General features: G+C 44.7%; 45 protein-coding genes and 1 tRNA gene (1 of these 46 running past the window's edge). 12 read left to right on the forward strand and 34 right to left on the reverse strand.

Going from position 1 to position 57,671, the window contains the following annotated elements:
• Nucleotides 1-171: 171 nt before the first annotated feature.
• From H8S64_RS18210 to H8S64_RS18250, 9 genes are all read right to left on the reverse strand, one after another.
• Nucleotides 172-972: a metal ABC transporter permease gene (locus tag H8S64_RS18210; protein ID WP_099293983.1), complete on the reverse strand. Its 801-nt coding sequence runs from the start codon at nucleotides 970-972 to the stop codon at nucleotides 172-174.
• Between the two features lie 63 nt (nucleotides 973-1,035).
• The gene (locus tag H8S64_RS18215; RefSeq protein ID WP_099293985.1) at nucleotides 1,036-1,791 is read right to left on the reverse strand and encodes a metal ABC transporter ATP-binding protein; all 756 of its coding nucleotides are present in this window, start codon (nucleotides 1,789-1,791) and stop codon (nucleotides 1,036-1,038) included.
• 4 nt (nucleotides 1,792-1,795) lie between these two features.
• A complete protein-coding gene (locus tag H8S64_RS18220) occupies nucleotides 1,796-2,659 on the reverse strand; it encodes a metal ABC transporter solute-binding protein, Zn/Mn family (protein WP_186978020.1) in 864 nt (287 codons plus the stop codon).
• Nucleotides 2,656-3,138: an S-ribosylhomocysteine lyase gene (locus H8S64_RS18225; RefSeq protein ID WP_099293988.1), complete on the reverse strand. Its 483-nt coding sequence runs from the start codon at nucleotides 3,136-3,138 to the stop codon at nucleotides 2,656-2,658. The genes H8S64_RS18220 and H8S64_RS18225 overlap by 4 nt, the downstream gene beginning before the upstream one ends.
• Nucleotides 3,139-3,140: 2 nt before the next feature.
• The gene (locus H8S64_RS18230; RefSeq protein WP_186978022.1) at nucleotides 3,141-3,836 is read right to left on the reverse strand and encodes a 5'-methylthioadenosine/adenosylhomocysteine nucleosidase; all 696 of its coding nucleotides are present in this window, start codon (nucleotides 3,834-3,836) and stop codon (nucleotides 3,141-3,143) included.
• A gap of 6 nt (nucleotides 3,837-3,842) precedes the next feature.
• Nucleotides 3,843-4,481, reverse strand: coding sequence for an MBL fold metallo-hydrolase (locus H8S64_RS18235; RefSeq protein ID WP_186978024.1), 639 nt, complete (start codon nucleotides 4,479-4,481; stop codon nucleotides 3,843-3,845).
• Between the two features lie 59 nt (nucleotides 4,482-4,540).
• Nucleotides 4,541-5,641 (reverse strand): MBL fold metallo-hydrolase, encoded by a 1,101-nt coding sequence (locus H8S64_RS18240; protein ID WP_366482942.1) that lies wholly within the window; start codon nucleotides 5,639-5,641, stop codon nucleotides 4,541-4,543.
• A gap of 164 nt (nucleotides 5,642-5,805) precedes the next feature.
• Complete coding sequence (locus H8S64_RS18245) at nucleotides 5,806-6,702, reverse strand: YitT family protein (protein WP_186978028.1); 897 nt, start codon at nucleotides 6,700-6,702, stop codon at nucleotides 5,806-5,808.
• Between the two features lie 4 nt (nucleotides 6,703-6,706).
• The gene (locus H8S64_RS18250; protein WP_186978030.1) at nucleotides 6,707-8,410 is read right to left on the reverse strand and encodes a glutamine--tRNA ligase/YqeY domain fusion protein; all 1,704 of its coding nucleotides are present in this window, start codon (nucleotides 8,408-8,410) and stop codon (nucleotides 6,707-6,709) included.
• Between the two features lie 80 nt (nucleotides 8,411-8,490).
• On the opposite strand from H8S64_RS18250, the gene H8S64_RS18255 reads away from it, so the two are divergent.
• The 3 genes from H8S64_RS18255 (at nucleotide 8,491) to H8S64_RS18265 (ending at nucleotide 13,022) form a co-directional block, all read left to right on the forward strand.
• Nucleotides 8,491-10,470, forward strand: coding sequence for a putative porin (locus H8S64_RS18255; RefSeq protein ID WP_186978032.1), 1,980 nt, complete (start codon nucleotides 8,491-8,493; stop codon nucleotides 10,468-10,470).
• A gap of 250 nt (nucleotides 10,471-10,720) precedes the next feature.
• The gene (locus tag H8S64_RS18260) at nucleotides 10,721-12,112 is read left to right on the forward strand and encodes an MltF family protein (RefSeq protein WP_186978034.1); all 1,392 of its coding nucleotides are present in this window, start codon (nucleotides 10,721-10,723) and stop codon (nucleotides 12,110-12,112) included.
• A 160-nt stretch (nucleotides 12,113-12,272) separates the two neighbouring features.
• Nucleotides 12,273-13,022 carry a hypothetical protein gene (locus H8S64_RS18265; protein WP_099294001.1) on the forward strand — a complete coding sequence of 250 codons (750 nt, stop codon included), beginning with the start codon at nucleotides 12,273-12,275 and terminating at the stop codon, nucleotides 13,020-13,022.
• A 75-nt stretch (nucleotides 13,023-13,097) separates the two neighbouring features.
• Here H8S64_RS18265 and hydG read toward each other — a convergent pair whose 3' ends face one another.
• Together hydG and H8S64_RS18275 are read right to left on the reverse strand one after the other, a co-directional pair.
• A complete protein-coding gene (hydG, locus tag H8S64_RS18270) occupies nucleotides 13,098-14,603 on the reverse strand; it encodes a [FeFe] hydrogenase H-cluster radical SAM maturase HydG (protein WP_186978036.1) in 1,506 nt (501 codons plus the stop codon).
• Between the two features lie 135 nt (nucleotides 14,604-14,738).
• Entirely contained in the window at nucleotides 14,739-15,188 is a 450-nt protein-coding gene (locus H8S64_RS18275; RefSeq protein ID WP_099294003.1) for a GatB/YqeY domain-containing protein, read from the reverse strand.
• Between the two features lie 95 nt (nucleotides 15,189-15,283).
• Here H8S64_RS18275 and H8S64_RS18280 point away from each other — a divergent pair, with 95 nt between their 5' ends.
• From H8S64_RS18280 to H8S64_RS18290, 3 genes are all read left to right on the forward strand, one after another.
• Complete coding sequence (locus H8S64_RS18280; protein ID WP_099294005.1) at nucleotides 15,284-16,615, forward strand: MATE family efflux transporter; 1,332 nt, start codon at nucleotides 15,284-15,286, stop codon at nucleotides 16,613-16,615.
• Nucleotides 16,616-16,700: 85 nt separating this feature from the next.
• The gene (locus tag H8S64_RS18285; RefSeq protein ID WP_186978039.1) at nucleotides 16,701-17,627 is read left to right on the forward strand and encodes a lytic transglycosylase domain-containing protein; all 927 of its coding nucleotides are present in this window, start codon (nucleotides 16,701-16,703) and stop codon (nucleotides 17,625-17,627) included.
• 59 nt (nucleotides 17,628-17,686) lie between these two features.
• On the forward strand, nucleotides 17,687-19,357 hold the full coding sequence (locus tag H8S64_RS18290) for a nucleoside kinase (protein WP_186978041.1): 1,671 nt from the start codon (nucleotides 17,687-17,689) through the stop codon (nucleotides 19,355-19,357).
• Between the two features lie 129 nt (nucleotides 19,358-19,486).
• Here H8S64_RS18290 and H8S64_RS18295 read toward each other — a convergent pair whose 3' ends face one another.
• From H8S64_RS18295 to H8S64_RS18335, 9 genes are all read right to left on the reverse strand, one after another.
• Nucleotides 19,487-21,079, reverse strand: coding sequence for an ATP-binding protein (locus H8S64_RS18295; RefSeq protein ID WP_186978363.1), 1,593 nt, complete (start codon nucleotides 21,077-21,079; stop codon nucleotides 19,487-19,489).
• A gap of 136 nt (nucleotides 21,080-21,215) precedes the next feature.
• On the reverse strand, nucleotides 21,216-22,286 hold the full coding sequence (locus H8S64_RS18300; RefSeq protein ID WP_186978043.1) for a redoxin domain-containing protein: 1,071 nt from the start codon (nucleotides 22,284-22,286) through the stop codon (nucleotides 21,216-21,218).
• Nucleotides 22,287-22,310: 24 nt separating this feature from the next.
• Complete coding sequence (locus H8S64_RS18305; protein WP_186978044.1) at nucleotides 22,311-23,813, reverse strand: DUF4998 domain-containing protein; 1,503 nt, start codon at nucleotides 23,811-23,813, stop codon at nucleotides 22,311-22,313.
• A gap of 3 nt (nucleotides 23,814-23,816) precedes the next feature.
• Nucleotides 23,817-25,103 carry a DUF4959 domain-containing protein gene (locus H8S64_RS18310; RefSeq protein ID WP_186978047.1) on the reverse strand — a complete coding sequence of 429 codons (1,287 nt, stop codon included), beginning with the start codon at nucleotides 25,101-25,103 and terminating at the stop codon, nucleotides 23,817-23,819.
• 23 nt (nucleotides 25,104-25,126) lie between these two features.
• Nucleotides 25,127-27,094 carry a RagB/SusD family nutrient uptake outer membrane protein gene (locus H8S64_RS18315; protein ID WP_186978049.1) on the reverse strand — a complete coding sequence of 656 codons (1,968 nt, stop codon included), beginning with the start codon at nucleotides 27,092-27,094 and terminating at the stop codon, nucleotides 25,127-25,129.
• A gap of 20 nt (nucleotides 27,095-27,114) precedes the next feature.
• Entirely contained in the window at nucleotides 27,115-30,513 is a 3,399-nt protein-coding gene (locus tag H8S64_RS18320) for a SusC/RagA family TonB-linked outer membrane protein (protein WP_255469631.1), read from the reverse strand.
• 159 nt (nucleotides 30,514-30,672) lie between these two features.
• Complete coding sequence (locus tag H8S64_RS18325; RefSeq protein WP_186978053.1) at nucleotides 30,673-31,836, reverse strand: FecR family protein; 1,164 nt, start codon at nucleotides 31,834-31,836, stop codon at nucleotides 30,673-30,675.
• Between the two features lie 312 nt (nucleotides 31,837-32,148).
• Nucleotides 32,149-32,718 carry an RNA polymerase sigma factor gene (locus H8S64_RS18330; protein ID WP_186978055.1) on the reverse strand — a complete coding sequence of 190 codons (570 nt, stop codon included), beginning with the start codon at nucleotides 32,716-32,718 and terminating at the stop codon, nucleotides 32,149-32,151.
• Nucleotides 32,719-32,754: 36 nt separating this feature from the next.
• Nucleotides 32,755-33,411 carry an HAD family hydrolase gene (locus H8S64_RS18335; protein ID WP_186978058.1) on the reverse strand — a complete coding sequence of 219 codons (657 nt, stop codon included), beginning with the start codon at nucleotides 33,409-33,411 and terminating at the stop codon, nucleotides 32,755-32,757.
• Nucleotides 33,412-33,555: 144 nt separating this feature from the next.
• On the opposite strand from H8S64_RS18335, the gene H8S64_RS18340 reads away from it, so the two are divergent.
• Both H8S64_RS18340 and H8S64_RS18345 read left to right on the forward strand, forming a co-directional pair.
• Complete coding sequence (locus H8S64_RS18340) at nucleotides 33,556-33,813, forward strand: DUF4160 domain-containing protein (RefSeq protein ID WP_099294029.1); 258 nt, start codon at nucleotides 33,556-33,558, stop codon at nucleotides 33,811-33,813.
• Nucleotides 33,814-33,821: 8 nt separating this feature from the next.
• Nucleotides 33,822-34,055, forward strand: coding sequence for a DUF2442 domain-containing protein (locus H8S64_RS18345; RefSeq protein WP_186978059.1), 234 nt, complete (start codon nucleotides 33,822-33,824; stop codon nucleotides 34,053-34,055).
• A gap of 47 nt (nucleotides 34,056-34,102) precedes the next feature.
• Here H8S64_RS18345 and H8S64_RS18350 read toward each other — a convergent pair.
• Nucleotides 34,103-34,175, reverse strand: a tRNA-Trp gene (locus tag H8S64_RS18350).
• Nucleotides 34,176-34,256: 81 nt separating this feature from the next.
• Here H8S64_RS18350 and mnmA point away from each other — a divergent pair.
• The gene (gene mnmA, locus H8S64_RS18355) at nucleotides 34,257-35,318 is read left to right on the forward strand and encodes a tRNA 2-thiouridine(34) synthase MnmA (RefSeq protein ID WP_186978061.1); all 1,062 of its coding nucleotides are present in this window, start codon (nucleotides 34,257-34,259) and stop codon (nucleotides 35,316-35,318) included.
• Here mnmA and H8S64_RS18360 read toward each other — a convergent pair.
• The 5 genes from H8S64_RS18360 to lysS all read right to left on the reverse strand — a co-directional run bounded on the left by H8S64_RS18360 (nucleotide 35,295) and on the right by lysS (nucleotide 41,966).
• Nucleotides 35,295-36,956 carry a putative transporter gene (locus tag H8S64_RS18360; protein ID WP_186978063.1) on the reverse strand — a complete coding sequence of 554 codons (1,662 nt, stop codon included), beginning with the start codon at nucleotides 36,954-36,956 and terminating at the stop codon, nucleotides 35,295-35,297. The genes mnmA and H8S64_RS18360 overlap by 24 nt on opposite strands.
• 42 nt (nucleotides 36,957-36,998) lie before the next feature.
• A complete protein-coding gene (locus H8S64_RS18365) occupies nucleotides 36,999-38,186 on the reverse strand; it encodes a hypothetical protein (protein WP_099294741.1) in 1,188 nt (395 codons plus the stop codon).
• Nucleotides 38,187-38,190: 4 nt separating this feature from the next.
• Nucleotides 38,191-39,132: a nucleoside recognition domain-containing protein gene (locus H8S64_RS18370; protein ID WP_255469606.1), complete on the reverse strand. Its 942-nt coding sequence runs from the start codon at nucleotides 39,130-39,132 to the stop codon at nucleotides 38,191-38,193.
• A gap of 11 nt (nucleotides 39,133-39,143) precedes the next feature.
• Nucleotides 39,144-40,148: an NAD(P)H-dependent glycerol-3-phosphate dehydrogenase gene (locus tag H8S64_RS18375; RefSeq protein WP_099294037.1), complete on the reverse strand. Its 1,005-nt coding sequence runs from the start codon at nucleotides 40,146-40,148 to the stop codon at nucleotides 39,144-39,146.
• Between the two features lie 93 nt (nucleotides 40,149-40,241).
• Complete coding sequence (lysS, locus tag H8S64_RS18380) at nucleotides 40,242-41,966, reverse strand: lysine--tRNA ligase (RefSeq protein ID WP_186978065.1); 1,725 nt, start codon at nucleotides 41,964-41,966, stop codon at nucleotides 40,242-40,244.
• Between the two features lie 296 nt (nucleotides 41,967-42,262).
• Between lysS and recJ the strand changes: the two genes are divergently transcribed.
• Together recJ and recR are read left to right on the forward strand one after the other, a co-directional pair.
• Entirely contained in the window at nucleotides 42,263-43,984 is a 1,722-nt protein-coding gene (gene recJ / locus H8S64_RS18385; protein WP_186978067.1) for a single-stranded-DNA-specific exonuclease RecJ, read from the forward strand.
• 2 nt (nucleotides 43,985-43,986) lie between these two features.
• Nucleotides 43,987-44,604, forward strand: a complete 618-nt coding sequence (gene recR / locus H8S64_RS18390) for a recombination mediator RecR (protein WP_186978069.1) — start codon at nucleotides 43,987-43,989, stop codon at nucleotides 44,602-44,604.
• A 48-nt stretch (nucleotides 44,605-44,652) separates the two neighbouring features.
• Here the strand turns inward: recR and H8S64_RS18395 are convergent, their stop codons facing one another.
• From H8S64_RS18395 to H8S64_RS18420, 6 genes are all read right to left on the reverse strand, one after another.
• Nucleotides 44,653-45,318 carry a TlpA family protein disulfide reductase gene (locus H8S64_RS18395; protein WP_186978072.1) on the reverse strand — a complete coding sequence of 222 codons (666 nt, stop codon included), beginning with the start codon at nucleotides 45,316-45,318 and terminating at the stop codon, nucleotides 44,653-44,655.
• Nucleotides 45,319-45,343: 25 nt separating this feature from the next.
• Nucleotides 45,344-46,801, reverse strand: a complete 1,458-nt coding sequence (locus tag H8S64_RS18400) for a PKD domain-containing protein (protein ID WP_186978073.1) — start codon at nucleotides 46,799-46,801, stop codon at nucleotides 45,344-45,346.
• 19 nt (nucleotides 46,802-46,820) lie between these two features.
• Nucleotides 46,821-47,576, reverse strand: coding sequence for a DUF4843 domain-containing protein (locus H8S64_RS18405; protein ID WP_186978074.1), 756 nt, complete (start codon nucleotides 47,574-47,576; stop codon nucleotides 46,821-46,823).
• Nucleotides 47,577-47,583: 7 nt separating this feature from the next.
• Nucleotides 47,584-49,074: a RagB/SusD family nutrient uptake outer membrane protein gene (locus H8S64_RS18410; RefSeq protein WP_186978075.1), complete on the reverse strand. Its 1,491-nt coding sequence runs from the start codon at nucleotides 49,072-49,074 to the stop codon at nucleotides 47,584-47,586.
• 14 nt (nucleotides 49,075-49,088) lie between these two features.
• On the reverse strand, nucleotides 49,089-52,373 hold the full coding sequence (locus H8S64_RS18415) for a SusC/RagA family TonB-linked outer membrane protein (RefSeq protein ID WP_186978076.1): 3,285 nt from the start codon (nucleotides 52,371-52,373) through the stop codon (nucleotides 49,089-49,091).
• 92 nt (nucleotides 52,374-52,465) lie between these two features.
• Entirely contained in the window at nucleotides 52,466-53,614 is a 1,149-nt protein-coding gene (locus tag H8S64_RS18420) for a FecR family protein (protein ID WP_186978077.1), read from the reverse strand.
• Between the two features lie 135 nt (nucleotides 53,615-53,749).
• On the opposite strand from H8S64_RS18420, the gene H8S64_RS18425 reads away from it, so the two are divergent.
• Entirely contained in the window at nucleotides 53,750-54,310 is a 561-nt protein-coding gene (locus tag H8S64_RS18425; RefSeq protein ID WP_186978078.1) for a sigma-70 family RNA polymerase sigma factor, read from the forward strand.
• A gap of 90 nt (nucleotides 54,311-54,400) precedes the next feature.
• Here H8S64_RS18425 and H8S64_RS18430 read toward each other — a convergent pair whose 3' ends face one another.
• The gene (locus H8S64_RS18430) at nucleotides 54,401-55,540 is read right to left on the reverse strand and encodes a FimB/Mfa2 family fimbrial subunit (RefSeq protein WP_186978079.1); all 1,140 of its coding nucleotides are present in this window, start codon (nucleotides 55,538-55,540) and stop codon (nucleotides 54,401-54,403) included.
• A gap of 39 nt (nucleotides 55,541-55,579) precedes the next feature.
• A protein-coding gene (locus H8S64_RS18435) for a FimB/Mfa2 family fimbrial subunit (protein ID WP_186978080.1) crosses the window boundary here: on the reverse strand, nucleotides 55,580-57,671 show its 3' portion. 809 nt of this gene lie beyond the right edge of the window; 2,092 of the gene's 2,901 nt are visible here — the last part of the coding sequence; its start codon lies beyond the right edge, outside the window; it ends in the stop codon at nucleotides 55,580-55,582.

A 57,671-nucleotide genomic window follows, 5' to 3' on the forward strand; every position in this document is an offset into this window, starting at 1 on the left:
GGTCGTAAGGTCAAACGTGCGGGTGGTATGCGTATCATTATATTGAATATCATTAATTTATTGGATTATAGACTTTATAGACCTTAGGAGCCGAATGCTCGACTTTATGAACTTTATAGACTAGAGGTGTGTTTTGACACACCTCCCTGCTTAAGCCGAATGCTCGACTTTTCATTTACGGCGGCGTAATAAATAACAAACAATAAATATCAGCAAAAAACAAAGCACAATCGTTGCCCCGGACGGGAGCTTCAATGCTGCTGACGCGAAAAGCCCGATAACAGAACCCACGCAACTAATAATCGTGGATAAAACCAATTGTTTCGTGAAGTTCTTGTAAAACATACCCGCTATTGCTTGAGGCATCGTCAGGTAAGAAATCACCAAAATAATTCCCGCCAACTTCATACACAGCACGATACACAAGGCTATCAGCACGGTAATACCAATCTCCAACCCGTTTAAAGCGACAAAATGCGTCCGACTGTACTCCTTGTCAAAAGCGATATAAAACAACGGACGATAAAACTTCGCGAAAAACAAGATAATTGCCAGACACAACACTCCCGACAGAATCACCTGTTCCCCCGTGACCGTAAGAATATTCCCGAACAGATAAGACAATAAATTAGGCGCGTATCCCGGAGTCAGGTAAATAAACAACACTCCTATCGCCATACCCGCCGACCAAAAGATACCAATCAAAGAATCTTCCTTAAACCGCTTATTATCCGAAAGGTATAAAATACAAAATGCCGCTGCCAAGGCAAATACGGCAGCCCCGAAAAGAGGTGACAAACCTAAAAAATAAGCCAATCCCAATCCCCCGAAAGAAGCATGCGTGATCCCCCCGCTAATAAAAACCATTCGTTTGGCAACAATATATGTCCCGATTAACCCACAACTCACGCCGATCAATATCGTGCACAAAATTGCGTTCTGGAAAAAACCGTATCTTAATAATTCAAACACCTTGGTAATTTTAGATTTATGATTTATGATTTTAGATTCCCACCGCGCAAGGACAGTGTTTTTTCAATTTTCAATTGCCTTGTCGTGATCCAACAACACCCGATGCGGTACGGTTCCGTGGGAAATCAACTCGATCGGACAGTTATACAACTTCAACTGTTCCGGTGTAATCAAGTTCGATTCGTGATAATGCAATCCCCCGTTCACGCAAGCAATAGTCTTCACGTAGGAACAAATAGTTCCCAAATCGTGTGAAACCATCACGATACTCATTTTCTCGTTCAACTCTTTCAACAAAGAATAAAACTCAATCTCGAAATTCGAATCCACGTAAGTGGACGGTTCATCCAGAATCAGTATCTTCGGGGAGGATATGATAGCCCGACACAAAAATACCCGCTGCATCTGTCCCCCGGAAAGCTCTCCGATCGGACGATTTTTATATCTGAGCATGCCATACTTTTCCAGTATCTCATCCACCTTCCCCCGGTCAGCTTTCGTGTAAGAATGAAATATCCCTTTCTCGGACATCAATCCGGATAACACTACTTCCTTTACACTGATCGGGAAACGAGCGTCGAACTTACTGTTTTGAGGCAAATACCCGAACAACGATTGCTTGGACGTGTGATAAATGATCTTCCCAGAGAAAGGCTTTATCAACCCTAATATAACCTTTAACAAAGTCGTTTTCCCCCCCCCGTTCGGCCCGATAATTCCAACAAAATCATTCTCCCGTATGGTCAAGTTCACTCCTTGCAACACGGTCGTTTGCTCGTAACCTGCCGAAATATCTTTCAACTCCAAAATCTCTTTCATCCGGTTATTCCATTTTTTGTTCTATAATCCGAAGCAACGATTCCATTTCCTTTTTCCAGTCCGCACTCAACGGATCAATGGCAATAACCTCGCCGTCGATCTCCCGGGCTATAGCTTTGGCATTCATCACGTCAAATTGGTTCTGGATAAATACAATCTTTATACCTTTTGCCCGACAAGTATCGACCACCGCCTTGATATGTGACGGATTAGGTTCTTTTCCCTCGTCCTCGATCGCGATCTGTTCCATACCGTAATCTTTCGCCAGATAAGTCAAAGCCGGATGATAAATCAAGAAAGTCTTGTTCTGCTTCGCGGGAATAATCCTTCGGGCTTCTGCGTCGATACTGTCAATCTCCTGTTTGAACTGCTTGAAATTCTGCTCGAACTCGGTCTTCTTCTCCGGAAACTTTTCAGATAACACCTTACATATCGTTTGCGCCATCATACCCGCGTATCTTGGAGACATCCACACGTGAGGGTCAAAATTACCGGGGTGTGTATGATGATGCCCGCAATCACACGTTCCCTCTTCCAGCTCCATCCCCTCGGATTGCTTCACGAGTTGTATATGCTTCTCCTGTTTTTCCAGAAAAGGATATAAATTACTAATTTCGAAAGGTAGATACCCCACGGCAAAATAGATAGAACTATTATGCAACGCTTTCAACTGTTCGGTACTTAAATCACTCACGGCAGGATTAGCCCCCGGCGGAATCATCACGTTCACCTTCACGTAATCCCCCGCGATACGCTCCACGAAATAACGTTGAGGCAAGATACTCACGCTGATCGTCTTCTCCCGATCCTTGTTTTCATCACAAGCCCAAAGCAAGGCAACCAACATTAAAATGATTCCTATTCTCATTCGCCCGGATATATCAGATTCTTTTCCTCGATCACGTCCAGCACTTCCGCCAGATATTTAGCAGCCTCGTATTTCGCCATCGGCAGATTATGTAATAGATAATTACCACAATCTTTTGCAGCAACACCGGGAACTTCACCTTCAAAATCACGAATAAAACGGAATGTTTCCCGCATCAATTCCACGATATCACGAGAAGTCAAATCACCCCGCATCAAAAAATAATTTCCCGTGCAGCACCCCATCGGTCCCCAGAAAATAATCTTGTCGCCCCACGTCTCGTGATTTCTTAAATAAGTCGCCGCGAGATGTTCTATCGTGTGCAATTCCCCCTGTCCCAACACGGGCTCTCGGTTAGGCTCCTTCATACGTATATCAAACGTCGTGATCACCTCTTCTCCTACATAATCTTTACGGGACACGTAGATTCCCCGCGACAGGCGAAGATGATCTATGGTAAAACTAGGTATTTTTTTCATCTTTATTCTTCTGATAAAACAGTGATTAACTTTCTAATCATCTCGAAAGAGCGTTTGGGAGCCTCTTCCCAGAAATTCAAATATTGATTGTAATGATCTTTCACTCCCGGGGTATCGCTAATAATACGATAACTCAAGAAAGGTACGCCACACAAGTAGCATACTTGCGCGATAGCGGTCGATTCCATATCAACCGCCAAGCCTTCGGGAAAACGCTTTTTGATCTCGGTCAACTCCTCTTTCTCCGTCACGAAACGATCACCGCTGCAAATCAATCCCCCGTATACATTCCCGTCATGTTTCACGGACAAAGCCTGTTCATACAATTTCTTATCCGAAACAAAACGAGCCGGCAATCCTTGAATCTGCCCGTACTCGTTTCCCTCGCCACACCACACGTCATGATAAACCATGTTCTCCCCGATCACGATATCCATAACTTGTGTCAACGGGTCTATTCCCCCGGCAACACCCGTGTTTACAATCACCTCCGGGGCATATTGCCGGATCATTTCCAACGTCCCTACCGCCGCACAAACCTTACCGATCCCACTTTTGGCCAACACGACGTCAACTTCTCTCATACGCCCCTCGATAAAGGGGATTCCCCGAACCAAACGTTCCTTTCCCCCGTCAAGTAAAGATTTCACCAGACCGTATTCCGAAGTCATGGCTACAATTATACCGATCTTCTTCATCTTTTTTTATTGAAAAAATGGATTCATACGTTTCTCTTCTCCTATCGTGGTAAACCCGCCGTGTCCCGGTATTACCCGCACATCATCCGGCAACACGAACAATTTTTCCCGGATTCCGTCTATCAACTGACGCATATCTCCCCCGGGTAAATCTGCGCGTCCGATACTCCCTTGGAACAACACATCCCCGGCAACAAGCAATTTATCCTGTTCGCTATAGAAACAAAGTCCCCCCGGTGAATGTCCCGGTACATGAATCACCTTCAATTCCGAATGCCCGAATTTCACGACATCCCCGTCATGCAAATATTCTCCCAACGCCGGAGGCGGTGTAATTCCTCGTATTCCCAACATCGCCGCATACTTCTCCGCATCTTCCACCCAAAACGAATCCGCTTCATGCGCCCGGGCAGACAACCCGTATTCGTCCAGCATAAAATTATTCCCGAAAATATGATCTATATGCAAGTGCGTATTCAACAACGCTACCGGTTTCAAATGATTTTCCGCCAGAAAATCTATCAAACGTCGCTCTTCGTCTTTCGAAAAACAACCGCAATCAATCACCACGGCTTCCCCCGTTTCATCGTACAACACAATCGTGTTCTCCTGCCATGGATTATTAACAAATACTTTTATCTTCATCTATCATGCATTTTATTCAGACAAAAATAACATAAAATCGCGAGAACGAGAAAAAAACCTCATTGTTCCACCTTCTCGTTCCGAACTATTTCCCCGATAGTAGGTATAAGTACTTCAAAAGGGACATCTTCTCTCATCTTCAATGCGTTCTTCAACGGTTCATCCCAAGGATGCCTTGCCAAAGCATATTTCGAATGATGCACCGTCAAAACACTCTTCGCCCCCAAATCCATCGCGATCTGTTCCAAGTAATCCGGCATCACATGAATATACTTCCAATCTTCATTATATTGCCCGTTCTCGATGACCGCAAGATCAATACCCGGGAAACGCTTGCCAATCTCGGCGAAATGCGTGTCATACCCCCCATCACCACCTATATATATCTTCCTCGAGGGACTCTCCACGAGAAAAGAAGCCCACAGCGTCTGGTTGGCAGACAATCCCCGTCCCGAGAAGTGACGCGCCGGCAAACAATGAACGGCAAAACCATCATCCAGCACGGAGTCTTCAAACCAATCCAATTCCACGATACGTTCCTTGTCAAATCCCCAATACTCGAAATGTTCCCCGACTCCCAATCCGCATATAACCTTGCCAACCCGATTCTTCAATGCAGTCACGGTTCCGTAGTCCAAATGATCCCAATGGTCATGGGAAATCACCAGATAATCGATATCCGGCATATCTTCCGGCTTATAAACATCCGTTCCCTTGAAAGGCTTATTGACAAATGATACCGGGGAAGCCATGCAAAATACCGGATCGACCAGTATTCTTTTTCCTCCCGTTTGGATCAGATAGGATGAATGCCCGAACCACACGACCACCTCCTCGTCCAAGGGGATACTCCGCAAATCTGTCTTAATGACAGGCACTGCCGTCTCCGGTCGCAGCCTTTCTGTTTTTCTGAACAAAAAATCAATCATAGTCCCGACACGCCCCTTGTCAGAAGCAATCATCACGGTTTCATGCAAATTTTGAAACCGTCCGTCCCTGTAATGAGGCGAACGCTTCACACGCTCCATTCGCTCCCCCCGGGGAAGTCTGCCAAAACTCCGTTGATTCACGAAAACAACCGCTATCACGGCAATCACCGCGACAACGCCTAATACACTCCAAATTACCATGTGTCTCCTATGCTTTTTTAATGACCTCATATCAATCCTTTTAATTATCAAACACCGTGCCACTCAATTCCATAAAGACACAACGTCATTATAAATTAGTGTGTTTTATCAAAAAAATAAGGTTTATAAAGAAGCCCCTCGTGAGGAATGGCAACTTTATAAACCTTATGAACCTTATAAACTTTACGAACTCCCTAAGTCCGCAGCGTATCAAATCCCCTACCGTACACACCCATGACCGTATTCATCGTGAGGAACGCGTCCGGATCAGCCAATTTCGTCACACGCATAATATTCTGCATCTCACTCTTGCGGGCTACCACAATTAACATTTTGCGTGCCTCACCCGTGTACCAGCCTTGACAATCCACGACGGTTACACCCCGTTTCAAATCATGAGTAATCAGATCAGCAACCTCCTTGTATTTTAACGAGAAAATAAAGAACTGCACGGATTGCATCTGTCCCGTGAACACGAGATCAATCGTGTACGAGTTCACACCCATAACCACGTAACCGTAGATAATCGTGGCAATCTTTGCCGTCGGATCGACTGCCGTATTTTCCCCGATAAAATAACTACAACCGATAATAAACACGTCGATATACATGATAATCTTACCGGGACTGATATTCCGGTACTTGTTAATCATCATTGCCACGATATCCGTACCCGCCGTACTGCCTCCGTTAGCAAGCGAAATCCCGATACCCGCACCACACATGATACCGGAAAGTACCGCGCACATGAATTTGTCCTCCAACAGCGGCTCATGAATCAGATTCTGTAACAAACTCAACAGGAACGAACTCATGAAAATAGCATATATCGTCTTGAAACCGAACCGGGGCCCGAGCACCTTAATCGCTATCGCCACCAGCAAAAAGTTAATCACGAAATAGCTATACCCGATAGGAATCACCTCCCCGGAAAGAAAATAAATAATTGTCGAAATACCGGTCACACCACCGCCCACCATACGATGCGGCGCCAAAAACGCGGTAACGGCAAAAGTATAGATCAGCAAACCGAACGTAATCAACAAGTACACCCGCGCTTCTCTTGCAAACTTATCCCTCGTAACTTTCATTGTATTAATTGTTTTGTTTTGCCCACGTATCCTTTAATCCCACGGTACGATTAAACACCAGTGCCCCCGGTTTGGAATCTTTATCCACGCAGAAATACCCCAAACGCTGGAACTGAAAACGATCGCCTTCCTTGGCATCTTTCAAACTCGGCTCCAACTTACACCCCGTCAACACTCTCAACGAATTCTCGTTCAAGAACTCTTTGAAATCGATATCCTTGTGTCCGGCAGGATCCGGATCTTTAAACAAACGATCGTATAAACGTACCTCTGCCTCTATCGCATCGGGTGCGGAAACCCAGTGAAGTGTTCCCTTTACCTTCCGGTTGCTCGCGGCACCGGTACCACTACGCGTTTCGGCATCGTACGTGCAATGGATTGTCGTAACATTTCCTTCTGCATCTTTCTCCACGCTCTCGCATTTCACAATATACGCACCTTTCAACCGTACCTCGTTGCCGATCGTCATCCTGAAGAACTTCTTCGGGGCCTCTTCCATGAAATCATCCCGTTCGATAAACAACTCACGGGAGAACGGCACCATTCTCGTTCCGGCAGCCTCATCTTCCGGGTTATTCTCGATCTCAACCACTTCGGTCTGTCCTTCCGGATAGTTATCTATCACCACCCGCACCGGATCAAGCACCGCCATTACACGGGGAGCCACCTTGTTCAAATGTTCCCGCACGCAAAACTCCAACAACGCCATATCGACCACGATCTCCCGGCGAGCCACACCCACTTTCTCCGCAAAAGCACGAATAGACTCGGGCGTGTATCCCGCGCGGCGCAAAGCCGTGATCGTAGGCATCCGGGGATCATCCCACCCGGCAACAATACCCTTCTGCACCAGTTCCAACAGACGGCGTTTACTCATCACCGTGTAACTCAAATTACGACGGGCAAACTCAATCTGACGGGGACGGTATTCCGTGTCGAACAACTGATCCAAAAACCAATTGTATAACGGGCGATGCACCTCGAACTCCAAAGTACAAATAGAATGAGTAATCCCCTCGATATAATCACTTTGCCCGTGTGTGAAATCATACATCGGGTAGATACACCATTTATCACCCGTGCGGTGATGCGCCACGTGCATGATCCGGTACAAAATCGGGTCACGCATCAACATGTTGGACGAAGCCATATCTATTTTAGCCCGCAATACTTTCTCCCCGGCTTGAAACTCCCCTGCCTTCATCCGCCGGAATAAATCCAGATTTTCCTCCGGAGTCCTATCCCGGTAAGGACTGTTCACTCCCGGTTCCATCGGGTTCATACGTTGTGCGCTGATCACCTCTGCCGGTTGGTCATCCACGTAAGCTTTCCCCTCCGCAATCAACTTCTCCGCCCAATCATACAATTGCTGGAAATAATCGGAGGCGTAATGAGTTTCCCCTTCCCACTGGAAACCTAACCATTGAATATCTTGTTGTATGGAATCAATATACTCGACATCCTCTTTAGAAGGATTCGTGTCATCAAAACGCAGATTGCACTTACCGTTGTACTTGGCAGCCAATCCGAAATTCAAGCAAATAGAAGTTGCATGACCGATATGCAAATAACCGTTCGGCTCGGGCGGGAAACGCGTATGTACCCGACCGCCGTTCTTCCCCTCGGCCAACTCCTCCTCAATAATCTGTTCGATGAAGTTCAACGATTTGCCTTCACCTTCTTCTTCCACGAGATAATTCTTATCCATACTGAAAATTTTATAACATATTCGACCGCAAAGGTAATTAATTTATGAGAGTTTTAAAAGTTTCCGTATATTTGCACGCCATGAAATATATATTTTACACCATATTATGCTGCTTAATATCGCTCACGTCTTTAGCGCAGAGCGATTTTGATTACGGGCATCCGGACGAGGAGGATCCCCGGCGTAGCGCTTTTGACCAAGATAGCACGAGAGGAGAACAACGGTACGTGAAACCGCAACGAGTGGCGTGGAAATGGATGCACGACGGCGTGTACAAACAATATATGTCCATGACGGACACCCTGACCGACGGGATACACAACACGAACCCCATATTCAAACACAGCGTGTCCAACACCTACCTCGGCAACCTACCCTCACCTTATATTTCCAATGTTTTCATCCTTCGCCCCCGCGGAGAAGATTTTTTTCCGCTCGACAGGGTACGGGATTACCTTTTCCGTCCCGAGGACGCCTTGGATTACAACACCTCTACCGCTTTCGCCCAAATCAGCTACTTTAACGGGGGTGGACGAGGAAAAACAGAAGACCGGGTAGACGTGTGGTACATGCAAAACATCAACCCGTTCTGGAACGCAGGATTCCGGTACAACCTCATGTCCGCGGACGGGGCATACTCGTACCAGAAATCAAAAACATACAACTTCTCCGTTTTCAGTTCATACGAGAAAGAAAGAGTGGCAGTATCCTTCTTTCTGAACCAGAACGTGGGACATTACGCGGAGAACGGCGGTATTGAAGTTTTGGCTGAAGTCCGGGATACCGTGCTTGATCCAAAAATAATCGGAACGAAGCTAGTCATGGAACCCCGAAACAACATAGCCAACTTTAATCTCAGCACGCTGGCACAATACAACCTCGGAAATGCCAAAGAAATCATCACACCCGTGGACTCCATCAACATGGATACCACGTACACTTACCCGATGAAATTTGCACTCGCCTTGAAAGTCGAGGACAATCGTTACCGTTTCAGAGAAGAAAGCGTTGAAACCAATTTTTGGGACACGACCTACTTAAACACCCAGTCCAACCAAGACATCACCAACAACCAAAAATACGAAATAGACGCCAAGTTCATACTAAACGAACATCCAAAATACAAATACCTGCCGGGCGTGTACGCCGGGTTAAAATTCAAATACCTGAAATACGACCAACGTGTATCTTCGGACACAATCAACAACCGGGCAACAAACAAATACACCGGAACCTACCTCACCGCGGGAACGTTCAACATGGACTCGACCACCATGTTCAATTTTGATATCTGGGGCAGTTTCTGCCTTGCCGGGGAGTATTCTGCCGACTATTCCTTAGAGGGAAAAATTGTCCAATACCTAAGCCGAAACAGAAATTCATCCGTGACGGCGTATGCCCTATTGGAAACAACCACCCCCAACCGCTATTATGACCAATACACGGGAAATCACAACCAATGGGAAACGAATTTCTCCAAAATCCATGCCTACAACATCAAAGGACACTATAACAACAAACGCCTCCGTACCGAAGTCGGAATCGCTCTGAACAACACGAAAAACTATATCTATTTCGACACCACGGCCTATCCCCGTCAATATGACGGTAATTTAGTCGTATTCACGGCATGGGCGAAACAAATTTTCAGATTAGGTAAATTCTACTTCGATCAAAAAGTGTACTACCAGATCTGTAACAAGGACGAAGTATTGCAACTTCCCAAAGTTGCGCTATACTCCCACAACTACTACCAAAACCGTCTATTTAAAAAAGTATTGGGACTGCAAATCGGTATAGACTTGTTCTACAACACCTCGTTCTATTCCAACGCCTACGACCCGAGTATCATGCAGTTCTACAACCAAGATATCGAGAAGACCGGCAACTACCCAAAACTCGACGTGTTCCTCACGCTGAACATCAAACGTGCCGACCTGTTCGTGAAATACGAGCATGCCAACGAGCGCTTAGGAAGTCGGGATTACTTTTCCGCCTACACCTACCCGATCAACCCTGCCAAAGTAAAATTCGGCATCCGTTGGAATTTCTTTGATTAAAACGTCCGCCGAGGTGCATTTGACCGTTCTCTAGGGATTCGCTCGCCCGTACTCATATCAAAAACCCTACTCTTTCGCAGCATAAACACTCGTGAGCGTCTATGCTACGAAGATGATACGTTCATGATACGTTCATGAGGTAGCGAATGGGTAGAGCAAGAATAGAGCAAGGGTAACAATGTTATTTCTCGAATAGACCTCTCGAAATCAACAACTACACGATTTCCATTTTATTTCGTATCTTTGCACCATGTATATAATAAGAGTTATTACATACACTTGGTTATTCTGGTTTTGTTTATCGGCCTGCGAGACAAAACGCGAAGAAGAACCATTTATTATACCCGATGCCGGGACGCTGGAAAAAATCGAGCGACGAGGCGTCTTAAATGTATGTACTTATTACAACACGACAGACTACTACGTGTATAAAGGCATCCCGAAAGGTTTTCATTACGATCTGGTAAAAGATCTCGCCGATTTTCTCGATGTTAAATTACATATCGAGGTCAATTCCAACGTGGAAGATTGTCTTCGGGAATTAAACGAGGGGAAATACGATCTGGTAGCCATGAGTCTTTCGGTTACGGACGACAGGAAAGAACAAATCAGTTTCACTAACCCGTTATTCTACACGAGTAACGTACTGGTACAAAACAAGAAACAAGATTCTTTAATACGGGACATACAAGATTTACGTGGAAAAGAAATTTTCGTTCAAGAGGGTACTACATACAAAAGTTTTCTCCGGGAATTGAGTGATTCTCTTCAACTGAATTTAAAGATCACGGAAGTAGAATATCTTACTTATGAAGATATCCTCCTACAAGTAGAGAAAGGTGAACTTCCACTTACCGTGATAGATAAAAATATTGCGCAGATCGCGGCCCAATACATGACACACATAGATTACTCTCTGGAATTATCGGGAGCGGAACCCGTGGCGTGGGCAGTAGCCGGAAAAGCAAAATACCTGCTCCATGAAGTAAACCAATGGTTGGGAGCCATGAAGAAAAGGGAAAAGTTTCCCGTACTTTACAACCGCTATTACAAAAGCAGTTACGTCACTTCGCTCCACAACTCGAAATACTACAAATTAAAAAACGGGATTATATCCAGCTTTGACCCGATCATCAAAAAAGAAGCCGCCAAAATAGGTTGGGATTGGCGTTTGCTGGCTGCCATAATTTTCCAAGAATCCGGATTCGACCCGGAAGCGACATCCAATTACGGGGCTGTCGGATTAATGCAAGTGATGCCGGAAACCGCGTTGCAACTCGGTTTCGAAGATTACATAGAGCCGGAAGATAACATCAAAGTAGGAAGTTACTATCTCCAATACCTTGAAAAAATGTTTACCAAATATGACCTCGACACCTTAAACCGGATCAAATTTACTTTAGCCGCGTACAATGCCGGAGCGGGACACGTGTTCGACGCCATGAGATTAGCCGAATCCTACGGGAAAAACCCGAACATCTGGAATAATAATGTAGATTACTTCATCCGTTACAAATCCCGCCCCGAAATATACCGGGACACCCTGTCCCGCAACGGCTATTGCGACGGCAAACAAACCTTCAACTTCGTGAATAACATCATCGAAAACTATACCCATTATAGAAATACCATCCCAAGATGATTTACGATTTATGATTTACGATTTCGTGGTTAAAGAATCATTCAATCTAAAATCATAAATCGTAAATCTAAAAATACCTCAGGCGAATATTGATTTACTTTTATTTTTTTCATACCTTCGCATCAGAGTTTCGATCATCATTTTATTAATTATTAAAGACATGCCTTACAGAAGATTACCGAATACAGATGCAGCGAGGATAAGGGCATTGGAAACGGCCTTGAACAAAGAGGATTTCTCTGATATCAATAATTTACCGTTTTCTTTGAGCCTAAGGCAAAAAATTGAATTCTTTTTACCGAAATTCAAAACGGCAATCACAAATTCACAATGTGCCAGAGAAAAACAAATGGTAAATAGCCGGAAATACGGGGAATACACTAAAAAAGCCAAACTATATATATCGCACTTTTTGCAAGTGCTGAATTTTACTATTGCACGAGGAGAGTTAAAACCTATCGCGCGTACATTTTACGATATAGCGGAAGATGATACCAAACTTCCTTCACTCGTTTCCGACCAAGATTTGTTGGAATGGGGTGCAAAAATAATAGCCGGAGAACAGGAACGCACCCGTAAAGGGGGCGGAAATCCGATATATAGTCCCTCTATCGCTTTGGTTAAAGTAAATTACGAGAACTTCAAGCAAGCCTACGCTTCTCAAAAACAATTCCAACAAAACTCTGCCCGCTGTAGTGCCGAAGTAGCACAATACCGGAGTGAAGCAGACGAATACATTCTTTCCCTGTGGAACGAAATTGAGGCACATTACGCCGATATAGACGACGAAGAAGAACGCCGCCAAAAATGCGAACGCTTCGGACTTGTCTACGTGTTCCGCAAAGGTGAACGGGAAGAAATAAAAAGAAAAAAGGAAGCCGAACGAATTACGCTCAAACTTCCGTTTTAATTTTAAATTTATGGATTTTAGATTTTAAATTTCATGGATTATTTCAATCTAAAATTTAAAATCTAAAATTGTAAATTACATGTATAAATCTCTTTCCCCTCTCGCGATCCGGTCGTAATATGAACGGAAGGTCGGGAGTAATTTATTCTTACTAAAGAAGGGGGTAGCCTCGATCTCTCTTAATTCCTGCTCGATCAGTTTCTCGCCGATCTCACGGGTCGCGGGAGAAGCATAGTCATTCAAGTACTCCCGGAAGGTCAAAACAGCGTTTAACTTACAAAACTTACCCTCGACTCCTTTTTCCAACAGGGTCATGATCTTATCTCCAGTACGCCCGCAACGATAGCCGGCAGTACAGAAAGAGGTAATCATCCCGTCGTTAGCCAATTCCCGTATCACTTCATCGAGAGAACGCTGGTCACCCAACATAAATTGGACTTTCTCGATATTCTCCTCCTGTTTCAATTTTTTGGCGTAAGCCCCGATACCCAATTTTGAAGAAGCGTCGGTTTGCGTGCACCCGAAATGAGTCAGTAAATCCCGTTTCAAGTTCGGTTCCTCGCGTGCAGTCACGATCAACCCGCTATACGGGATCGCCAGACGCAACACCGCAACCACCCGCCTCATGGCGTCATTGCTGACCAGATAAGGAGAATTCTCGCTCAAGAAAGACCCCGGGGCCGGTTGCATGCGCGGGAAAGACACCGTGTGCGGTCCGATACCGAACTGGCGTTCCAAATCCAAAGCATGATGCAACAATCCCATCACTTCAAACTTCCAGTCGTACAACCCGAACAGCGCCCCGATAGCCACATCGTCGATTCCTGCCTCCATGGCACGATGCATTGCGTAAAGACGCCAACGGTAATTCCCTTTCACCGTGTTGGCCGGGTGCAATTCCGCGTATCTCTCCCGGTGATAAGTTTCTTGGAACACTTGGAACGTACCGATACCCGCTCTCCACAATTTCTTCAAATCGGCAATCTCCATGGGTGCCGCGTTCACGTTCACCCGTCGGATATTATTAAAACCGTTCCCGGTAGGAGTTTCCCGTTTCACCGAATAAATCGTGGAGATAGATTCGGCTATATAGTCAGCCCCATTCATCGGGTGCTCGCCATACACGGCAATCATTCGCTTGTGTCCCTCGTCGATCACCGCGGCCGTTTCCTCCCGCACCTCGTCCATCGACAACACGTGGCGAATCTCCTCTTTATTTTCTGCCCGGAAACCACAGTATTTACAACTATTCACGCACAAATTCGACAAGTATAACGGGGCAAAGAAAACGATACGGTTATCATACACTCTTTTCTTCACTTCCAAGGCAGCCTCTTGCATCTCGTGAAAGAGTTCAGGGTCTTCCACGTTCAACAAAGTAGCCGTCTCGTCAGGCGTCAATATTTTTATTTCCAGCGATTTTTGTAAAATATCGCGCACTCGTTGCTTATCGGGCTTCTTGCCCTTTTCGATCTCTTCAAATATCTTTTCCTCGTCAATAAAATCTTTCCCGTCAACCAGATACTTATCAATCTCTGCCTGTTTAATAACATGAGCAGTCCAATCTTTCACAGTAGCCATTTCTTTCATTTTAATCTTATACAAAGATCGGAATTATTTACTCAATTCCTCCCCATCCCTGATACTTATTTTCAATCACGTCATAGACGGAATCAATAAAATACCCCGATCTTACGCGGACTTATTAGCACGTGATTACGCCAACAACTCTTTTACAATAGCGGAAATCATTTTGCCGTCAGCTATTCCGGCCAACTCTTTGGTAGCAACACCCATCACTTTCCCCATTTCTTTGGCTGAAGTTGCACCCGTTTTCTCGATAATTCCTTTCAAGGCAACACGCAATTCATCTTCACTCAACTGTTTCGGCAAAAACTCGTTCATCACCTCCACTTGAGCCATTTCATGAGCGTACAAATCCTCACGCCCCTGTTGCTTGTAAATTTCGGCAGACTCCCGTCCTTGTTTTGCCAATTTCTGGATGATCTTGATACTTTCGCTGTCGGCAATCTGCTCCGGGGCTCCTGCCACGGATTTAGCCTCGATGAAGACCTTCTTTATATTTCTTAAAACCTCAAGGCGGATCGTATCTTTCGCTTTCATGGCTGCCATGATGCCCTTACTAACTTGCTCTTCTATTGTCATTTTTGCTTGAATTTAAATTTATAACCCACGAAGTTACAATTTATTCTGCAATTTATAAAGATTATCCGTTAATTTTGCAGCCAAAACAAGAACACATGAAGACGGTCATCACGAACAAAACAGTTTGGAATATAGCCTACCCTATTATCCTTGGAAGTTTGGCACAAACACTCATTACCTTAACGGACACCGCCTTTCTGGGGCGTGTCAGCGAGATCGCCCTAGGTGCTTCCGCCATGGCAGGAATCTACTATTACGTGTTTTCCACGCTGGCATGGGGATTTTCCATCGGGATCCAGATCATCGTGGCACGGCGGTTGGGAGAAGGACGTCTGAACCGGATCGGGGTTGTTTTCGAGCACGGGTTATGTTTCGTGTTCCTGCTATCCACGTCGCTATTCCTCATTCAACGATATTTCAGTGATGTACTCTTGGGAGCTTCCATACAGTCGCCCAATATCTACGAGGCGGCGATGGAATACATGTCATACCGCCATTACGGGATTATATTCGTGTGCTTCAACTTCTTGTTCAGGGCTTTATATATCGGGCTCTCCAACACGAAAATCATAGGTTACTCCACTGCCGCCATGGCAACTATCAACGTGGTATTCAATTACCTGTTGATCTTCGGTAAATTCGGTTTTCCAGAGATGGGAGTCGGCGGAGCCGCCCTAGCCTCCGTCATGGCTGAAATATCGGCATTCTTGATTTTCATTTTCTACACGTTGCTGAAACTCCCCATCAAACAGTACGCCTTATTCTCCTTCCACAAACTGGAAGGATGGCTCATGCTGACCGTACTCAAAACAGCGTTCCCCACCATGTTGCAAAAACTACTGTCTTTCGGGACATGGTACATCTTTTTCATGCTCATCGAACACATGGGCGAACGTCCTATCGCCATCACGATCGTCGTCCGTAGCGTTTATATGCTGATACTTATCCCCGTCTTCGGTTACGGGGCGACAGCCAATACCCTTACCAGCCGACTCATCGGGGAACAACGGCAACCGGAAATCATGCCTACCTTGCGGCGGATCATGAAACTCGCCATGCTAAGCGTGCTTCCGGTGTTATTGATATGCTATATCTTCCCGCAACAAGTGTTATCTATCTACTCCAACAGCAGTGATCTGATTACCGCCTCCATGCCTTCCCTTTACGTGGTCGGATTAGCCGCGCTCAGCTTCTGCTTCGGGATCACGTTCTTTGAAGCCATATCCGGAACGGGCAACACGACTCATGCCTTGATACTCGAATCATTCGTACTCGTATTCTACACATTCCAGACATGGCTGCTCACCACCGTCGTGCACGCTAACGTGGAATTCGTGTGGACTGTCGAGGTCACCTATGGCATGCTTATCGGTATCGTTTCTTGGTTTTACTTGAGATACGTGAAATGGCAACAGAAAAAACTGTAAAAGGATTTATAAACTCTTTTTCTCTATTTTTGCAACAAAAAGTAGGGAAAAACCCGTATATTCGAAAAATATAAATTCATTAGCCGTGCAAAAAAATATTATAATAACATTCTTGACTATACTAGTCTTAATAAACAGCGCCATAATCGGATATTACATCTACAAACAGGAGTTTGAGGAACCTGAAGAAGAGGAATATATACCGCATTTCTTATTGCCGTCAGACGTATTTTGTCCCGATACATTCTATCTGGCAGGTGAACGGGTCCCCTTGGAAAGAATCGACGTGATTGAAGCATTCAAGAAAGAATTGATCGTCAACACGAATCTTCATTCACACACGATACAGGTAATTAAAAATGCCCCCCGCTATTTCCATATCATAGAACCTATCTTAAAAGAAGAGGGCATACCGAACGATTTCAAATACCTCGCCGTCATTGAAAGCAGCCTCAACCCCTTAGCGGTATCTTACGCGGGAGCCGTCGGGATATGGCAATTGATGAGCGGTACGGCAAAAGAACTCGGGCTTGAAGTCACGAACGACGTGGACGAACGCTACCATATCGAGAAGGCCACCCGTGCCGCTTGTGCCTACCTGAAAAAAGCACACGAGAAATTCGGTTCGTGGACAGCGGCTGCCGCATCCTACAACGGAGGGATGAATATGCTCTCCAAACAAATAGACCGCCAGAAAGAGAAGTACTTTTACGACCTGCTAATGGGGGAAGAAACGGGTCGCTATGTCTACCGCATGATGGCGCTGAAACAGATCATGGAAAACCCTCACTTGTACAACTTCCACGTGGGGATCAAATACCCCATCGAGCCGACAACACAAGTCAAGGTAACCAAATCAATCAAGGACTTGGCGGACTTTGCCCAAGAACACGGGATCACGTACAAAACGTTGAAACGATTCAACCCATGGCTCAGACAAACATCATTAAAAAACGGAAAACATAAAACTTACTATATATTGATCCCGGAAAACAAGGAAGCATATAAATAAAGTTTGCGGCACGTTATTTGCAATCTTTGTCAATGTGAATTACATAAATGACTCGAAACATGGAAAAAAATAAAATAATTGTATTTTGTGAAAATACACAGGAAGCCTATCAGATTCCGACAGGCTCCAGCTTGAAAGAATTCAAAAAAGTCGTGTTCCCCGATAATCACCAAAACATATTGGGAGCCTTGGTCAATAACGAAGTGCGTGACCTTCATTATGAAATATATAACCCGAAATACGTCAACTTTATAGACGTAACTACATTGGACGGGTACAGCGTATATACGCGGTCGCTGTTGTTCGTACTTTACAAGGCGGTAATCAATCTTTTCGGGAAGAAAACCCTTATCGTGGAGTATCAACTCTCCAACGGGGTATTCTGTCGTCTGGCAAACAAGGACGTCATCCTCACGGGTGAGCGGATCAACACGATCAAAGCGGAAATGCAACGCATTATTGCTCAAGACTACGAAATCACGCGAACGGAATACCCGACGGAAGAAGCCATCAAATTATTTAAACGCCAAGGACTGAAAGACAAGGAACTCTTACTTTCATCCCGGGGTAAACTATTCACCTCTGTTTATTCAATAGACGGCACGTGCGACTATTTCTACGGGACATTGGCTCCCTCTACCGGATGCCTGAAAGTATTCGATCTGATGGACTATAAAGACGGAATGTTGCTTTTGCTTCCCGACCGGATGAACCCGACCGAGATACTTCCGTATTACCCGCAGGAAAAACTATATAACACGTTCAGCGAATTCAAGCGCTGGGGTAAAGTACTGGAAGTCTCGCAAATCGGGCACTTGAATCAAGCCATCGAACACCGCCATGCCGGCGAAATGATTAAAGTCAGCGAAGCGCTTCACGAGAAGAAAATTTCTTTGATCGCCGACATGATCCGGAAAAGAAGGAAAAAACTAAAAGTAATATTAATCGCCGGTCCCTCTTCATCCGGGAAAACGACTTTCGGCAAACGGCTGGCTATCCAACTTCTGGTAAACGGTATCAAGCCAGTCAATCTCTCGTTGGATAATTATTTCGTGAACCGGGAACAAACTCCTAAAGATGAAAAAGGCGAATATGATTTTGAAACCATTGACGCGTTAGATATCAGCACGTTTAATGACAATATCGTTCGACTGTTGCGAGGCGAGGAAGTCGAAATCCCCAAGTTCTCGTTCGAAACTGGACAACGCTTCTATGATGGTGAAAAATTAAAAATATCCAAGAACAACGTGATTATCGTGGAAGGAATCCACGGGTTGAACCCTAAATTAACCGAATATCTCCCGCAAGAGAGTCTGTTCAAGATATTTATCTCGGCTCTGACCGCTATCTCTATCGATGATCACAATATCATTAACCCGTCGGACAATCGCTTGATTCGCCGCATGGTCAGAGATCACAAATACCGCGGTTACTCGGCTTTGGATACGCTGAAAAGATGGGAAAGCGTCCTTTCCGGGGAACAAAAACACATCGTTCCCTATCAAGAAGAAGCAGATGTCATGTTCAACTCGGCATTGGCGTACGAACTCGGTGCGTTGAAACAACAAGCCGTCCCCCTGTTGGAAGAAGTTCTGGTAAAATACCCGGAACACTCGAAAGCAACCCGCTTGCTGAAATTCTTCTCGTACGTGCAAACGGTACCAACTCGAGAAATCCCGCCCACTTCGATTCTTCGAGAATTTCTGGGTGGAAGTTCATTCAAATATTAAATACGAGGGCATGTCGCAACATGCCCTCCCTCTTGTCCACCAATTCACGTTGCGTACAAACAAAATTCAAGAAGTATTAAGGCTTCACCCCTCATACCGCATTCTCGCACATTTGCCTAACATATATCTTTATTCAACCATTTTCCAATCCTCTACGGTGCCGGTTTCCGAGGAGAAACTCACGCCAATACGGTAGAGTTTACGGGAATCATCTAGATATGGACGGACATACCCCTTCTCCTCGATTTGATGAAGGGCTTCATCAGCACTGCCGTCCAGTTTGAATTCAAAAATATAAATATACTTGTCTGTTTCCACGATACAATCCACCCGCCCTTCGCTCTGCTCTTTCTCCGTGTAGACTGTATAAACACTTACAAGACGCAAGATCAAGTAAAAAGTATAGTGAAAATATCGCTCTTTCTCCCGCTCGTTTTCCTTCCGACGCATCGTGTAAGGAATATCGCTCAAAAACGAGGTTAACAGGCGACGGAATCTCTCCAAGTCACCTTTCTTCAAGGCTGCAACAGCCTCCCTTACCCACGAACCCGCCTCAACGGCAGATTTAAAGTAATCGCTGGCGACCACCGTCACGAAACCTTTCTTTACCTCGTTATTCGGGAAGTCAAGCAGGAAAGTGTTATCTTCCCAATTATAATCTTTTATCGTCAAGTAGCCACTCTGATAAATCATTGGCAAAGGCTTCTCAACATCCGCCTTGTAATCAACAAACTCTTGCGGTTCGTAGTAACGCCCCGTCAACTCGTCCAAATCTTCATTCGTGTGACGCAACAGACGAACGAGATAGGTCGGCGTACCACTACTGAACCAGTAGTCCTGTATCATCATCGAACCAAAAGCGTTCAGCAAACTGAACGGGTTATAAACATCCACCATACGCGGACTAAAATGATAACCGTCATACTGTCGCTTCAATAATTGCTTCATCTTCGATACATCACAACTATATAGTTTAGACATTTCCGTTATCGGCTCCACGAAATAACTTTCCAACTCTTCACCCGTGATACCGCAAAGTGCCTCGTAACGACCATCCATGCTAATGTCTTTCGGTTGATTGAAACCGCTGAACACGCTGACCTGCGAGAATTTAGTCACACCCGTCAAGAAAACAAATTGCAAATGCTCGTCGGCAGCCTTGAATACCGAGTAGAATCCCTTCAACACACCACGATTCCACTCTTCCAGCAGCATCCGGTTGCCATCCACATCGATTTCCATACCCGTGTCCAACACGTCGAGCAAAGGCTTGTCGTACTCGTCTATCAATACCACGACACGGCGCCCCGTTTTCAAGTGCACCCGCTCCAGCAAGCGGATAAAACGGATTCCCCGGTCGGTTCCTTCCTCTTCCACGATTCCGTATTCTTTCTCCCATCCCGAGATATAGGAATCGATCACATTTTCCAAAGTCCCACCTTTCAGAAAATTACTACCGTTGAAGTCGATATGAAACACCGCATACTCCAACCAGTCCTTTTCTAACTCGTCTATCGCCAGTCCCTTGAAAAGTTCCTTCCGTCCCAGAAAATAATTCTTCAACGTGGACACCAACAAACTTTTCCCGAAACGCCGGGGACGACTAAGAAAATAAATCTTCCCTTCTTTCACAAGGGAATAAACCAAATCGGTCTTGTCTACATAAACATAACCGTCTTCTATTATCTGGTCAAAACTCTGGATGCCTATCGGGTATTTCATCATAACACTACATTTTAATGTCATCTTTGCAAAGATAGGACAATTTTTCGACTCTTATATTTCACGCATCCCAATATTAGCAAGGGAGGTGTGTAAAAACACACCTCATCACAAATAGTTCATCAGAAAAAGACTATTATTTTTTCAGCAATTCTGCTACTTTTTTCTGGAGTTGTGCCCCGCGGAGATTTTTGGCGATGATACGGTTATTCTCGTCCAACAATATCATGCAAGGGATACTTTTCAAACAATACAGACCGGCAATCTGGGAATTCGGGTCGATACCATGTTTCCATATCATGCCATCCTCGGAGATCGCTTTTGCCCAATCATGTGGTTGCTTATCAAGAGAAACACTAAAGATTTCCAAACCCTTACCCCGGTAATTTTTGTACAATTTCACCAGATTAGGGGTTTCTTGACGGCAAGGAGCACACCATGATGCCCAAAAGTCCAAAATCTTCACTTTCCCCTTGATGCCATGCAAAGAGATAGTGTCACCTTCCACCGTTTGAGTGATAAAATTAGGTGCCACGTGTCCCGGTTCCAACATCTCGTAACGGGCAATCATATCCGCTATCGCCATTCCCGAAGCAGACGCCTTCGCCTCATCACCTAACAAATTATACCTCTCTTTCAAAAACTCAGGACTCACTTGCTGCATGGATTGAGTAATAACGTAAGCCGCCACGAACGTGTTGTTATTCGCTTTCAAAAGATTCATCTCCGCCTCTTGTGCCCTCTTCATGAATTGCTCGTACTGCTGGTTCAGCGCCTGTGCTTTCATCTGGTTTTGTTCCTGCATGGCAGCCTGCATTTCTTTTTCCAAACGTTTTCTTTCCTGCAACAAGCTGGCATTGATTGACTGGAAATCATTGTAAAGACTCTGCATCGCCCCTCCTTCCACGTACACCATTTGCGCATTAGCCGTCACGTTGAACTCCGCATTTTCCAACATCACCGGAATTACGCCCTTGCGATCTGCCGTCATAATGTAAGCCACTTGCCCCACGTCGACTTTCCCGGTCAGGACAAAAGCCCCGTTCTCCATATCCGCTATCGCCAACGTATCGGCAGCATCCGATATCAAGTACATTTTCCCATCAGCCATACCTTGGGTTTGAGCGGTAATTTTAAACCCCTCCTGTGCCATGCCGGTCATGGATACTCCCATGACCAACATGATTATTCCTAATATTTTATTCATTATTTTACCTAATTTGTTCAACAATTATTCCTGAAACGGAACGATATCTCCCAAAAGAGTTCCTAAACTAGCTTGGTTGCTCGTTTGATAACGGCGATCTGACACCATCACCCGGATATAACGAATATCATATTGCCGATTAAACCGAATCAAGGTGGCCTCTCCCGGGGCTCCTCCCAAAGTATTTTCCTCCACGTAAGTGGGGTTTTGCCAATCTATCCCATTTCCGGACACGCGGATTTTCACTCCTATCGGTAAAAAGTTAATATCAACACCGGCAACATCGGCCTGCATCACTTTCAAACCATTTATCGAGCGAATACTTTTCATATCAACCGTCAATTCAAAAGTACGTGCAGTACCGGAATGCTGGAGAGGTTTCCAAATTGTCTTGGCATTATCGTCCAACAAACTATTCCCATCGAAACCCGGTACCTCCGGCGAACAGTTTACCGTCCAACCCGTCATATCCAAGGTTGTCAACGCATCTAAATCTACCAAATTCGCATCCTTCATGTCCGTGATTCCTGCCGTACCCTCGGGAAAATAATGTGTGTTATAACGCTCGACCTCCAATCCCTGCAGAAATTTTCCCGCCACATCAAGGCAAAAAAGGCTCAATGCCCTTTTCGAATCGGATAATTCGCTGGAATTCGTCATCTTGTCACTAGTCATATACCGATTTTTACCCAATACCAACTTCGTGAGATTCGGGAATGCCAAAATATCCTCCAAAGAAACAAGGTCATAATCCAACTCCAATTCCGTCCGGTTCAAAAAATCAGCCTTAAAATCAGTTTCCCCGTAACGTTCACGCATCGCCAATTTGAAATCGGAAAGTAACGTCGGTTCATGTGGCAACGTGTAATCCGCAAAAGCAATCTCGTCAGGGCAATTCGCCAACCGTCCACGCCGTTTTAACACGACGGGCTTTCCAACCTGCACATCTTCCACGAGAACAAACTTCTTCGCAAATTCGGCTGCATTCAATTCATGCTCCCGTTTCACGTTGTCCGTACCCGTGTATTCCAACCAGAAACGCTCAATATTTGCATTCCATGTCCCGTAAAACAATACCAAATTGTTTTTCACGAAAAAGTGTTTCATGATCCCGCGAGTAAATCCGATCACCTCTTCGTGATTGTCCGTGTATGGCCGACCATATTTCACCTCATTCGTTGTCAACGAAGCATTCCCTTTATCGTCAATAGCTCTCACAGTAATCTCGTAAGAAGCATCCTCCAACCCACGGATCACACATTCTTCTACTGCTGCCGGCACCACCGTATCGAACACGTAAGAACCCGCAGAACAAGTGACCTTATTCTCCACTACATTAGGATCCAAGCTATTTTTCCATTTTACAGTCAGACGTTTCCAACCGGACTCCACGGTCACGTTCGAACACATACCCACGTAGCGAACCGGTCCGTCTCCGGTATAATCGCTAATCGTGTCTTCCAAACTTTCGCGGCACCCAACCAAAGCAAGAAGTACGATGCCTAATAATAAATATATCTGCTTCATAATTTAATTCTCTTTTTTCACGTAAACTTCCAATTCATGGTAGGACACATTCTCATTCATATTGGAGAAAATCGGATTCGTGTTAAACACATCATCTACCTGTACTTTCAAAAATCGGTACGTGTCCTCGCTCAATTTGAAAACCACCTCGCAATAACGCGGATCAATAGCATCCATTTGTTCTTTAGTTTTCAAAGGACCCACATAACTATTTCCCCATCCGTTGGCAGCAGGTTCATTCGGATTCGTGTAATAATTTCCCAATAACACCCAACCGGCATCATCATTAGCATCATTCGAGGCGTATATCTTGATATCACATGGCAACCTGTCATTATAATTTTGATTAAATGGGCCATACGTATATATACCGGCATCATTCATGCTAAAAAACAAATACAAACGCACGGAAGCCGCTACACGGGACTGTTTCATGTCGACCAGCACATAACTTCCCATAGCACCGTTTTTAGTACAATACGTGAAAAATTCCGCAGATTTACCGTTTGCCAGACGGGTAGCACCTTTGATGTCTCCATCCGTCAGGTATTGAATACCTAATTTCTGAGTTGGATCCTCCAAACTCCAATTCCCCGGATCTGTCACCTCGAACTCGGAAGCAGGCAATTGTTCCGAAGCATAACCTTTTATTCCCTTCCAAATCCGCTTATGCGCAATGTATCCCCTGTAATCTTCCGCTTCCACGATAACAGTATTTTCCTCATCATCAAAGTTTATTTCGAAAAACTGTTCACTTTCTCCACTCGTTATCGTCATGTGATCCGCGAACAAAGTATCCATTTTCTGGGTATAAGCATTTAGTCCCACGTAGTACACGTTGACCAGCCCCGTCACTTCTCCCGTGTAATTGGAACGCAAATACACCCCGTTCCAAGCTTCTTCAATCTCCACGTTATCGAGAAAAGCATACGGACCGGAAACCAAGGTGCTAAACGTACGGTGTATAGGCTCCGACTCCACGTTGTTTTTATTCGTGAACACGATTTCCACCGGGACATTCTCCCGGGCCTCATTAAATCCTAAAAGGGAAAGTGTATCAACGAAAACACTGGAAGATACCTCCATCATTTTTCCTTGTGCATCCGTGTAACGTGCCCGCACGGCATAAATATCCGTGGGACCGGGGATATTGTAATGCATTACCGCCCCTCCGTTTACCGGAGTAAACCAAATACTATCTTCAGGAATAGAAACATCCAAACGAGTCTCGTCGTCGTCGCACGCGAACAACCCGAATATCAGCAATAATATCAATATTGAATTTTTCATATCACTTCAAATTTTAAATTCATTTACCATCCCGGATTCTGTACCACACCGGACACTTGTGCTTCCTCGCTACGAATGGGGAAAAGATAATCCTTCGGAGCAGAAAATCCTCGTTTACGCCATACAATCACAGGCTCCCCGTGATTATAGAACGTCTCGGCATCCTCTCCCAACACATTCCAACCGTACAGAGGCTCATTCAATTCCTCATGGGCAATCTTCCAACGACGAAGATTCCAAAAACGGTGCCCCTCGAAAGCTAATTCTATATTTGTTTCCCGACGAATAATCGTGCGCATACCCATTTTTGTCGTCACCATTTCCGGGTGTGTGCTGTATTCCGTCCAAGCTTTCCGAACATCAGGAATACCAGCCCGTTCCCGTACTTTGTCGATAGGATCGTACACCCGATTATCCGGCTCATCCAAATACTCGTTCCATGCCTCCGCCTGCATCAGGTACAATTCCGCCAAACGCAATAAGGGGAAAGGAGCGTTTGCTTTCGTTTGAACATTCTGCGGGTATTGATTAGTCCGAATATCCGAATAGGTATGTTTTTTCAGCCAATACCCGCTTTGATTTTGAGCCGTCTGTGTAACAATAGAAGCATAAACCGATCCGAATTTCTCACCCCGGTAAGCTTGCACCAACAAATTATTATCAGCATCCCAAGCATTCACTTTCTCTCCTCCCCGCTGCCAATAAGTACGGTCAGCCGCAATACAAGCATAAAAACGGGGTTCACGCCGCAAATGCAGGTTCAATACATCGGTTCCCTCGGGAATAACCTTCGTGTAAACGGTCATATCGGTTTCCCGTCCCATTTGGTAACGATCATCAAACATCCAATTTTTATCCATGTCTATCGGCAACCCGTTCTCCGTGTAATACATTTCCACCATCTTCAAGGAAGGAGAAAGACAACCTAACAATTTATCGTTCCGATGATTCCAATCCGTTTCCAAACGAGGAAGAATATAACTGTACAAATGATTTTCTATGTACGGGTCTGTATTTGGCATTTTTGACTGAAAAAGAATCTCTCCAACCTCATCATAAGAATCCATCAATACAGAATTCTCCACGTCTGTCATAACATTCAATAAATTTGTTGCTTTCCCTGAAGTGCCCTGTTTCAGTGCCCAACCGTATTGCTCGCAAACACGGACAGCCTCATCACAAGCCTCTGCTGCACGCCGCCATTTTTCCTTGTCTTTCACTTTACTGAAAAGCAATTCTCCGTTTTTATTCGTAAAATCCGCATAGAACTCATTACCATTAAATAAGTCGGACGCCTGATACACCAACGCTTTCGCCTTCAATGCCAAAGCAGATTCCTTGGTGAAATAACCTCGCCGCGACAACTCCTTCTGGTTATAAGCATACAACACCGGTATCGCCTCATCCAATAGGCGAACCACCTCGTTGAAACATGTATCCACATGACTTCGAGGAAATTTCATCTCTTCAGTGGAAGCCGTCACGTCTATATTCTGCGGAATCAAGATAATAGACCCGTACATACGAATCAATTCAAAATAATAAAATGCCTTTACAGCCTTTACCTCTGCCACCCATTGGGCTTTCTCCTCTTCCTGCATATTGTGTGTCTCCCCGATATGTTCGAAGAGCGTATTGCAATAACGGATGGCAGCATAAAAACTGGTATTTTCCCATTTTCCACAATACGGGTTAGAGGCTGATTGCAGTCCATCCCCTATAAACAAGGAGTTGAATGGATATCTTCTATATAAACGCAAATAATCGTTTGCCACCAATTCGTCCGCCCCGGTTAACCCGATATTATTCGGAATATTTGCCATACCCGGAATCCACGAATAGCAAGTTTCTACCCATTCGAGCACCTGACTTCGCTGTTCAAAAATAGTTTCAATCGTGTCAACATCGCCTTCCGGCACGATATCCAGATAGTCCTTGCATCCGCACCAAAGCAAAACGGAAAGGCCGACAGTACATAATAGCTTTTTCATATATCATAATACATTTAACATTAGAAACTAAAATTCAATCCCACGGCATAGGTTTTTTGTATTGGGTAATTGAAACCGTTCTCGCCCAACTCCACGTCCCATAAATCAAAATTAGAGATGATAAACGGGTTGTTTGCCCGCACAAACACTTTCAAGTTCTGCATTCGCAATTTGTTTTTTATCCTGTCAGGCAGATTATACGCCAATTCCAATCCCGTGCAACGCAGGAAACTACACTCTCGCATGAAATAAGTACTCTTGTAGGCTCCCGTATTGTAATTATACCAATTCTCTTGGGGATTATGGTGCGTGATACTATTCGGGGACAATCGCGGCCACAAAGGACGTGTACTCATATTATCTACCGTCCAATGGTCATCGGCAATTGCCTGAAGTACCGTACCGGCATAAAAAGGTGAAACATTCTTGGGATTAATAAAAAAACCGCGACGCCCGGAACCTTGGAACGAGAAAGAGAATTCAATATTTTTGTAATTGACAAATCCGCCAAAACCGTAAGTAATCCGCGGTGTTTCCGGAAAACCGATATGCACGGCATCATTAATGTCAATAGTACCATTCCCATCGATATCCCGATAACGAATATCACCCGGCATCACATCCCCGTCTTGATGGGCCGCATTAGCAATCTCCATCTCGTCACGGAACAATCCCTGATCGATATATCCAACCGCCTGAGACAGCTCGTGCCCGATTTTACTCTGCCACTTGGGTTTATCAGTTGCTTCGTCCAGTTCCAAGAAAATAGCCTTATTATAAGTGAAAGTCCCATTCAAAATAATCCAGAAGTCCGGAGAAAAAGCATGCTGTATCTTGCCGGAAAAATCCAATCCCCGAGAACGGGCTTTACCGATATTTGTCAACTGAAAACTTTGAATACCGATATTAGCAGGTATCGTCCTACGATAATCCAAAATATTATGGCGCACTTGTTGGTAAATATCCACCGTGAATTCTCCAATACCGTTGAATAACTTCACTTCCAATCCCAAGTTCACTTGTTCGGCGATCTCCCATTTTATATCTTCGTTTGCATAAACTTTAACATTCCATCCTGACGCATGATCCACCCCGGGACGAAGAGATTGAAGCGAATTCGAGTGCGTAACCTGCTCCAAATGCACGAAACGCGGCTCATTAATGATCCCATCATTTCCCACCTTACCGTAAGAGAGGCGGAATTTCAAGAAAGACAACCAATTGGAAGTACTCATCATCCATGGTTCACTGGAAGCCACCCAAGCCACACCACCAGCAGGGAAGAATCCCACTTTGTTTTTCCGTGCAAAACGCTCGGAACCGTTATACCCGAAACTAGCTTCTGCAAAATAGCGGTCTTTAAAACCGTAAGTACCCCGCATAGAAAAACCCATATTCCGTCTTTCCACGGAATTTAAAAAATCATCCGGGGCAGAACTTGATGCCTCCAAAGCGTTAAACACCGCTGTCAGACTAGTTTGGTGGTCACCCCATGCCGCCGTGTGGAGAGCCCGCAATTCCCATGTCAATTGGGTTTCGGAAGTATGCTCCTTGTCGCCCATTTCTATTGTCCGTTTGGCATCATTCCCGTTCAATGCATACAACGTGTGCTTACCGGTTCCTTCGTCATATTTTCTCAATTCATACTCGAAAGGTTTTGTTTGATACGGAAGGTAATAGTACCCCACGTTGGCAAGCGACACACTCCCGCGTACTTCCAGCCCTTTGAGTAAAGATGAAAGATTATGGATATATTCCAATTTGTTAGTCACAGAATATCGGTTCCGATCTACGTATCCCATATGAATAGCCTCGTACGGATTAGCATTGGGTCCCCCCGAACCATAGTTTCCAAATCGGATATGCTTCCAATTATACGTTTCATCTGCCGGGTAAGTAGGCGCAAATCGCACTGGATTAGCCTTGAATGCCAATTCATAAGCCGCCCTCACGTCTGTTAACGGTCCATGGTATTTGTCCCAGTTGGTCACGGAATTCAATAACAATTTGATATTCGGGTGAAGGTTCACGTTCAGATTTGCCCGAAACGAGAGCGTCGAATTCTTGATGTTCACGTCAAACTCATTCAACCTGTCGGTCTTCAACATCCCCATATCCCTCACGTAATTCACGGAAGAATAGTATTGCATCACGCGGGAACCTCCCCGGATATTCACACCCAAACGATGGTTGACATTGTAATCCTTGAACAAAATGCTGTACCAATCGTTGGCGGGATACACCCAAGAGGGATAATTTTTGGATTCCCTTCGACTGATGTCCAACACGGAATACTCCGGTGCGGCATTCGGATCGCGACTACGTTTTGCCTCGTTGTACAATTTCATGTAATCCACGGGACTCACCACGTCGATCTCCCGGGTCGGCATAGACATCACCGCCTCGTAACGCACGGAGGTATAAACATTTCCCGCCTCCCCTTTCTTGGTCGTTACGAGGATTACACCGTTCGCACCCCGGGCACCATACATCGCCGTGGCAGAAGCATCCTTCATCACGGAAAAAGATTCGATATCCTCAGGTGAGATTCGGGACAAATCTAATTTCGAAGATTCCACTCCATCAAGTAAAATGAGCGGGTCTATATTCGCTCCTGTCTGGAAAGAAGTGATACCACGGATATAGAATTTCGTGTTCATTTCCTCCTCAGTCAACGCTCCGGGAATACCTCCCGTCTGCCAACCCACGATACCGGCAATCTTTCCCGCGAAACTGGCAGTCAAATCACTATTGGAAGATTTCAAGTCCATCGGGCGCACAGTGGTAATTGCAGAGACCACACTCTCCTTTTTCTGCTCACCGAAAGCCACGACAACCGTTTCATCCAATTCTTGAACATCTTCTTCCATCGTGATGCGAAGCGTGTCCTTCGCCATTTTCTCCGTAAAATCAATCGTCTTCTTTTTAAACCCGATAAAAGTGAATTCTAACGTTCCGGTTATCATAGGCAAATCCAACGCAAACCATCCCTTGGCATTCGTAGACGTACCTATCGTCAATCCTGCCACTTTCACCGTCACACCCGGCATGGATTGCTTCTGCTTGTCGTACACGTACCCTTTCACTCGCACGGATTTCGGCTTCTCGTCACTTATTTTCTCCCGGATAACAACAACATTCCGGTCGAAAGTAAACGTGAGGCCCAAACCGGGCAGTAACTCTTCCAAAACTTTCACGAGCTCCCGGTTTTCAGCCTTCACGCTCACCACACCTTTCGCCTGCATCAAAGCGTAATTATAAAAGAAATCACACTTCGACTGTTTACCCAGTTCTTCCAACACCGTGGTTAATGTCACGTTTTGCAGGTCAACAGTCACTTTTGCGTTTTGCGACAGCACACTGGCACTCACTGACATGCACACACCAAATAATAACGCACTCAATAATTTCATAAACATTAACATTTTGCGCCATGACTTCCAATAGTATGGCCAAGCGCAGTTTCGCCTTTTTTTCATAGTTTTGTGATTATAATTGTACATGATATACTTTCCTTTCGGTGCAAATGAGTCGGAAAGTATATTCGATTAATTACAGGTTGAAGATTTCCGAGGTCTTCAATCTGTTTTTCTTTTCACGGTTATCGTGTTTCCTTTTATTACAAATTCAACATCTCGTGTTTCTTCCATCTTCTTTAACAGATAGTTAATATCATCGTAACGCTTCAGACGTCCCCCGAATTCCAAACGCTTCAAATCCTGATTTTGGTAAAAAACCGTTAAATCATACCATCGGACAAGGACATCCATAATATTCTCGAGAGCTTCCCGCTTGAAGTAATAATACCCGTCTTTCCAAGAAGTGTACACCTCCGTGTCTACCACACTCACATCAACCTTCCCGTTCTGCTTATCGTACACGAGTTGCATTCCGGGTTGTATAACTTGCTGTCCCGTCTTGTAATTCACTTGTACTCGCCCTTCAACCAAAGTTGTTGCCACAGTTTCCTTCTCCGGGTAAGCGTTCACGTTGAATGCCGTCCCCAGCACTCGCACGTCCACGTCACCCGCCCTCACGACAAACGGTTGGGTCGAGTCTTTCGCCACTTCAAAATATCCCTCCCCGCTCAATGTTACTTCCCGCCGCTTCCCCGTGAACCGCACGGGATAACGCAAAGAGGAACCCGCATTCAAGTAAACCTTCGTGCCATCCGCCAACTGCAAATTATATTCCCCGCCCCGGGGCACCCGAATCGTGTGGTATTCCACTTGTGCCCCCTTCTCTCCCGCATCGTAAATCAAAGTATTGCCATCACTAATCACTCGCGGAGTCACGCTATCAGCAGTAAGCACCACTTTCGCGGCAGTATCCAATCGAACCACCTCTCCCCGCGGCAATACCAACTCCGCCCGAGCCCCTCCCGGGATAATACTCGTGGCAACCACTTGTACCGATTCATTTGTTTGTCGTCCAGGGAAAAGCATAAAATAGGCTGTCAATCCCAAGCACAAGGCAATACCCGCCGCCACCGAGAAGTGCCGCACGAACCGGACTCTCCGTTGTTTTCTCACGATTTGTTCCACTTGTTCAAAAACGCATGCGCTCTTCCGCCGACCATGTAACTTCGCACCGGAAGAAGCTATTTCCTGAATCTCCCGCCCGAAACGAGAAATTCCCCCGGAAGCCTCTTTCCAACTTTCCAAGATTTGCCGCTCCTCCGCGGAAATATCCTCTCCCGCTACCAGATCCGCCAATATCCTATCAATTTCATTCTCTTTCATACCCATTATTAGTGGTTGTTCACTAATATATCACCACACTTTTCATTTAGGGTGAAAAGAAAATAAACTTTTTTCATGAGTACTGGCAAAAAATTCTCCGCCCCCTCTATTCATCTCAACACTTCTCGCATATTTCTCCCTATATTCTCGGGGATTTGGCAACCTATTAATAAGTTTATATACTATTATAAATCTATTACTATACGATTTTATTCAAATAGCAATCGAATAGCAATCGAATAATAATCCAATAGCAGGTAGCGAAAACACGGAGAATTCCCCGTGAATACACGGAAGAATCGTACCTGTAAATCATTCTTCAACGAAGAAAAGCAAAATGGAAGAAAAAGATTCCTTATTCAAATGTTCCCGCAAAAATCGGAGCGCTATCTTCATTTGAGTTTTCACGGTATTTATACTGATACGCAATGTACTCGCGATCTCTTGATATTTCATATCGTCAAGAGAAGCCATCAAAAATATTTTTCGGCATTCGTCCGGCAGACGATTTATCATACGATATAACAATTCTATCTCTTGCCCAGCTTCCTCTTCACGGAGGATTCCGGGCAAAATGTATTCATCAACGGATGAATCATCGTGCATTTTATCCCGGCGATGCTTATCCCGAATATAATTTATCGCCCGAAATCTCACGGCTTGAAACATAAACCGCTCCAAATCCCCTTTAAAATTCTGCAACCGCCGAGAGAACCACAAGTGGACAAAACATTCTTGCACAATATCCTCAGCCTCTTCCGTATCATGCATCATTCGAAAACAATACAATAGAAGAGGCTCGTAATAAACATCAAAAAGCAACTGCATCGCCGCCTTTTCATCCTGTTTATACAATGATAATATTTTTCCGCTATGCACCATGCCGCTCCATGTTTAGTGCAAAGTTAGCATATATTTTCAGTTTTCATTCAATATTACCAATATATCTGACGGCTGTTCCGCGATATGGCAAGCCCCGTTTTCCAGTAATTCTTTCCGCTCCCTAAATCCCCAAGTTACCCCGACAGACGTCACGCCGCTATTCACTGCCGTCTGCATATCCACCCCGGAATCACCTACATAAAGTACTTCATCTTTATTTACCCCTGCCGCTTTGATAATATCGAACACTATTGTTGGGTCCGGTTTAATGGGAATCCCCTCCCGTTGTCCGAATACAAAATCGAAAACTCCTTTCCCGAAATATTCGGGAATCAACTCAACCGTCGCCGCATGATACTTATTGGAAGCCACAGCCAATAACATACCCCGCAGTTTTAACTCCCCCAGCAAATCGACTATCCCGGCATAAGGAGCCGTGAAATCTGCCTTATGAATAGAGTAATAAGCCACAAAGTCTTCCCGTATTTTCATCACGTTTTCTACCGTACGAACGGCTTCGGGCAAAGCTCTTTCCAACAATTTATTTATCCCGTTTCCCACGAAATGACGATAAGCCGGTAACTCATGCTCCGGATATCCATGCTGCCGCAAAGCATAATTCGTACTCGCGGCTAAATCTTCCAATGAATTCAACAATGTTCCGTCCAGATCAAAAATCACCAATTTTATCATATTCTTTTCTCCATTACTAATGAATGACAAAAGTACACAAAAGGGATCGAGAGATAAAAACAAGACAACAAAATAATTTATAAAATATCACGGACAAGAATTTTTACGCGTATCTTTGTAGTATTAACCTATAAAACAGCAAGTATGCCTGAAATTTGCAGATTCTTCGGTATTATTATATTCCTTTATTGGAAAGATCATAACCCACCCCATATTCATTTTACCTATGGGAATTACGAATGCTCCATTAGTATTTTGGATAGAATTGTAGATGGTCAAGCTCCGGCTAAAGTTATCGCTAAAGTAAACGAATGGCTTGATTTGCATGAAACAGAAATACTCACTTTATGGGGAAAAGCCCAAAGAGGAGAAAAAATTGATAAAATAGAACCTTTAAAATAAAGAGCATCATGTTACGAGTTATAGACGTGGATTATATCAAAGATTACGAACTTTTTATAACTTTCAATGACGGGAGTAAAAAAATCGTGAATTTAAAGCCTTATCTCACGGGGGAAGTTTTTGGAGAATTATTGGATAAAGATAAATTTGTTCAATACGGCTTAACCCGTGTAACGATAGAATGGGCTAATGGGGCAGATCTCGCACCTGAATTTTTATATGAAATCGGCATAGCCGCATAAAAATCATACCATTAAAAAAAGGATACCTTCAAAAGGCATCCTCTTTGCACGGGAGGAGAGGTTCGAACTCCCGACCCTCGGTTTTGGAGACCGATGCTCTACCAACTGAGCCACTCCCGTGTTTCGTGCTGCAAAATAAGAGAAATTAATCGAGAAAAACAACAGGAGAATGATTATTTTTGTGCAATAAACAAAGAAAGCATGACAAAAATAATCGTTGGTCTGAGTGGTGGAGTGGATAGCTTCGTGACCGCACTCTTGTTACAACAACAAGGTTTTGAAGTGATTGGTATTCATCTTCGGTTATGGGATACACAGGTACAACCGTCACAAGAGGAGAGTCTAAACGAACTTTGCTCCCGAACCGGAATAAAATTATACCGGATTGACGGTCGGAAACTCTTCCAAGACACGGTTGTCACACCATTTATCCGCGGATACCTCTCCGGTGTTACCCCGAATCCCTGCGCTATCTGCAACAGTTTTGTCAAATGGGAACTTTTGCGCTCATTCGCGGATGAACTACAAGTTCACCATATTGCGACAGGGCATTACGTGAAAATTCTTCCTCACGATAAACATTATTACGTGCACAAAGGGGTTGATCCCAACAAAGACCAATCCTATTTTTTATGGGGTGTCCGGGAAGACATCCTTTCCCGTACCCTCACACCATTGGGAGATTACACGAAAGCCGAAGTGAAGGAATACGCCCGACAACACGATTTCCGGCAAATGGCAGATAAACGGGAAAGCATGAGCATTTGCTTTCTCGAAGGGAGCGATTACAGGGATTTTATTGCCCGTCAACCCGGTTCTGCGGCCTGCTTCACCCCCGGCATAATCATGGACAACACGGGGCAAATAGTAGGAGAACATAACGGCATCGGCAACTACACGATTGGGCAAAAGAGAGGCATCCCGTTGAAAGACGGTCGCCCCCAGTACGTGGCACGAATCAATCCCCTCGAAAACCGGATTATCGCGGGTGATAAATCTTCCCTCGATTGTACGCGCCTAGTCGTGAAAGACTCTCATTTCATCTGCCCCGAAGAAATCAAGGCGAATGACATTGAGATAAAAGTACGGGGATTAGGGCTAAACCCACAAGGCTACGCTCAAATTTCCTCGCTCCCCGACAACTCGCTTCTCGTGCAACTCTCCTCTCCCGCGTGGGCGGTTGCCCCGGGACAACCCGTGGCGTTCTACCGGGGCGATAGGGTTATCGGGGGCGGAATCCTAAGCGAACAGCAATATCAGTAATTGTGCCATCAATACCCGCAAGAACATCGTGAGCGGGTACACGGTAGCATAACTCACCGAAGGCGCATCATTCCCCGCCACACCGTTAGAATATGCCAAGGCTGGCGGGTCTGTCATACTTCCGGCAATCAATCCCATTAAAGTGAAATAGTTGACTTTATACACGGCTCGCGCTATGATTCCGATGATAATCAAAGGAACCAGCGTGATGATAACACCATAACCTATCCAAGCATAACCACCTTGATTGATAATCGTTTCCACGAAACCGTTTCCCGCACGCAATCCCACGCTGGCAAGGAATAAAGCGATACCCACTTCACGCAACATCAAGTTCGCACTCATGGTGGTATAAGTCACCAACCCGTATTGAGGCCCGAAACGGCTAACCAGAATAGCAATAATCAAAGGACCTCCCGCCAATCCCAGTTTCACGGGTTGCGGGATTCCGGGGAACGTAAACGGAATACTTCCCAGTACAATACCTAAAAATATACCCAAGAAGATAGGTACCAAATTCGGTTCGCGCAAACGGCGTAGAGAGTTACCCAACACCTTTGCCACGTTATTGACAGCCGCCTCCGGTCCCACCACCGTCAAACGGTCACCAATCTGCAATTGCAGATTCGGTCTTGCCACCAAATCCACTCCCGCACGATTCACCCGTGTCACGTTCACCCCGAAACAATTCCTCAACTTCATCTCACCCAACATTTTCCCGTTCACCGCGGCTTTCGTGATAGCAATACGTCGGGATACAAGTTTTTTATCTAATTTCTCCCATTCGACTTCAACCCTTTCGCCCAAGAATGCCGTGATAGCATCAATGTCTTGCAAGGCCGCCACCACGAGTAATTTATCCCCGGCACTCAAACAAGTTTCGGAAGAACCAAGTTCAATACTATCATCTTCGTGATAAACCCGGGAAAATACAAACTTCCGGTTTATCAAACGAGTTACTTCCTTCAAATCTTTTCCAAACAAGGCAGGATTGGTCACCCGCACGGAAAACTGTTGCGCATTGCTTCCTTTGTCCGTATCTTCCCGTTCCAACGCCTCATTTTCCTTTTCCAGATTCACCCGGAAAAGCACCCTCATCAACATAATCGAACAGATAATTCCGACCACACCCAACGGATAGGCAACGGCATATCCCAACGCAATCGTCGGGTCTTCCATCCCGGAAGCATCCATGTAAGCCTGCTGCGCGGCTCCCAGTCCCGGGGTATTCGTCACGGCTCCGGACAGGACTCCAACCATCGTCGTGATAGGCAGTCCCGTGACAACATGAATAATATAGGTAGTGACAACACCCAGCAACACGATTCCCGTCGCTAACATGTTTAACGTCATTCCTCCTTTCCGGAAAGAAGAAAAGAATCCCGGTCCCACTTGCAGCCCGACCGAATACACGAACAGGATTAACCCGAACTCCTGTACGAAATGCAAAATATGCCCGTCTACCTGCATTCCAAAATGACTACAGATAATTCCCACGAAAAGAATCCACGTGATACCCAAAGAAATTCCCCAAACCTTCACCTTGCCCAACACGATTCCCAAGGCGATAACGATCGCGAACATCAAAACGGAATGTGCAACCCCTTGCCCGAAAAACAATTCTCCTAACCAAGACATACCGATTTACGATTTAGTGACTTATGATTTTAGATTGACGCTTTATGATTTCATTTGTTTTTTATCTGCTGACCGATGAAATTCAATATCATCCCTGAACAATTTCCGGTACGTGATATACGTTTGGGATTGCTTCGCCCCGATGTAGTGCATCAAATGCATCATTTGGGGATTGAAATCACCAACCCAACTCAAGTCCAACCAATCGTATCGCTTTTTATCCTCTATCATTCTTTTACAGAAAGCATAGATCATGGCAGCCTCCACCCCGCGTCCTTGATACTCCGCGGCAACCCCGAATATCAATCCCAAGGCGACACGTCCCGGTTTTAGATAGCGATAATACAAGAATTTTAAAATACCTAGACCGCTAATTTTCCCGTTCACGTGCTTCACGATATAATTCAATTCGGGAATCGTGATAAAAAATCCTATCGGTTCACCTTTGTAATGAGCGAAATAAAGCAAATCCGGATCCAATACAGGCTTCAATGTTTTGAACAACACGTCCACTTGCTCTTTCTCCATGCCTGCCACACCATGCACGTCCATATTCCATGCCTTGTTATAAATGGTAAGAAAAGAAGATTTCGCTTGTTCCGGTGTCATCTCCCGGTAAGATATAATCCGATAATCTCCGTTTTTCAACAACCTTTCGGATTTCCAAATCACCACTTCGGAGAGGCTCTCCATCACCATCGGCGTACGATAAATATATTGCTTGAAGTAATCGCGAAACCCGTAATTCTCGAAAAACGGTACATAATACGGGTGCGTGTACGGCATCTGAAATACTGGCGGTTTAAAACCATCCACCAACAATCCCCACCATTCATTACGTTCCCCGAAATTCTCCGGTCCCTCCATAGCTTCCATCCCCCGTTCTTCCAACCAAGCACGACAACGATCGAACAACATAAAAGCAGCTTCCTGATCGTTAATACATTCGAAAAAACCCATACCACCCACGGTATAAGAATCTAACCGGCAAGTATCTTCGTCGATAAATGACGCCACACGTCCGACACATTTCCCGCTTTCATCCCGAAGCAACCAACGAGTACATTCGCCGTGTTTAAAGAAAGGATTCTTATCCTTGTCAAATACTTTCGTGATATCACTATCCAAAGGTCGTACCCAGTTCTTGTCATCCTTATACAAGGCTACCGGCAAAACCAGAAATTCTTTTGCCTGCTTTTCGTTTAAAACCTCTTCTATGGTATATTTCATATATTTATATACTAACGTTTTCTACTTTTACGACCGGATGTGCGTGTGCCCGCAAACCATAAATCCCCCGCCTAATCCACACCACGATTATCGCCAACACGACACGGGGAAATATCAGCCAGCCTATAGGCAACCCCATCACCATAAACAACAAAGGGTCTTCCAGTTGCGAATGGGAAATCGCCAAATGGTAATTCAACAAATCCGCTTCCTGATGTGCCAGTTTTCCTTCTTTGGCGTATTCCAGCATAATTGCCGAACCGTAAGCCAGACCAACCGTGTTACCCACGAGCCACAGGAATGCCACATCCGGTTTTAACCCGAACACCCGCATCAACGGCGATAACATCGAGGAAAGAATCTTCAACACCCCAAATTCCTCCAAAACCCGCTGCAATATCATCAACCCGGTAATCATCAACACGATCTTCACGCACAACATCAAACTACTCTCCAACCAATGGATTAAAGTATCACCCAAGTTCATCGCGACTGCCGTTTCCGCCATCATCTTACCGCCCATCTCCGGCAATATCCAATTTAACACGATAGCCGCCACGAAACTTCCCGCTACGCGAAGGAATATCATTCCCCTTGCCGAAGATCCCGTTTTCTGCAACACCAAGGTTTCCACGATAAAGTTGTGCGAGATCAGGCACATGGTCGCCATAATAAGGCTTTCCCTCACGGAAAAATCCAACGTGGCAAGCAACGCTATCACCGTGTATATATTCGTGAATATACTGGTCACAAAAACCAAAGCCGCATCTCCCGGCAATCCGATCAACGTGAACAGGGGAGCCGCGAAAGAAGATATATAAGGCAGGATATTAAAATACGAGAGCAACGTCACGAACAAAGAAACCGGCAACATGATTTTCAAAAACCACATCGACGTCTTCATTGCCACGGGCACGGCCTTTCGTACACACTTCCAAAACCTCATACAATTGAAAATTATCTCAGTTCATCTGTCAGCAAACGGATCTCCATCGTGGGACTGATACGCTCGTAGAGAATGTTATACACGGCATTGGTGATCGGCATATGCACCTTGAATTCTTCGTTAATCTCGTGAATACCTTTCACGCCGAAATATCCCTCGGCAATCATTAACATCTCCATTTGAGCCGATTTCACGGAATAGCCCTTCCCGATCATCGTTCCGAACGTCCGGTTCCGGCTAAACTGCGAATAGGATGTCACGAGTAAATCCCCCAGATAAGCCGAAAACTTAATGTCCCGCTGCATGGGATGTACCGTGTTCACGAAACGTTCCATCTCCTGAATAGCATTGGATATCAACACGGCTTGAAAATTATCCCCGTAACGTAAACCGTGACAAATACCCGCCGCGATAGCAAACACGTTCTTCAACACGGCTCCGTACTCCGTCCCGTAAATATCATCGGATATCGTGGTCTTCACGTAAAAGCACTCGAACAATTGCGCCACAGCACGGGCAACTTTCAAATCTTGACTGGCAAAAGTGAGATATGACAAACGCTCCAAGGCAATCTCCTCTGAGTGGCAAGGCCCGGATATAATCACAATCTGTTCCAAGGGCACCTCGTATTGTTGATGCAGAAACTCCCCGATAGTCAGATTCTCTTCCGGGATCAACCCTTTAATAGCCGAAACGACCACCTTATCTTTCAACGGAAGGTGCAATCTGGTAGTAACGACATTTTTCACGAATGCACTAGGGATGGCAAACACGATCACATCGGAATTCATTACCAATTTATCCAAATCATCCGTGAAGGTAATCTTGTCCAAGTCGAATTCGGCTTCACACAAATATCTCGGGTTGTGTTTTAATACTTTAAAGGCTTTAATCGATTCAATATTTCGCATGAACCAATTGATATGCCCGTTATTTTCTGTCAGCATTTTCGCGATCGCAGTAGCCCAACTACCTCCGCCCACAACACCAATCCGCGGTTTATCCACTATTTCCATATCATATAGTTTATAAAGTTTTTAAAGTTCATAAAGTTCATAAGGTTAAAAAAAAACTTTATAGACCTTATGAACCTTATAAACTTTATGAACTTATTTGAACCAATCCTTTACTTCGTCCTGCGACAAAGTCTTCAATCCTAATTTCATCTTCTTGTTCAAGCCGCTCAACTCTTGATGCAACTTGTTCGGATTTTCCACCGTTTTCAAAGCCTCTACGGTCTGGAATCCGGCCTTGCGCACCACTTGTACCCAGTCGGCAGGAATACCCAACTCGATAAACTTCTCGTCCGGATCGTTCACGACCACCTTTTCCGGCTTCATCTGCGGGAAAAGCAACACATCTTGGATAGACAGGCTATTGGTCAAGAACATGCACAAACGGTCGATACCGATACCCATGCCGGAAGTCGGCGGCATCCCGTATTCTAGCGCACGCACGAAATCATAATCGATGAACATCGCCTCGTCGTCCCCTCTCTCTTGAAGAGCCAACTGATCCTTGAACCGATTCAACTGGTCGATCGGGTCATTCAACTCGGAATAAGCATTAGCCACCTCTTTCCCGTTCACGAACAACTCGAAACGTTCCGTCAATCCCGGATCATTACGATGCATTTTAGTCAACGGGGACATCTCTACCGGATAGTCATAAATAAACGTCGGTTGGATATAATGCCCTTCGCACTTCTCCCCGAATATCTCGTCAATCAATTTTCCTTTCCCCATGGTTTCGTCTACCTTTAAACCGATAGACAAACAAAACTCACGTATCTCGTCCTCGCTCTTGCCGGTAATATCAAACCCGGTATATTCCATGATTGCCTCGGACATCTTCACCCGCTTGAAAGGTGGTTTGAAATCCACTTCATTCTCCCCGAAAACGGCTTTTGTAGTTCCGTTCACGGCAATAGCGGCAGCTTCAATCATGCGCTCCGTGGAATCCATCATCCATAAATAATCCTTATAAGGCACGTACACCTCCATACAAGTAAATTCCGGGTTATGTGTACGGTCCATACCTTCATTCCGGAAATTCCGCGAAAACTCGAACACGCCGTTAAATCCCCCCACGATCAGACGTTTCAAGTACAACTCGTTGGCGATTCTCAAATAAAACGGGATATCCAATGCATTATGATGCGTGATAAAAGGACGTGCTGAAGCACCGCCCGGTATCGCTTGTAACACGGGAGTTTCCACCTCCAGACATCCCATTTCCGTGTAGAACTGCCGGATAGCGTTGATCATCTTCGTCCGCTTGATAAAAACATCCTTCACCTGCGGGTTCACGATTAAATCCAAATAACGTTGACGATAACGTAATTCCGGATCGGTAAAAGCATCAAAAACCTTCCCGTCTTTCTCTTTCACGATCGGAAGCGGACGCAAGGACTTGGACAACATCACCAGCTCTTTCGCATGCACGGAAATCTCTCCCATATTCGTGCGGAACGCGAACCCTTTCACTCCAACGATATCCCCGATATCCATCAACTTTTTGAATACCGTGTTATACATCGTGCAAGCTTCATCCCGACTCACATCATCCCGACTCACGTAGACTTGAATCCTACCCTCGGCGTCTTGTAATTCAAAAAATGAAGCCTTACCCATGATGCGTCGACTCATCATTCGCCCGGCAATCACAACTTCCTGCAATTCCTCCGGTGATTTTTCAAATTTATCAAGAATCTCTTTAGAAAGGTGAGTTACTTTAAATTCCGGTGCCGGATAGGCATTAATTCCCAAATTCTTCAACTCGTTCAAAGAGTTCCGGCGAATAATTTCCTGTTCGCTTAATTCTGCAAGACTCATTCTTATATACTTTTAAGGGTTATATTTACTTTTGAACTGCAAAGATAATAATTAAAGTTTATAAAGTTCATAAGGTTTATAAAGTTTATAAGGTTTAAGCCCCTGTCCGAAGTACGTCCGTTACTTTATGAACTTTATAAACCTTATAAACTTTATGAACTTTTCAAACTCTACCCAATTGAAATACAAACGCATAATCCCCCATCGTCACAACCTGTTAAAAAATATAATCGGTATTCTTTTGAAATCCCGAGGAAATTCCGCTTCTTTGTAAGTTGAATAGGAGAAAGTAAATAATGAAGAAAAGATGGGTTATCAATACCCCACCCGAGTGGGCAAAAATAGACGCATTATCCAAAGATCTTGACTGCAGTTACGTCATTGCAAACCTGTTACTTCAACGGGGTGTGAATACTGCAGAAGAGGCTCATGCTTTCTTCAACCCAACCCTTAACATGCTGCACGATCCATTCCTGATGAAGGATATGGATAAAGCGGTCACCCGATTGGAGAGAGCCATTGGCAACGAAGAAAAGATCATGATCTATGGCGATTACGACGTGGACGGGACAACAGCTGTAGCCTTACTTTACAAGTATCTCAAGAACAAATGCGAGAATCCGGAATATTACATCCCGGACCGTTACACGGAAGGATACGGGGTTTCCATTCGTGCCATTGATTATGCGGCAGAGAACGGCATATCACTGATGATCGTCACCGACTGCGGGGTTAAGGCTGTTGAAAAGGTACGTTATGCCAAATCAAAAGGCGTAGATGTTATCATCTGTGACCACCACACGCCGGGAGATGAACTTCCCGATGCCGTGGCAGTCCTCGATCCGCAACGGAAAGATTGTAATTACCCCTACCGCTGGCTAAGCGGTTGCGGTGTCAGTTTCAAACTAGCACAGGCATACAGCCTCAGACACAACCTCCCCATGTCCGACTTGTACAAGTTGCTCGATCTGGTTTGTGTCAGCATAGCCAGCGATATAGTGCCGATCACGGGAGAGAATCGTATTCTTGCTTATTTCGGACTGTTGCAATTGAACCAGAATCCCAGTCTTGGGCTGAAAACCATATTAAAATTCTCCGGTATTGACAAAGACCTAACCGTGAACGACATCGTGTTCCGTATAGGACCGAAAATCAACGCGGCAGGTCGGGTAGAATCGGGGAACAAATCCGTGGAACTGCTGATTGCCGATGACGAGAAGAAAGCGGCGGAAGTTGCAGGAAGCATCAATAACTTCAACGACCAACGCAAAAAACTCGACCACGACATCACCGAAGAAGCCCTCGAATACATCAACCAATCCCACTACGATCAAACCCAAAAAGCTACCGTACTTTACAACCCGAACTGGCACAAAGGTGTCATCGGCATCGTGGCTTCCCGGTTGACGGAATACTACTATCGTCCGACAGTCATCCTGACCGAATCAAACGGTCTGGCAACAGGCTCCGCCCGTTCCGTGGAAGGATTTGACTTGTACTACGCCATCTCGCAATGCAGCGAGTATCTGGAAAATTACGGCGGACACAAATACGCGGCAGGTTTGACTCTGAAACTGGAAAACATTGAGCCTTTTAAAGCCAAATTCCAAAAAATCGTGAGCGAAACCATTACCGAAGAGATGTTGACGCCTCAAATCAACATCGACGTGCAAATTAAACTGAACGATATCACGGCGGAACTCTACACGATGATTCAAAAATTCGCCCCATTCGGTCCCAACAACACGATTCCGGTATTCATGACCGACAATGTAACAAACTTCATCGGCTCGAAACAAGTGGGCAGAAACAATGAACACCTCAAGTTAGTGGTTGTTGACGACACCCGCTTATGCAACGACCGGAGCGGTATCGCCTTCGGCATGGGGGAAGATTTCTCCCGCATCAGCAAAGGTGAATACTTTGATATATGCTATACCCTGCAAGAAAATGAATTCATGGGCAGGAGTGACATACAAATGATGATCCGTGATATAAAATTCAAAGAAGAGGAGTAAACATGCAATCTTTATCGTCCAAATTACTGGAAAAAGCAGTAGAACAATTTGCTTCCCTCCCGGGAATAGGACGCAAAACCGCCTTGCGCTACGTGCTGCACATGCTCCGGCAAAGCCCCGAGGAAGTAAAGCAATTCACAGATAGCATCACTGCCTTGAAAGAATCCATCCGAGAATGTCGTCAATGCCACAATATCTCCGACGAAGACATGTGCGAAATTTGTTCCGACCCCAAACGGGATGCACAGACCATCTGTGTCGTGGAAAACATCAAGGACATCATGTCCCTCGAAGCCACCGGACAATATCGCGGACTCTACCACGTCCTCGGCGGCATCATCTCGCCCATGGACGGCATCGGTCCCTCCGACCTCAACATCACGAGCCTGCTGGAACGGGTAGCCAACACCCCCGTGAAAGAAATCATCTTTGCCCTCCGTGCCACCATCGAAGGCGACACCACGGGTTACTACATCTTCAAGAAACTACCCCGTAAAGACGAATTACTCGTCAGCACTCTCGCCAAAGGCATCGCCGTCGGCAATGACCTCGAATACACCGACGAACTCACCTTGGGGCGTTCCATCGTGAACCGGGTAAGGTTTGAGCTGAACGGGTAAACTATAATTAAGAATCGGGACTCTTAAATCCCGATTCCTTATTAATTATCACAGTCCCCTCAACGTCTTGAACATCTCCTCCGTTTTCGGATCAGACGGGCGGGTCATGTAAGCGTTGACCACCTTCCCCTTCTTATCCAACAGAATAAAGCGAGGAATAAATTCGATGCCATATTCCTTAAAGAAGGTATCATCTCCACCAAAATGTAACTGTATTCCATCCAATTCCTTTTTTTCCAACGCTTTCACCCAATCATTTCGGTTTCGATCCCAAGAAATACTCACGAAGGTCATATTCTTCCCGTGCATCTTTTCTTCCAGTTTTTGTAGAAAAGGAATTTCCGCACAACAAGGACCGCACCACGTTGCCCACACGTCGATATACACGTACTTTCCCCGCAAATCTTTCAACGAAACAACCTTCCCGTTGACATCCTTAAACTTAAAATCGGCAGAAGGGGCTCCCGGTTTATACTTTGTCTCCACGACTTTCCGGATAGAATCCGCTCTTTGCTTCTCTTTTTTTGAATCACTAACCCCTAACTCCTGAAATCCCGCGAACGCATTCGAAATCCTTCTTGCGATTTCCAATTTATGTTCCTCGAAATACGCTTTTTGTTCCTCCGTTAGCGTATCTTTTTTCACTTCTTGCGCAAACGTGGAAACTTGCGCACCTAACAACAAGCTAATTACCAACACTAAAACTCTTTTCATAATTCTACATTTTTACATCATTTATTCAATCTTTATACATAATCTTCATAGGCTTATCCGCAACACCACGGTATTGCTTAACAATCTGACTCGTTTTCATATCCAGAATATAAATACTTCCTTTCAACTCTTCTTTTGCCGAAGGATTCCATATCCCCAGATACACGTGTTTCTTATTCGGACTCAACGCCATACAAGTAATCTCCCCGTCCAATGCCAAAAGTGGCGTGTCAGGTAACGTTTTACCACTATAAATCCACTGGTACAATTCATTACCTCTAGTATATAACGTTACTCGGAAATCACCATTGGTCAACATTTCCGTTTCCCGGGTCAAGGTCAAGGGCTTATCCGCATGATAAGTGGTATCTTTAGGGTTCCGGAATCCTCCCGTCCAGACGGGAGCCCACGGGAGACCGCCAGATCCGTTCATCGTTGTGTATGAAGTGATGGTTACGGATTGTGCATCTTGAGAATCAGTCGTTATCACATTTAATTGATCACTTTCGTCCCCCATCAGGTTTACAATATATCTCCCTTTAAAATGATCCTCGCTCGTGAATCGAGAACTAGGCCACATGTTTCCCTTGGCGTGATTTATATATGATTCCTCAAAATTCACGAAGAAAACATTATTACCATTTGCATGGTAATAAAGTTTATCAAATTTCTCCTCCGGGGAAAAACTATCGTCTGGCATAACAATCCCCATAAGATAATCAATAACCCAAGTATACCCGTCTTGTCCCCATCCATACGAAGCCCCGGAATTATTTCCACAAATCTTCTCCAATCTGAGTCCCGGAATATCTTTATCTACCAGAATTGAATTTAAATACTCAAAAGATTTCTTATCATAACGATAAATGACACTTCCTCCATCCGACAATATCATCATTGCACTATTACTTCCCCCCGTGATCATGATATCCCGCGGGTCATCTAACTCGATACCCGGATTCACTCCTTCACAAGCATGCAGAACGAACTCTTCTTCATTTCCTGTCACAATTTCGCCCGGTTCTTTTACTCGCAAAAAAGATGTCCTTCCCAAATTTTTCTCATCCTTACTCAACACCAGCAATCCCTTTTCATAAGCTGCACGAACATAAACTACGAAATAACAGAAACTACTCCCGTCCTCGTTTGTCGCTTTCAACCGGACTTTAAACTGTCCCAATTTTCTAAAAGCATAATGCAACACGGGTTCCGTGGATATCACTCTCAAGGAATCTCTCACACTGCCATCACTACCCAATTCTCCCCATGCCCACTCGTAGCTAATATTTCCCTCGCCCGTCTGGCTAATGTCTGCCTCGATCGTGAGTTCCTCCCCAAAATTCGCGTAAAACATATCCTCCTCCGATTCAATATTAATTATCGACAACTCCCGAACATAACCGACCGACTCGTCATCAATACAAGCTTGCCATACTCCCGGAAATACAGACAATAGTATCATAATTACAACTAACTTTTTCATAGTATTTACAATTTGATGATTAATATTTCGGTGTTGGAATATTTACCTCCGGATGCGGATTCTTTTGATAATAATCAAACAAAGGATGCACGATAAACTTAACCATCGGGTATTCATACATCGTCCATACTTTCGGAGAATTAATAGCATCCCCCCAATACAGGGTATAATCAAAAATCGTCTTGTGGATAGCAGGATTCGTCGTTTCAAGACTATCAAATTGATCCATAAATGCATTGTACAACACTTCAGAAAACGGACCAAGATAAGCATCATTCCACCACCCGGGTCTATCTATGATCTCACCTGCAATCATTGCCCGGAAAGGGCGATCTCCTATCCCCGGTACTAACTGGAAATCTTTATTTTCTTTTAAACGAATACCCACGGCAACCTGTTTACCACGAAAATCGGGATCCTTTTTCCGGTAAAAAATCAACGGCACGTAAGTCTTTATCTCTCCCGCTTTCAAGACGACCTTATCGCCAAACCGGTAATGAATACCTTCTTCCGCCGTCGTCAAGGTATCAATCAATTCGATATTGATTTCCCGGTCATAATCACGCGGGAAACCCAACACGCGAAGTGATATATCCGTAACAATCGAATCTCTTTTATAGAACTTGAACAGAAACGAATCGCGTAATTCCATGTACACACCATCCTTCTGATTCACGTTGTATGACAAATAATCATGATGACAGGCACAGCATAACACCAGGCTCGCGAGAACCCACCAGCCGGTAGAATTTGTTTTATTTAATCCAAATTTCATAATCTCATCAATTTTGGTCTATATTATTCTCTTCATTATCATTATACCTGTATTCAAATTCCGAATCAGGTATCAGCAGGGTGTACATCTCTTCGTTTCCCGTCAACTTCTGCCAAGTAGAGGCTGAGAGAATAACATCCCGCATCTGCCGTTTCATGTTATAAAATTCCTGCCCCTCACCATAGAACTCTTTTTTCCGCTCCTTGTCAATATCCAGTAAAGTCAAGACCTTTCCCTGATCCTTAAACTTAAACAATCCCCGACTCATGATAAACGTGTCGAAATACTCCAAAGCCACCTCCGGTTCTTTTTCCAACAACGCTTCTGCCGCAATCAAATACATTTCCGGCAAACGAATCAAATTAACCCCGGCAATATTTCCCTTTCCATAATCCGGTTTACTCGCTTCCATATTATCTTCTATAAGTAATTTCATAAAATAACTCTTCCTGTCCGAAGAACCCAACTTGTTCCGGATCCACCCCACACGCATTTCGTTTCCATAACTTCCCCCGGTTGGGTAAAGATTTTCCCTATCTGTCCAGACTGCATTCGGGTATAAAGTTAGATCCGTTGTTATCCCCCCTCCTGCAATACTTCCTATCCCGTAAAAACTCTTCCCGTAAGTTTCGCTCAACTCGGAATTAAAAATACCCCATATACACTCTTTCTTGTTAATCACTTGTGCCACCATATTCTGTACCTCGATCGGTTCCACCAATTCAAACTTCCCGCTCTCGATCACTTTACGAGCGTAAATGCAGGCACTATCCAAATCTCCTTTCATCCAGTACACCCGTGCTAATGTAGCTTGGGCTGCATAAAGGTTAAAATGAATCTGCGGCGTGTTCGTGAAATCGTTTCCCTCATCCATATTCTCTTGCCCTTTGAGCAACAATCGTTCCGACTCTTTCAATTCCTTTAATACAGATACATATATTTCCTGAACCGTGCTAAAAGGAGTCACCTTAGAAACCCATTGACGAACATAAGGAATTCCCCGGGCATCCGGTTGTCGTTCCACGTGCGGGGCAAACAGACGGATCAAATCAAAATGTAAAAACGCCCGAATTCCCAAAGCTTCTCCTAAGTAAATGGAATAATATTTCATCGAACTTTCATCTTTTTTTAGCAAAGCATTGATTATATTATTCGTGTAACCGATAGCTTGGTACATTTTTGTCCACATCGTCTCGTATGTAGCCCGTGCACTCGAACCGTCATGTATAAACCGACCGGTCTGGTAACGGTTCTCCCCCTGCTCTCCGTTCAATTTAAAATACTGTGTCGGCATATCAACGATCCCCCACGTCATATTCTGCCCGTATAAATCGGTAAGTCCCAATTGGGCATACACGCCGTTTAACGCATCCTCCACCCCGTCCGGTTTGGCAAACAAATCCTCTTCCGTGATATCCGATTTCGGACGTATCGTCAAGAAGTCTTCACATGACCACATTCCGATGATCAAACCTAATAGTAATACATATACTCTCATAACTTGCATATTTTTTAGAATGTTGGACTTATCCTGAAATTAAATCCCCTCATGTAAGGATAATCGGTTCCTCTCTCGAACTTCACCGTGGACAAACGCAACACGTCGGAAAATGTCACGCCGACCATCAATTTCTTTAACCCGATTTTCTTCACCCACTGCGGATTTATATCATAGCTAAAACTTAATGAAGATAAAAACAACTCGTTCTTCCTTTCCACGAAACGTTGCGAATGGTGATAACCGTAATCCCTGCTAATTTTTATATAATCCACCACATCTCCCGCTTCTTTCCAACGTTTCGTGAGAGCACGACGATCTACATTTTTCTTGATATTGATATTTTCAATTTTTGCCGCCCGAGTTTCATTATAAATATCTCCCCCCCACGTATACGAGAATGCCGCACTCACGGAAACCCCTCTCCACCCGAAAGACGTACTTATACTTCCTTCCAGTTTGGGAACCGTGCATCCTACCGCTACTTTATCCCGTGCATCAAACACAAACGTGTACGTGCCATCTTTTTTGATAAATATCTCTTGTCCTGTCGCGGGGTCAATACCCTTGGAACGCACGGCATAAATAGCATCCTGCGACTCTCCCTCCTCCATCTGGAGTTTGGGAGCTTCCAACGAAACATCATCCCGGTTTGCTTCACTCTGACGTTTTAAACTACTGCTGATCTTTTTGATCTTATTCTGCGTGTCATGTCCATTCACCGTGATCCGCCAGTACATATCCGATTTCTTTATGAGCTGCCCGGACACAGACCACTCTACTCCCCGGTTGACTCCCTCGCCCAAATTCGCCATAACACTCCCTATTCCAGAAGAAGGAGGCAACGAAACAGATATTAACAAATCTTTTGATATCTGTTTATAATAATCCACGGTGACATCAAATCGTCCTTCCAAAAGGGATAAAGAAAATCCACCGTTTAAAGATAAAGTACGTTGGGATTTCAATTGGTCATTTCCCATGGAAATCGGAACTGTACCTAAACCCATATAATATATAGTATTGGGCTTATATTGATAAATAGTGACCGGTTTTACTCCCCCGAAATTCCCACTCCCGACATAACCGACACTTGCCCTCATGCGAAGCAGACTAACCCACGAATCTTTCAAAAAAGCCTCGTTCTGCCCGTTCCACCCGATCCCACAACTCCAGTAAGGAGAAAAAAGGTGATCCGTACCGTAATTCGATCCGCCCGAACTCCGGAAAGATCCATCCACGAAATAACGATTATCATAGATAAAATTCAAGTTTGCATACCAACCAACCGATGTGCTGACACTCTCCGAACTCGACGGTCGAGTCTCCTTATAAGCATTAGCGTAACTCATATCGTTGAACTCCGGTTTCAAAAAACCAAGACCGGCAAATGAAAAACCTGAACTTTTACTTTTAGTCGTGTTTCCTCCACCATGCAAACTTAGCATCGTAGCCCCGTCTTTACCAAACGCCTTACTATAATTCACCGCGTAATTAACAGCCCATGAATACCCTTTTCCCCCGTCAATAGAATAACTTCCCTTCAGTAATTTATCGGTAATGCCACTCCATGTTGACGACTCCGGAGAATCGTATTTATCACGTTGTGAATCATTCACCGTGTAAGTGAAACTCCCCGTCGCATAGAAGTTCTTGATAATATCCCAACGAGCACTTAACGAATTTTGAAAACTCTTGGAAGAACTTTTACTAAAGCTATTCGTCGAGGCATCATACAAAGGATTCCGATCATTATAAGATACTTTTACATTCCAGTTTCCTTCTTTATCCTTAGGAGTATCATAAGGATTAATCTTCACGAAATCGGCAAAAGAACCGTAAGGTGAGTCCTTTGAATCTGTCTCCGACCAATCGGAACGGAAACTCAGATTCAACTTTTGAGCTAATATATATGAAAAATAAAAATTCACACCATATCTCTGACGGAAATCTCCTTTCATAACGCCCCGGGTATCCCCGTAACGCAAAGAAACGCCATAATCAAGTCCTCCCCCTCGTCCGGTCATCGAGAGCGAGTGATCGAAAGACCATGAATTTCGTAAAGGCTTGGATGCCCAATCCGTGTTCACACCTGATCGCACGATTTGATATTTCCGATTATATTCCTCATCTAATGATCCATTAGCACTCTCATACCTGCCATACAGACGTTCCAACTCCAATTTTTGCTCTGCATTACACAAATTAAAAGAAGACACATCAGGAAACTGCACGTTCGGGACAAAATTATAGCGCAAGCGCAATTTACTATCCGTCACCCGCTTCCGTTGTACCACGATGACTCCGTTCGCCGCTCGATCACCATACATCGCCGTGGCAGAAGCATCTTTCAACACATCGACACGGTCTATCTCGAAAACATCAATATCGTACAATTGTTCCATAGTAATTTCCACGCCATCCAGCACAATCAAAGGACGGTTCAATCCTAATTCCCCTTGAGTGGCAAGGGAAGTAGTACCCCGAATAATGATCTCCGGAATATGGTTCGGGTTAGAACCTTGTTTATTATCCTCCACGATTCTCAAACCGGGAGTTAAAATTGCCAATGCCTGAAAAATATTCGTTTGAGAAACTTGCAATAAATCTTCACCCTTAATCGACGTGACCGATCCCGTGTAACTATTCTTGTTTTGCGTGAACAAACCATTAACAACAACCTCATCCACCTGTTTTACATCCTCTTCCAGCATTACTCTCAAGTTTTTCTGCTCCTTGAGTTTGACCTCCACGGTTTTCATCCCGATAAAAGAAAAAACAAGCGTGTTATCACGTCCTTCCGGAAGGGCAATCTCGAAATATCCACTTGCATTTGTCGAGACACCTTGGTTAGTTCCCTTCAGCACCACGGTCACTCCGGGTAATACTTCTCCGTTCATATCGGAAACTGTTCCGGTGTACACCTTCACGTTCAAGTCATGTTCTTCCCGCAGTTTAGGTGAAATAATCACTTGTTTTTCTTCAATCTTAAATCCCAGATTCGTACCTTTCAAGCAAAGTTCCAGAGTTTTTTCCAGAGTTTCATTTTTCACATTTACAGTTACTTTTGTTCCCCCGGAAAACAACGTACTGCTATACACGAACTTGAATCCCGTTTGTTTCGTGATCTCCTTAAACACCTGCTGCAAGGCTACCTCCTTTACATCCAAGGTTACTCGCGCATCACGTTCTTGCGCGTACCCGTGAAAAACAAAGGAACTTACGAGAAAAATAGAGAAAAACAACTTTTTCATGACGCGAAAACAGCGTCCAATGTCATTAGCATCATTTTTTTTCATAACTTCGTACATTAATTTTTAATTATAGGTATATCCTATCCCCGGGGAAGTGCCGCAAACACTTCCCTATTCATACATTACAACATATTCCGTCAATTATCCGCACGTACAACAATCGTCCGCTCCCTCACCTCACATTTAACACAAGCCGCCAACTCGATAATACGCAACACCCGGTCAATATCCTCGTATCGCGGGAAATCACTCGTGAATTTCAATCGCTTGATCTCCTCGTTCGCGATAAAAATATGCACGTCATACCACCGTTCCAATTCCCGGAACACCTCAGTCAACGGTTGTTCTTCAAAAACAAAAAGCCCATTCTTCCATCCCGTATCAATCCAAGTATTCACCTCCCGCACCACCAAGCGATTTTCACTCAACATCACTTGTTGCCCGGGAACAATCTTCACTTGTTGGCTGCCGTATGCGACTTCCACGCTTCCTTCAATCAAGGTCGTCTGCCGCTTCTCATTTTCATACGCCCGAACATTAAAAGAAGTACCCAACACGCGTATTTTCATCCCGTCAGCATACACTACAAATGGTCTGTCTGCATTTTTCGCCACCTCGAAATACGCTTCCCCGGTGATTTCAACCTCCCTGCAATCGCCTTTAAACCTCACCGGATAACGCAATTCACTGTCGGCATTCAACCACACGTTCGTCCCATCCGACAATTCCAGACTGTATTCACCTCCCCTCGGAGTAAAAACCCTATTAACAGCCTCTATCTGGATAGAATCCTCTTTCGGGTAAACAATATGGTTGTCTTCCACCGAAATCACCGCAGATTTCTCTTTTACTTTCAGTGCCGCCTCATCGGACAACTCCACGTGTTGCCCGTTATCCAACACCAACACGGCACGATAACCACCCGGCACAATAGGAGCCTCGATACGGGCAATTTCTTTCCGCTCATCAGCACGCCGTGATAAAAAAAGAGCAACACTCGCCACGCAACAAACAACAGCCGCAACTGACGCTACCCGCACCCATCTTAATCGCCGGAGTGCCCGCCTCTTCCTCTCCTCGAATTTCCGCAATCCCTTCTTACTATCAAAAAGGCGATGCCGTAATATATTTTCATCCAAGTATTCCATCCGACGGAACTCACGCAACATCTCCTGGTGATGTTCGCTTTGCTCCACCCACTCATCCAGCAGGAACTGTTCCTCTTCCGAAATTTCCCCAAGTAAATACCGATGAATAATTTTTGCTATTTCAAACGTCTTTTTCATCCTTTTTTCCTTCTAATTATTCATAGAACACCACCTGTAACCAAAAGTGTCAAAAAAAAGACACTTTTTTTAAAACGTCCTATTTTGGAGCAATCAAATATATCTTCTATATTTGTTCGCACAAGCAAACGCTACATGACACACGAAGGGAATCAACAAGATTGGATTAAACGGCTTTGTGCCGGGGAAGAAGAAGCATATCGTTTTTTCTTCGACGAATATTACCAGATATTAGGTTCTTTCGCCTTGAGATATGTCAAGGAACAAGAAATCGCCGAAGACATCGTAAATGATGTTATTTTCGAGTTATACAGCAGTAAAAGATTATTCCCCGATCTCGTTTCTTTAAAATCATTTCTTTTTACATCTATTAAAAACCGAAGTCTAAACTACCTCCGGGGCAGAAGGGCACAGGAACGTTATCTCCGGGATCCGGAAAGCACACATGAAGCGGAATTTTTTCTGGATTCTATCATCGAAGAAGAAATCTATTTCCTCATGCAAAAAGCGATCACCGAACTTCCCGACAAAATTCGAGAAATCTATAAATTAAGCCTATCCGGCGAATCCAATGAATCCATCGCCACACAACTCCACCTAACCATCGACTCCGTCAAGGCCTATAAAAAAAGAGGAAAGCAGATACTAAAAGAAAAACTTCAAGACTTGTTTATTTGGCTATCTGTCAGCACATAAAACAATATATCTAAAATTCAATTTCTAGTATTCTCTCCTCACACGAGAAAAACAAGAGAGGCAGAAATTTCGTCCTGCCTCTCCATTTATTTAATCACCTACCACAACATCTTCATTCTCTCCCTTCCCCCAATCCTCTTCCGTACCTCCCGGTCGGACAGCTCCTCCCGGCTCACCGATCTCGATATCTTCCGAGTTTCCCGTTTCCCAGTCACCGGGGAAGATTTCCAGTTCGACATCATTCTTTTTCTCTTCAATCTTGTCGTCCGGCAAAGTTTCGGTCTTTCCGGTTTCATCCGTTGTTTCCACTTTATTCAAAGTAGACTCCAGTTGCCCGTCACCGGAAGTACTCTCGTTGACTTCCATATCCATTACAACTTGCATATCCGGGTTCGTTTCCACGGCAAGACTGAAAAGATGGGATAAAATTATCTCCTCGGAATCATCTTTCGCGATAATATTACACTCGATATTATTATCTCCTGCGCTACCGCCTTCATTTATCACAGCGATATTCATCGTTGCCGAATAATTATTATCTCCCTCGGCACGACCTAGCCCTCTCGCCAAACCGCCTTTCGCCATCGTCACAAATACTGTTCCCGGATTCTTCCATTCCGTATCCCCGAAACCAAGCGTTGTCCCCACGTTAGGGACAAGCACTCCCGCCTCGGCAATTCTCCCGGAATTATCCGTCATCTGGACTTTCGTTGCCGCGAGCGTCCGTTTCACGGTAAGCTCCGCTTTCGTGTCCTCGTCACCCACGGTTAACGTATTCTTGGCAAAAAGCACGTCGCCCAGCGGGGTGAAATTGGCTGCATTGTTCTTCCTCGTCAACTGAATCTTCATATCGGCAAGAGCCGTACCCACGGCATCACCCGCTATATTGGCATCCTCAGGTACATTACCCACGAAAGCGATCGTGTAGCTTCCCTTATCCAATTCCACGTCTTTAATATTCGCCACGGAATTATACTTGTAGCTTTTCTGCAATTTTCCCGCTTGGTCGAACACGTACAAACGCACATGCGAGATAATCCCTTTCAGACCGGCATCATCCAAATTGCCGACACCGCTTTTCAAGGTAAATCTGACCTTCACGGTTTCCGTTCCCGGTGTTGGGTCCGGATTCGGCTCAGGGTCAGGATCTGGCTCTCCACTTCCGCCGCCGCAACTGCAAAAATTAAGCGCCAACGACAATACCATGAATATATAAATAAACTTTTTCATTCAATACATTTTAATGGTTATTACTAGAACGCTTTATCATCAATTCCGATACCCGTTCACCGTTATTGTTCTTTGCAAATCGGAATGTTTTGACTTCAAGTTCACTAAAATCTTACACGACGACACGCCTTCCGGCATCACAAGCTCTCCCTTTGTCCATGCGGTTCCATCGCCTCCGGACGGTTCCATTTCCAACGTCCCTTCACCTTCAACACATGTCGTTTCAACAAACCAAGCCGTATTTGAAAATATTTCAAACGTGAACGAATCTCCCGCTGCCACGGAATACGAATCTTTACCGTTCGTTTCAAGTTTCTCTACTGTTGCCCCTTCTTGGTTAATTCGCACGGCTCCGGTAGAGTGGCGCCCGGCACGTACAATAACTTCTCCACTCCTAAAAAAATCTGCCCCGTACAAGTTAGGTTTCACCCTCACTTTCAGTTTGGCATTACCATTTCCTTTTAAAGTTTCATAATTGTAAGAAACACTGTCATTCCCATATATCAAGGTCATGAAACCTTCCCAATCTGCACGCAACTCACAACTCCATGCTCCATTTGATGTAATATCAATGTCATACACTCCGCCATCTCCCGAAGCGTTAATTTCTTGCTGAGTTATAACAAGCGTGATTCCATCCGGACTGAAATTCGGGGAATCCTCTACGTAAACATACAACGCACCGCTATTATATCTTTCCAACAGCACGGAAGGCAATTTCCCTGTCAGATTCGGATTCCTTGACAAGTCAAAATCTTCCAGATTCGTCAGACCGTTGAACGAGTCCGGAATCGCCGTGAGTCCGCAATTCGTCAATGTCAAGTACTCCAACGTACTCATTTGTCCCAACCAATCCGGCAAACCGTTCTGTGCAAAAACAGGAGAATATATAGTCAAATCTTCCAGTCTCAAATCCTTTATCGCTTGAATATTGGCAGGAGTAAGATTATCGTTCGCCAAAGCCAATTCCCGCAAAGACGTCCACCGTGTCACGGTAGAGGGAATCTCTATACCACTGAACCCGGCAAGGGCAAGTCCTGTAAGCGATTCTCCCGTCATATCCCATAAAGCATTCGGGAAAGTACAATTAGTCCCCGCTTGAATGAACAGGTATTTTAATTCAGTCAGTTGACTAAAGTCCACATCAACCGAAGAAATCGCAGATTTCGAAAGATCGATATCTTCATTTTTACCATCATCATCATAAGGTACTTCAAAAACAAGCACTTGCAGATTTACCAGATTAGCGATATGTGATGGAATCGCCGTTAAACTTTCACTACATATTTCCAACAATTTCAAACTAACAGGTAATTCGGGTAGAGTCGTGCCATACGTGTAAACAGAAAGCTCCTCCAATTTGCTCATCTCCTTAATAAATGCCGGAATTTCAGTCAGGCAGCCATAAGAACTCTCCCCGGTACTAAAACATTTTAATTCAGTCAAATTCTTGAAAGACTCCGGCAAACTCCAAGCAGACGGAGTACTATTTCTTGAAGCTTTAGCATTTGTTTTCGCCGCCTGTGTCGGCTTTACCCCTCCCCCGTGATCATAATCATTATCACTATAATCATCTAATCGAGAATAACCTATTCTCACGACACGTCCCGCCGCGTTCATCTCCACGTTATACCACAAATTAATATTATCCCCGCTCCAACCACTAACATCAAGCCCCGCCGCTCTCATCGCATCCCGCAATTCCAGCATAACAGCCTTATCATCAACCGACACATCCGGCATCTTCGGCAACACGACCACCACGTTGCCCGTCGTATCGAGTACCACGTTCTTCACCGGGGCAGGCAGTGCATAAAGATTATTATCCACGGAATCCCGTAATGAAATATTTTGCAAGGTATAATTCCCGACAAGCACCCGGTCACGACACTTCACGATAAGCGTATCCTCGCTAACGTAAAGGGAATTGTACGAGTCATCTTTATTGGCATGCAAAGAATACACGTGCTCTCCTTTACCATCCACGATATCAGCCATCAGATGATGAACCCGGTTAAAATTCACCGTTGAACCGTTCTCCACCAAGAATTTCACGGTCAAACTATCAAGATATATTTTCTGAGTTGCCGCAATATCCTCACTCTCCGAAGCTCCCCACTCTTCCAAGCTC

This window comes from Butyricimonas hominis, assembly GCF_014287455.1.
Lineage (GTDB): Bacteria > Bacteroidota > Bacteroidia > Bacteroidales > Marinifilaceae > Butyricimonas > Butyricimonas muris.

Coding starts and splice junctions, on each gene's coding strand:
- H8S64_RS18215 (WP_099293985.1), bottom strand. CDS start 1,791: ATGAAAGAGATTTTGGAGTTGAAAGATATTTCGGCAGGTTACGAGCAA.
- H8S64_RS18220 (WP_186978020.1), bottom strand. CDS start 2,659: ATGAGAATAGGAATCATTTTAATGTTGGTTGCCTTGCTTTGGGCTTGT.
- H8S64_RS18225 (WP_099293988.1), bottom strand. CDS start 3,138: ATGAAAAAAATACCTAGTTTTACCATAGATCATCTTCGCCTGTCGCGG.
- H8S64_RS18230 (WP_186978022.1), bottom strand. CDS start 3,836: ATGAAGAAGATCGGTATAATTGTAGCCATGACTTCGGAATACGGTCTG.
- H8S64_RS18235 (WP_186978024.1), bottom strand. CDS start 4,481: ATGAAGATAAAAGTATTTGTTAATAATCCATGGCAGGAGAACACGATT.
- H8S64_RS18240 (WP_366482942.1), bottom strand. CDS start 5,641: ATGAGGTCATTAAAAAAGCATAGGAGACACATGGTAATTTGGAGTGTA.
- H8S64_RS18245 (WP_186978028.1), bottom strand. CDS start 6,702: ATGAAAGTTACGAGGGATAAGTTTGCAAGAGAAGCGCGGGTGTACTTG.
- H8S64_RS18250 (WP_186978030.1), bottom strand. CDS start 8,410: ATGGATAAGAATTATCTCGTGGAAGAAGAAGGTGAAGGCAAATCGTTG.
- H8S64_RS18255 (WP_186978032.1), top strand. CDS start 8,491: ATGAAATATATATTTTACACCATATTATGCTGCTTAATATCGCTCACG.
- H8S64_RS18260 (WP_186978034.1), top strand. CDS start 10,721: ATGTATATAATAAGAGTTATTACATACACTTGGTTATTCTGGTTTTGT.
- H8S64_RS18265 (WP_099294001.1), top strand. CDS start 12,273: ATGCCTTACAGAAGATTACCGAATACAGATGCAGCGAGGATAAGGGCA.
- hydG (WP_186978036.1), bottom strand. CDS start 14,603: ATGGCTACTGTGAAAGATTGGACTGCTCATGTTATTAAACAGGCAGAG.
- H8S64_RS18275 (WP_099294003.1), bottom strand. CDS start 15,188: ATGACAATAGAAGAGCAAGTTAGTAAGGGCATCATGGCAGCCATGAAA.
- H8S64_RS18280 (WP_099294005.1), top strand. CDS start 15,284: ATGAAGACGGTCATCACGAACAAAACAGTTTGGAATATAGCCTACCCT.
- H8S64_RS18290 (WP_186978041.1), top strand. CDS start 17,687: ATGGAAAAAAATAAAATAATTGTATTTTGTGAAAATACACAGGAAGCC.
- H8S64_RS18295 (WP_186978363.1), bottom strand. CDS start 21,079: ATGAAATACCCGATAGGCATCCAGAGTTTTGACCAGATAATAGAAGAC.
- H8S64_RS18300 (WP_186978043.1), bottom strand. CDS start 22,286: ATGAATAAAATATTAGGAATAATCATGTTGGTCATGGGAGTATCCATG.
- H8S64_RS18305 (WP_186978044.1), bottom strand. CDS start 23,813: ATGAAGCAGATATATTTATTATTAGGCATCGTACTTCTTGCTTTGGTT.
- H8S64_RS18310 (WP_186978047.1), bottom strand. CDS start 25,103: ATGAAAAATTCAATATTGATATTATTGCTGATATTCGGGTTGTTCGCG.
- H8S64_RS18315 (WP_186978049.1), bottom strand. CDS start 27,094: ATGAAAAAGCTATTATGTACTGTCGGCCTTTCCGTTTTGCTTTGGTGC.
- H8S64_RS18320 (WP_255469631.1), bottom strand. CDS start 30,513: ATGTTTATGAAATTATTGAGTGCGTTATTATTTGGTGTGTGCATGTCA.
- H8S64_RS18325 (WP_186978053.1), bottom strand. CDS start 31,836: ATGAAAGAGAATGAAATTGATAGGATATTGGCGGATCTGGTAGCGGGA.
- H8S64_RS18330 (WP_186978055.1), bottom strand. CDS start 32,718: ATGGTGCATAGCGGAAAAATATTATCATTGTATAAACAGGATGAAAAG.
- H8S64_RS18335 (WP_186978058.1), bottom strand. CDS start 33,411: ATGATAAAATTGGTGATTTTTGATCTGGACGGAACATTGTTGAATTCA.
- H8S64_RS18340 (WP_099294029.1), top strand. CDS start 33,556: ATGCCTGAAATTTGCAGATTCTTCGGTATTATTATATTCCTTTATTGG.
- H8S64_RS18345 (WP_186978059.1), top strand. CDS start 33,822: ATGTTACGAGTTATAGACGTGGATTATATCAAAGATTACGAACTTTTT.
- mnmA (WP_186978061.1), top strand. CDS start 34,257: ATGACAAAAATAATCGTTGGTCTGAGTGGTGGAGTGGATAGCTTCGTG.
- H8S64_RS18360 (WP_186978063.1), bottom strand. CDS start 36,956: ATGTCTTGGTTAGGAGAATTGTTTTTCGGGCAAGGGGTTGCACATTCC.
- H8S64_RS18365 (WP_099294741.1), bottom strand. CDS start 38,186: ATGAAATATACCATAGAAGAGGTTTTAAACGAAAAGCAGGCAAAAGAA.
- H8S64_RS18370 (WP_255469606.1), bottom strand. CDS start 39,132: ATGAGGTTTTGGAAGTGTGTACGAAAGGCCGTGCCCGTGGCAATGAAG.
- H8S64_RS18375 (WP_099294037.1), bottom strand. CDS start 40,148: ATGGAAATAGTGGATAAACCGCGGATTGGTGTTGTGGGCGGAGGTAGT.
- lysS (WP_186978065.1), bottom strand. CDS start 41,966: ATGAGTCTTGCAGAATTAAGCGAACAGGAAATTATTCGCCGGAACTCT.
- recJ (WP_186978067.1), top strand. CDS start 42,263: ATGAAGAAAAGATGGGTTATCAATACCCCACCCGAGTGGGCAAAAATA.
- recR (WP_186978069.1), top strand. CDS start 43,987: ATGCAATCTTTATCGTCCAAATTACTGGAAAAAGCAGTAGAACAATTT.
- H8S64_RS18395 (WP_186978072.1), bottom strand. CDS start 45,318: ATGAAAAGAGTTTTAGTGTTGGTAATTAGCTTGTTGTTAGGTGCGCAA.
- H8S64_RS18400 (WP_186978073.1), bottom strand. CDS start 46,801: ATGAAAAAGTTAGTTGTAATTATGATACTATTGTCTGTATTTCCGGGA.
- H8S64_RS18405 (WP_186978074.1), bottom strand. CDS start 47,576: ATGAAATTTGGATTAAATAAAACAAATTCTACCGGCTGGTGGGTTCTC.
- H8S64_RS18410 (WP_186978075.1), bottom strand. CDS start 49,074: ATGAGAGTATATGTATTACTATTAGGTTTGATCATCGGAATGTGGTCA.
- H8S64_RS18415 (WP_186978076.1), bottom strand. CDS start 52,373: ATGAAAAAAAATGATGCTAATGACATTGGACGCTGTTTTCGCGTCATG.
- H8S64_RS18420 (WP_186978077.1), bottom strand. CDS start 53,614: ATGAAAAAGACGTTTGAAATAGCAAAAATTATTCATCGGTATTTACTT.
- H8S64_RS18425 (WP_186978078.1), top strand. CDS start 53,750: ATGACACACGAAGGGAATCAACAAGATTGGATTAAACGGCTTTGTGCC.
- H8S64_RS18430 (WP_186978079.1), bottom strand. CDS start 55,540: ATGAAAAAGTTTATTTATATATTCATGGTATTGTCGTTGGCGCTTAAT.